The 57,671-nt window shown below is 49.0% G+C and carries 56 protein-coding genes and 3 tRNA genes; 33 read left to right on the top strand and 26 right to left on the bottom strand.

What is annotated here, in order from left to right; all coding sequences use genetic code 11:
• Positions 1-250 precede the first annotated feature (250 nt).
• Genes WCV72_03700 through WCV72_03715 form a run of 4 tightly spaced genes read left to right on the top strand, consistent with a single transcriptional unit; the run spans position 251 to position 3,781 of the window.
• Positions 251-601 (top strand): hypothetical protein, encoded by a 351-nt coding sequence (locus WCV72_03700; GenBank protein MFA6458462.1) that lies wholly within the window; start codon positions 251-253, stop codon positions 599-601.
• Between the two features lie 43 nt (positions 602-644).
• Entirely contained in the window at positions 645-3,164 is a 2,520-nt protein-coding gene (locus WCV72_03705; GenBank protein ID MFA6458463.1) for a type IV secretion system DNA-binding domain-containing protein, read from the top strand.
• Positions 3,165-3,215: 51 nt separating this feature from the next.
• Positions 3,216-3,551: a hypothetical protein gene (locus WCV72_03710; protein MFA6458464.1), complete on the top strand. Its 336-nt coding sequence runs from the start codon at positions 3,216-3,218 to the stop codon at positions 3,549-3,551.
• Complete coding sequence (locus tag WCV72_03715; GenBank protein ID MFA6458465.1) at positions 3,545-3,781, top strand: hypothetical protein; 237 nt, start codon at positions 3,545-3,547, stop codon at positions 3,779-3,781. The genes WCV72_03710 and WCV72_03715 overlap by 7 nt, the downstream gene beginning before the upstream one ends.
• On the opposite strand, the gene WCV72_03720 is transcribed toward WCV72_03715, so the two are convergent.
• Both WCV72_03720 and WCV72_03725 read right to left on the bottom strand, forming a co-directional pair.
• Positions 3,782-4,591: an MBL fold metallo-hydrolase gene (locus WCV72_03720; GenBank protein ID MFA6458466.1), complete on the bottom strand. Its 810-nt coding sequence runs from the start codon at positions 4,589-4,591 to the stop codon at positions 3,782-3,784.
• A gap of 48 nt (positions 4,592-4,639) precedes the next feature.
• On the bottom strand, positions 4,640-5,191 hold the full coding sequence (locus WCV72_03725) for a lytic transglycosylase domain-containing protein (GenBank protein ID MFA6458467.1): 552 nt from the start codon (positions 5,189-5,191) through the stop codon (positions 4,640-4,642).
• A gap of 356 nt (positions 5,192-5,547) precedes the next feature.
• On the opposite strand from WCV72_03725, the gene WCV72_03730 reads away from it, so the two are divergent.
• From WCV72_03730 to WCV72_03740, 3 genes are all read left to right on the top strand, one after another.
• Positions 5,548-5,624 (top strand) — tRNA-Ile (locus WCV72_03730).
• Positions 5,625-5,638: 14 nt separating this feature from the next.
• Positions 5,639-6,844 (top strand): tryptophan synthase subunit beta, encoded by a 1,206-nt coding sequence (trpB, locus tag WCV72_03735; GenBank protein MFA6458468.1) that lies wholly within the window; start codon positions 5,639-5,641, stop codon positions 6,842-6,844.
• A 32-nt stretch (positions 6,845-6,876) separates the two neighbouring features.
• Entirely contained in the window at positions 6,877-9,009 is a 2,133-nt protein-coding gene (locus WCV72_03740; GenBank protein MFA6458469.1) for a bifunctional (p)ppGpp synthetase/guanosine-3',5'-bis(diphosphate) 3'-pyrophosphohydrolase, read from the top strand.
• On the opposite strand, the gene lgt is transcribed toward WCV72_03740, so the two are convergent.
• Both lgt and recO read right to left on the bottom strand, forming a co-directional pair.
• Positions 8,987-9,760: a prolipoprotein diacylglyceryl transferase gene (lgt, locus tag WCV72_03745; protein MFA6458470.1), complete on the bottom strand. Its 774-nt coding sequence runs from the start codon at positions 9,758-9,760 to the stop codon at positions 8,987-8,989. The genes WCV72_03740 and lgt overlap by 23 nt on opposite strands.
• Positions 9,757-10,437, bottom strand: coding sequence for a DNA repair protein RecO (gene recO, locus WCV72_03750; protein ID MFA6458471.1), 681 nt, complete (start codon positions 10,435-10,437; stop codon positions 9,757-9,759). Before recO ends, lgt begins: the two co-directional genes overlap by 4 nt.
• A gap of 153 nt (positions 10,438-10,590) precedes the next feature.
• Between recO and leuS the strand changes: the two genes are divergently transcribed.
• From leuS to WCV72_03765, 3 genes are all read left to right on the top strand, one after another.
• Positions 10,591-13,599 carry a leucine--tRNA ligase gene (leuS, locus tag WCV72_03755; GenBank protein MFA6458472.1) on the top strand — a complete coding sequence of 1,003 codons (3,009 nt, stop codon included), beginning with the start codon at positions 10,591-10,593 and terminating at the stop codon, positions 13,597-13,599.
• Complete coding sequence (locus WCV72_03760) at positions 13,596-13,946, top strand: metallopeptidase family protein (protein ID MFA6458473.1); 351 nt, start codon at positions 13,596-13,598, stop codon at positions 13,944-13,946. The genes leuS and WCV72_03760 overlap by 4 nt, the downstream gene beginning before the upstream one ends.
• Before the next feature lie 108 nt (positions 13,947-14,054).
• Positions 14,055-14,987 carry a hypothetical protein gene (locus WCV72_03765; GenBank protein MFA6458474.1) on the top strand — a complete coding sequence of 311 codons (933 nt, stop codon included), beginning with the start codon at positions 14,055-14,057 and terminating at the stop codon, positions 14,985-14,987.
• Positions 14,988-15,156: 169 nt separating this feature from the next.
• Here WCV72_03765 and WCV72_03770 read toward each other — a convergent pair whose 3' ends face one another.
• The 7 genes from WCV72_03770 to WCV72_03800 form a co-directional block, all read right to left on the bottom strand.
• Positions 15,157-17,793, bottom strand: a complete 2,637-nt coding sequence (locus tag WCV72_03770) for a DUF87 domain-containing protein (GenBank protein MFA6458475.1) — start codon at positions 17,791-17,793, stop codon at positions 15,157-15,159.
• A gap of 43 nt (positions 17,794-17,836) precedes the next feature.
• On the bottom strand, positions 17,837-18,130 hold the full coding sequence (locus WCV72_03775) for a hypothetical protein (GenBank protein MFA6458476.1): 294 nt from the start codon (positions 18,128-18,130) through the stop codon (positions 17,837-17,839).
• A 54-nt stretch (positions 18,131-18,184) separates the two neighbouring features.
• Positions 18,185-18,847, bottom strand: a complete 663-nt coding sequence (gene rsmI, locus WCV72_03780) for a 16S rRNA (cytidine(1402)-2'-O)-methyltransferase (protein MFA6458477.1) — start codon at positions 18,845-18,847, stop codon at positions 18,185-18,187.
• Between the two features lie 144 nt (positions 18,848-18,991).
• Positions 18,992-19,255 (bottom strand): PGPGW domain-containing protein, encoded by a 264-nt coding sequence (locus WCV72_03785; GenBank protein MFA6458478.1) that lies wholly within the window; start codon positions 19,253-19,255, stop codon positions 18,992-18,994.
• On the bottom strand, positions 19,252-19,587 hold the full coding sequence (locus tag WCV72_03790; protein ID MFA6458479.1) for a hypothetical protein: 336 nt from the start codon (positions 19,585-19,587) through the stop codon (positions 19,252-19,254). The genes WCV72_03785 and WCV72_03790 overlap by 4 nt, the downstream gene beginning before the upstream one ends.
• 22 nt (positions 19,588-19,609) lie before the next feature.
• On the bottom strand, positions 19,610-19,888 hold the full coding sequence (locus WCV72_03795) for a hypothetical protein (GenBank protein MFA6458480.1): 279 nt from the start codon (positions 19,886-19,888) through the stop codon (positions 19,610-19,612).
• Positions 19,889-19,891: 3 nt separating this feature from the next.
• Positions 19,892-20,860, bottom strand: coding sequence for a mechanosensitive ion channel family protein (locus WCV72_03800; GenBank protein MFA6458481.1), 969 nt, complete (start codon positions 20,858-20,860; stop codon positions 19,892-19,894).
• A 315-nt stretch (positions 20,861-21,175) separates the two neighbouring features.
• Here WCV72_03800 and WCV72_03805 point away from each other — a divergent pair, with 315 nt between their 5' ends.
• The 3 genes from WCV72_03805 to trpA are packed head-to-tail and all read left to right on the top strand — an operon-like array spanning position 21,176 to position 23,309.
• The gene (locus WCV72_03805) at positions 21,176-21,631 is read left to right on the top strand and encodes a dTDP-4-dehydrorhamnose 3,5-epimerase family protein (GenBank protein ID MFA6458482.1); all 456 of its coding nucleotides are present in this window, start codon (positions 21,176-21,178) and stop codon (positions 21,629-21,631) included.
• Positions 21,628-22,584, top strand: a complete 957-nt coding sequence (gene rfbB, locus WCV72_03810; GenBank protein MFA6458483.1) for a dTDP-glucose 4,6-dehydratase — start codon at positions 21,628-21,630, stop codon at positions 22,582-22,584. The genes WCV72_03805 and rfbB overlap by 4 nt, the downstream gene beginning before the upstream one ends.
• A 2-nt stretch (positions 22,585-22,586) precedes the next feature.
• A complete protein-coding gene (trpA, locus tag WCV72_03815; protein ID MFA6458484.1) occupies positions 22,587-23,309 on the top strand; it encodes a tryptophan synthase subunit alpha in 723 nt (240 codons plus the stop codon).
• Here trpA and lepB read toward each other — a convergent pair.
• The gene (lepB, locus tag WCV72_03820) at positions 23,306-24,001 is read right to left on the bottom strand and encodes a signal peptidase I (GenBank protein ID MFA6458485.1); all 696 of its coding nucleotides are present in this window, start codon (positions 23,999-24,001) and stop codon (positions 23,306-23,308) included. The two genes, trpA and lepB, sit on opposite strands and share 4 nt — an antisense overlap.
• Before the next feature lie 96 nt (positions 24,002-24,097).
• Here lepB and WCV72_03825 point away from each other — a divergent pair, with 96 nt between their 5' ends.
• The 5 genes from WCV72_03825 (at position 24,098) to hflX (ending at position 29,142) form a co-directional block, all read left to right on the top strand.
• Positions 24,098-24,283, top strand: a complete 186-nt coding sequence (locus WCV72_03825) for a hypothetical protein (GenBank protein ID MFA6458486.1) — start codon at positions 24,098-24,100, stop codon at positions 24,281-24,283.
• Between the two features lie 7 nt (positions 24,284-24,290).
• Positions 24,291-26,003 (top strand): hypothetical protein, encoded by a 1,713-nt coding sequence (locus tag WCV72_03830; GenBank protein ID MFA6458487.1) that lies wholly within the window; start codon positions 24,291-24,293, stop codon positions 26,001-26,003.
• An 81-nt stretch (positions 26,004-26,084) separates the two neighbouring features.
• Positions 26,085-26,690: a hypothetical protein gene (locus WCV72_03835; GenBank protein ID MFA6458488.1), complete on the top strand. Its 606-nt coding sequence runs from the start codon at positions 26,085-26,087 to the stop codon at positions 26,688-26,690.
• Positions 26,691-26,758: 68 nt separating this feature from the next.
• Positions 26,759-28,069: a DNA repair protein RadA gene (radA, locus tag WCV72_03840; GenBank protein MFA6458489.1), complete on the top strand. Its 1,311-nt coding sequence runs from the start codon at positions 26,759-26,761 to the stop codon at positions 28,067-28,069.
• The gene (hflX, locus tag WCV72_03845; protein MFA6458490.1) at positions 28,069-29,142 is read left to right on the top strand and encodes a GTPase HflX; all 1,074 of its coding nucleotides are present in this window, start codon (positions 28,069-28,071) and stop codon (positions 29,140-29,142) included. The genes radA and hflX overlap by 1 nt, the downstream gene beginning before the upstream one ends.
• Here hflX and WCV72_03850 read toward each other — a convergent pair.
• From WCV72_03850 to WCV72_03860, 3 genes are read right to left on the bottom strand one after another with little or no spacing between them, the layout of a single operon-like run.
• On the bottom strand, positions 29,134-29,814 hold the full coding sequence (locus WCV72_03850; protein MFA6458491.1) for a hypothetical protein: 681 nt from the start codon (positions 29,812-29,814) through the stop codon (positions 29,134-29,136). The two genes, hflX and WCV72_03850, sit on opposite strands and share 9 nt — an antisense overlap.
• Entirely contained in the window at positions 29,802-30,344 is a 543-nt protein-coding gene (locus tag WCV72_03855) for a thioredoxin family protein (protein MFA6458492.1), read from the bottom strand. The genes WCV72_03850 and WCV72_03855 overlap by 13 nt, the downstream gene beginning before the upstream one ends.
• A 9-nt stretch (positions 30,345-30,353) precedes the next feature.
• Positions 30,354-31,091 (bottom strand): queuosine precursor transporter, encoded by a 738-nt coding sequence (locus WCV72_03860; GenBank protein MFA6458493.1) that lies wholly within the window; start codon positions 31,089-31,091, stop codon positions 30,354-30,356.
• Positions 31,092-31,135: 44 nt separating this feature from the next.
• On the opposite strand from WCV72_03860, the gene WCV72_03865 reads away from it, so the two are divergent.
• The gene (locus tag WCV72_03865; protein MFA6458494.1) at positions 31,136-31,420 is read left to right on the top strand and encodes a YggT family protein; all 285 of its coding nucleotides are present in this window, start codon (positions 31,136-31,138) and stop codon (positions 31,418-31,420) included.
• A gap of 445 nt (positions 31,421-31,865) precedes the next feature.
• On the opposite strand, the gene WCV72_03870 is transcribed toward WCV72_03865, so the two are convergent.
• Positions 31,866-32,180 (bottom strand): DciA family protein, encoded by a 315-nt coding sequence (locus tag WCV72_03870; protein ID MFA6458495.1) that lies wholly within the window; start codon positions 32,178-32,180, stop codon positions 31,866-31,868.
• A 54-nt stretch (positions 32,181-32,234) separates the two neighbouring features.
• On the opposite strand from WCV72_03870, the gene WCV72_03875 reads away from it, so the two are divergent.
• Entirely contained in the window at positions 32,235-32,594 is a 360-nt protein-coding gene (locus WCV72_03875) for a hypothetical protein (GenBank protein ID MFA6458496.1), read from the top strand.
• Here the strand turns inward: WCV72_03875 and ispG are convergent.
• Both ispG and WCV72_03885 read right to left on the bottom strand, forming a co-directional pair.
• The gene (gene ispG / locus WCV72_03880; GenBank protein ID MFA6458497.1) at positions 32,535-33,590 is read right to left on the bottom strand and encodes a flavodoxin-dependent (E)-4-hydroxy-3-methylbut-2-enyl-diphosphate synthase; all 1,056 of its coding nucleotides are present in this window, start codon (positions 33,588-33,590) and stop codon (positions 32,535-32,537) included. The two genes, WCV72_03875 and ispG, sit on opposite strands and share 60 nt — an antisense overlap.
• Positions 33,580-34,392: an RluA family pseudouridine synthase gene (locus WCV72_03885; GenBank protein ID MFA6458498.1), complete on the bottom strand. Its 813-nt coding sequence runs from the start codon at positions 34,390-34,392 to the stop codon at positions 33,580-33,582. Before WCV72_03885 ends, ispG begins: the two co-directional genes overlap by 11 nt.
• Positions 34,393-34,675: 283 nt before the next feature.
• Here WCV72_03885 and WCV72_03890 point away from each other — a divergent pair.
• The 8 genes from WCV72_03890 to WCV72_03925 all read left to right on the top strand — a co-directional run bounded on the left by WCV72_03890 (position 34,676) and on the right by WCV72_03925 (position 40,446).
• A tRNA-Gln gene (locus tag WCV72_03890) sits at positions 34,676-34,750 on the top strand.
• A gap of 274 nt (positions 34,751-35,024) precedes the next feature.
• Positions 35,025-36,203, top strand: coding sequence for an SIR2 family protein (locus WCV72_03895; protein MFA6458499.1), 1,179 nt, complete (start codon positions 35,025-35,027; stop codon positions 36,201-36,203).
• Positions 36,190-37,974: an ATP-binding protein gene (locus WCV72_03900; protein MFA6458500.1), complete on the top strand. Its 1,785-nt coding sequence runs from the start codon at positions 36,190-36,192 to the stop codon at positions 37,972-37,974. The genes WCV72_03895 and WCV72_03900 overlap by 14 nt, the downstream gene beginning before the upstream one ends.
• Before the next feature lie 13 nt (positions 37,975-37,987).
• Positions 37,988-38,200 carry a KTSC domain-containing protein gene (locus WCV72_03905; protein ID MFA6458501.1) on the top strand — a complete coding sequence of 71 codons (213 nt, stop codon included), beginning with the start codon at positions 37,988-37,990 and terminating at the stop codon, positions 38,198-38,200.
• A gap of 409 nt (positions 38,201-38,609) precedes the next feature.
• Positions 38,610-38,855, top strand: coding sequence for a hypothetical protein (locus WCV72_03910; GenBank protein ID MFA6458502.1), 246 nt, complete (start codon positions 38,610-38,612; stop codon positions 38,853-38,855).
• A gap of 3 nt (positions 38,856-38,858) precedes the next feature.
• Entirely contained in the window at positions 38,859-39,230 is a 372-nt protein-coding gene (locus tag WCV72_03915; protein MFA6458503.1) for a hypothetical protein, read from the top strand.
• A gap of 396 nt (positions 39,231-39,626) precedes the next feature.
• Entirely contained in the window at positions 39,627-40,082 is a 456-nt protein-coding gene (locus WCV72_03920) for a hypothetical protein (protein ID MFA6458504.1), read from the top strand.
• Between the two features lie 115 nt (positions 40,083-40,197).
• A complete protein-coding gene (locus WCV72_03925) occupies positions 40,198-40,446 on the top strand; it encodes a DUF5652 family protein (protein MFA6458505.1) in 249 nt (82 codons plus the stop codon).
• 202 nt (positions 40,447-40,648) lie between these two features.
• Here the strand turns inward: WCV72_03925 and pbpC are convergent, their stop codons facing one another.
• The 3 genes from pbpC to WCV72_03940 all read right to left on the bottom strand — a co-directional run bounded on the left by pbpC (position 40,649) and on the right by WCV72_03940 (position 49,813).
• The gene (gene pbpC, locus WCV72_03930; GenBank protein MFA6458506.1) at positions 40,649-42,985 is read right to left on the bottom strand and encodes a penicillin-binding protein 1C; all 2,337 of its coding nucleotides are present in this window, start codon (positions 42,983-42,985) and stop codon (positions 40,649-40,651) included.
• The gene (locus tag WCV72_03935) at positions 42,982-48,978 is read right to left on the bottom strand and encodes an Ig-like domain-containing protein (protein MFA6458507.1); all 5,997 of its coding nucleotides are present in this window, start codon (positions 48,976-48,978) and stop codon (positions 42,982-42,984) included. Before WCV72_03935 ends, pbpC begins: the two co-directional genes overlap by 4 nt.
• A gap of 70 nt (positions 48,979-49,048) precedes the next feature.
• Positions 49,049-49,813, bottom strand: coding sequence for a heparan-alpha-glucosaminide N-acetyltransferase (locus tag WCV72_03940; protein MFA6458508.1), 765 nt, complete (start codon positions 49,811-49,813; stop codon positions 49,049-49,051).
• 616 nt (positions 49,814-50,429) lie between these two features.
• Here WCV72_03940 and WCV72_03945 point away from each other — a divergent pair.
• On the top strand, positions 50,430-51,131 hold the full coding sequence (locus tag WCV72_03945; GenBank protein MFA6458509.1) for a hypothetical protein: 702 nt from the start codon (positions 50,430-50,432) through the stop codon (positions 51,129-51,131).
• A gap of 449 nt (positions 51,132-51,580) precedes the next feature.
• Here the strand turns inward: WCV72_03945 and WCV72_03950 are convergent, their stop codons facing one another.
• The 3 genes from WCV72_03950 to WCV72_03960 are packed head-to-tail and all read right to left on the bottom strand — an operon-like array spanning position 51,581 to position 53,991.
• The gene (locus WCV72_03950; protein MFA6458510.1) at positions 51,581-52,339 is read right to left on the bottom strand and encodes a sugar phosphate isomerase/epimerase; all 759 of its coding nucleotides are present in this window, start codon (positions 52,337-52,339) and stop codon (positions 51,581-51,583) included.
• 42 nt (positions 52,340-52,381) lie between these two features.
• Complete coding sequence (locus WCV72_03955; GenBank protein ID MFA6458511.1) at positions 52,382-53,518, bottom strand: aminotransferase class I/II-fold pyridoxal phosphate-dependent enzyme; 1,137 nt, start codon at positions 53,516-53,518, stop codon at positions 52,382-52,384.
• Positions 53,515-53,991 carry an Lrp/AsnC family transcriptional regulator gene (locus WCV72_03960; protein MFA6458512.1) on the bottom strand — a complete coding sequence of 159 codons (477 nt, stop codon included), beginning with the start codon at positions 53,989-53,991 and terminating at the stop codon, positions 53,515-53,517. The genes WCV72_03955 and WCV72_03960 overlap by 4 nt, the downstream gene beginning before the upstream one ends.
• A 171-nt stretch (positions 53,992-54,162) precedes the next feature.
• On the opposite strand from WCV72_03960, the gene WCV72_03965 reads away from it, so the two are divergent.
• From WCV72_03965 to WCV72_03980, 4 genes are all read left to right on the top strand, one after another.
• Positions 54,163-54,238 (top strand) — tRNA-Thr (locus WCV72_03965).
• A 91-nt stretch (positions 54,239-54,329) separates the two neighbouring features.
• Positions 54,330-55,307 carry a hypothetical protein gene (locus WCV72_03970; GenBank protein MFA6458513.1) on the top strand — a complete coding sequence of 326 codons (978 nt, stop codon included), beginning with the start codon at positions 54,330-54,332 and terminating at the stop codon, positions 55,305-55,307.
• Positions 55,304-55,987 (top strand): response regulator transcription factor, encoded by a 684-nt coding sequence (locus WCV72_03975; GenBank protein MFA6458514.1) that lies wholly within the window; start codon positions 55,304-55,306, stop codon positions 55,985-55,987. The genes WCV72_03970 and WCV72_03975 overlap by 4 nt, the downstream gene beginning before the upstream one ends.
• A complete protein-coding gene (locus WCV72_03980) occupies positions 55,984-56,739 on the top strand; it encodes a HAMP domain-containing sensor histidine kinase (protein ID MFA6458515.1) in 756 nt (251 codons plus the stop codon). The genes WCV72_03975 and WCV72_03980 overlap by 4 nt, the downstream gene beginning before the upstream one ends.
• Here WCV72_03980 and WCV72_03985 read toward each other — a convergent pair.
• On the bottom strand, positions 56,736-57,197 hold the full coding sequence (locus tag WCV72_03985) for a SprT-like domain-containing protein (GenBank protein MFA6458516.1): 462 nt from the start codon (positions 57,195-57,197) through the stop codon (positions 56,736-56,738). The genes WCV72_03980 and WCV72_03985 overlap by 4 nt on opposite strands.
• A 1-nt stretch (position 57,198) precedes the next feature.
• Positions 57,199-57,582, bottom strand: a complete 384-nt coding sequence (locus WCV72_03990; protein MFA6458517.1) for an AIR carboxylase family protein — start codon at positions 57,580-57,582, stop codon at positions 57,199-57,201.
• Positions 57,583-57,671 lie beyond the last annotated feature (89 nt).

Below are 57,671 nucleotides of genomic sequence, written 5' to 3' on the forward strand. Positions count from 1 at the left end.
AATCCGCGTTCGCGTTCCGCCAAGCTACGCGCCGCGGAAAAAAGATCATAAGGATTATAAAGAGCTTTAAAGAGCAGTAAAGATAAAGAATCACAAATCCTTATAATCCCTAAAGCTCCTTAATATCCTTATAATCCTTCAAATAAAAGAGCAGTAAAGAATCAAATCCTTATCATCCTCAAAGCTCCTTAAGATCCTTATCATCTTCCAAATAATCCTCAAAGCTCCTCATAATCCTCATCATCCTTCCTTGAACCTAATTCTCTCCAATTCGCGTGAAGCTCGTCCCGGCATAAGGCGGCGCACGCTGTCGAACCGCGTCGAAGTTGGTACATTTTCACTGATGGTCGTCTCGGTGCTGCTCGCGCTGGCAGTCTCGCTGATTTACCTCGCACACGCGAATCGCACAGCGACGCGCGGCTACATTCTCAAGAAGCTCGAGATTGAAAAGAATGATTTGCGCACGCAGTCGGAGATCTGGGAACAAAAAGTCAGCGAGGCGAAATCACTGAGCGCACTCGAGGCGTCCGGTGTTTTGTCCAAAATGGTCGATGTCGAAAAGCCGATTTATCTCCAAGCCAAAGCGGTCGCGGCTGATTGAAAAAAATCTAATTTTATGCTATAATTTAAAACAAAAAAACTGAATGACTGCTTCCACATTTTTTAATTTCGTCATTTTTTACGGCGGACTCGCCGCTGCGGTATTCATCGCGCTTTGGTTTACTTCGCTTATTTTGACGCGCTGGATGAATTTTCGCCGCTCGCTGGAGCTGGTTTTTCTGCGCGTCTTGATTCCCAAAAAAGATTCGAAAGACGATCAGGGTCATGATTCCGAGCACGAGCAATTCGGCAGCAGCAAGGAATTCCGCAAAATTACCGGAATCATGGTGCATTTTCTCGAAAATATGCAGACGCTTTTTTCGCGGAAATTGCGCAATCGCTTCCTCGGTCAAAACTTTTTTTCGCTCGAATACGCGATGCTGGACGGCGAACTCAATTTTTTCGTCGTCGTGCCACACTCAGTACGCGAGCTGATTGAAAAGCAAATCACCGGTTTTTACAAAGACGCGGTGATTGACCAAGTCCCCGATTACAACATTTTCAAACAAGGCAACAAAAGCGCCGGAACTTATTTGATTCTCAATAAGTCTTACGCTGAGCCGCTGCTCACTTTCCAAAAGCTCGAAAGCGAGACAATCAATCCAATCATCAACGCCTTTTCGAAAATCACACTCGAAGAGGGCGCGGCTTTTCAGCTCATGCTGCGACCGGTGCGCGCGGGCTGGCGTCAAAAATGCCGCAAGCTGGCGGACGAGCTTTTCACGCGCAAAAAACGAGGCTTCAATATTCCGCTCATTGGTTGGCTCTTTAATTTTATCGTTGTCATCGTGCGTGGTCCAGAGCATCTGACTGGTGGCAAAGACGACGGCATCAAAGCGCAGGTGACGCAAAATGTCCAAGACATGGTCAAACTCATCGCTGACAAATCCGAGCATGTCGGCTTCGATGCGATCATCCGCATCGTCGCGAGTGCGCCGAGCCTGCCGCGTGTGAAGTCGATTTTGCGCTCGATTCGTGCCAGCTGTGAGCAATTCAACGCGCCATCCCACAATTCGCTTTATTTCACGGAATACCATTCCAGCCGCAAAATCATCGAATCATTCATCTTCCGCAATTTCAAACGCGGCGCCATCGCCTGGTGGAAAATGCTCAAACGCGGTGAGACGGCGATGATTCTCGGTGCGGAAGAAATCGCGTCGATTTATCATTTCCCAGACATTCGCTACAACCCCAGCACGATCGTAAAGTGGCAGGATTTCAAAGTCGAGCCGGCACCGCAAAACATTCCGAAAGAAGGTCTGCTGCTCGGTCACAACACTTACCGTGGGACGAAAAGAGACATTCGTATTCAGCGCGATGACCGTCGGCGTCATTTTTATGTCATTGGAAAATCCGGTACTGGTAAATCGACTTTGCTCGAGACGATGATTCGGCAGGATCTGCAAAATGGTGAAGGTGTCTGCGTCGTCGATCCACACGGTGATCTCGTCGAGGCGATGCTGCCTTACATTCCCCGCTCGCGTGCGGACGATGTGATTTATTTCAATCCGGGCGATCTCGAGCGACCGATGGGTCTCAATATCCTCGAAGGCAAAACTCCGGACGAGCGCGAATTCATGGCGCAAGAGGCCCTTTCGATTTTTATCAAAATGTTCGGCGAGGAAATCATGGGTCCGCGGCTGCAGCATTATTTCCGCAACGGCTGTCTCACGCTGATGGAAGACGAAGAAGAGGGCGCGACTTTGATTGACCTCACGCGGCTTTTCACTGACGACGCGTGGCAAAGATACAAAGTCAGCAAAGTGAAGAATCCCGTCGTGCGTTCATTTTGGACGAAGGAAATGGCGGCTTCGGGTGCCCGCGAAAAACAAGAAATCATTCCTTACTTCAATTCCAAATTTGGTCCTTTCATCACCAATGGCTTGATTCGCAATGTCATCGGACAGACGAAATCAGCGTTCAATCTGCGCGAAGCGATGGATCAGGGCAAAATCATTCTCTGCAATCTCTCGAAAGGTAAGACGGGCGAGCTGAATTCCCAGCTGCTCGGTTCGATTCTCGTTGCCAAAATTCAGCAAGCGGCGATGTCGCGCGTCGACATTCCGGAAAAAGAACGCCGCGATTTTTACCTCTATGTCGATGAGTTCCAAAATTTCGTCACGGACTCATTCGCCTCGATTCTCTCCGAAGCCCGCAAATACCGCCTGAATTTGATTGTCGCGCATCAGTACATTTCGCAAATCACCAAGTCGCAAGGCGGCGGCAAAGGCAAACACGAAGACACCGAGATTCGCGATGCTGTGTTCGGCAATGTCGGCTCGATGCTCTGCTTCAAGATCGGCGCGGCGGATGCGGAGACGATGGCGAAAGAATTCGCACCGGTTTTCAGCCAGCAGGACTTGATCAATATCGCCAACTACAAAGCTTGTATTAAGCTCAATATCAATAACGCGACGAGCCGTGGCTTCACGCTCGAGACGATTTACGACCCGACTGGTCGTGATGACGAAGCAGCGGAGGCGATTCGCCAACTTTCCAGATTGAAATTCGGACGCGACCGCGAATTCGTCGAGACGGAGATCTTCAAGCGGATTACGACCTAAGAATTGATTTGGAAACCGAAAAACATTAAAATTTAGCCATTAAAGTATTTTATGAAAAAATTTAAAAACACTTATCGCAAGGGAATTTTAACTTTTATCTCCTACAAAACGAAAGAAAATACTTTTGTAGCTGCTTGTGAGGAGTTGTGTGTTTTAGTTGAAGAAAAAGATGCGGAATTAGCGAAACTTAAAGCGATGGCTCAAACAAAGTCTTATCTCGAAAATGTGGTTAAACAAAAACTCGGGCAGCATCTTCTTAACCAGTCGCTTCCAAGGGAAATTAAAAAAGAGTTTTTAGATTTCTTAAAGAAAGAAAAAGCGGAAAGGTGGGAAAGTTCGATTGAAAGAGTAATAAAAGAAAACGGCAATAAACTCTGTGCTTGTTGAAAATGAATTTATCTCTCAAAAATTGGAAGCCAAAAGAAGTGATTCAGTTTTTGATGGCAAATGGTTTTGTCCAAATTAAAATTAAAAAAAGCGGAGACCATAAATGTTTTTTCAATAAAAATACAGGGGCTTATACAGAAATAGACATGGGTAAGAAATCATTTTCCGCCAGGGAAATGCTTACACTCTCGAAGCAATCAAAAATACTTCGTGCTTTTTGGAAGAAGTAATTAGTTTTTCTGTGTCCACTTCTTCCCATCGGAGCTGAATTTAATTGAGCTGACTTTTGAAGTTTCTAAAATTTCGGCATTCGGCAATTTCGCCAAAACTTCAGGACTCGGATGACCGAAGGTGTTGTCCGCGCTGGCTGAGACGATGGCGATCTCGGGTGCGACGGCTGCGAGAAATTCTGCCGAGCTGGAATTCCGCGAGCCGTGGTGACCGAGCTTCAGAATCTCAGCGTGCAAGTCGGGCGTATTTTGGATTAGCAATTTTTCCGAAGCGGCATCGAGGTCACCTGTCATGACTGCCGCTGTCTCGCCGAAAATTAATCGCGTCGCGATTGAGGTCGTGTTTGTGTCTTCGATATATTTTCCCGCCAAAATTTCTGTGGGCCATAAAAGATCGAGTCGCACTCCCCCGCCAAGCTCGAGGTCAGTCGCGGCATCACCGAGGATGACGGGAATTTTTTGGCGCGTGATTTCGCGCAAAATCGCCGTGTACCAATCGGTCTCATGCTGCACGCCAGTCAGCATAATTCGCTTGATTTTGTAGCGTTTCAGCAACTCCACCATGCCGGCGATGTGGTCGGTGTCGGGATGCGTGAGGATAGCGAGATCGATTCCGCGCTCCCAAAAATTTAGCTCGGCGGCGAGTGGCGCGAGGATTGCGCCCGCCGGACCAGCGTCGATCAGAATTTTTTCATTCGTTGGCGTGCGAATCAAAATCGCGTCGCCCTGACCGACGGCGAGGAAAGTGAGTTCGAGTGTGCCACTTCGGGCATGTGCAAAAGTAAAAACGAAAATGGCGGCGATAGCCACGGAGATTGCGCAGAAATTTCGGACAAAATTTTTCAGCACTCGTTTATTCTAGCTTTTTGACTCGAGTTCGGCTTTGGCGATCTGAAATCTTTTGAGATAATCGGCGGCGCCTTTTGGGAGTTTGTTCGTGCGAAGATATTTTTGAAGTGCGCCTTCACCACAATTATATGCAATTAAAGCATTTTTTCGGCTGCCATATTTCTCGACTAAATCGGCGAGGTGCTGAACTCCGCCTTCGATATTTTGCTTCGCATCACGCGGATTTTCGACACCCAATTCTTCAGCTTTGTCCGGCATCAGCTGCATCACGCCGATGGCACCTTTTCCCGACTTAGCATTTGGGTCGAATCCCGATTCTATTTTGGCAACGGTTAAAGCAAGGCATGGGTTGATGTCTTCTTTTTTACTGGCTTTGAAAATCATTTTAATGATGGCTGATTCACTAATCGGCTCGACGACTTTGGTTTTCGGTATTGGTTTTTTTCTTTCCGGTCTTATGATCTTCGGAGTTTTATTTTCAGCAAAAACAGCTTGCACCTCAGCTCGAAAACTGCGCGACGGTGGTTGCTCTAGCGCGGCTGGAGTCGCGTGAGTGAGCATTAGTGTGGTGAAGACAACCAGGCGTCCTGCAGCGCGTAACTTTTCGTACGCGCGGACACACGGGGAAACTGGCTCTCGCAATGAATGGGATGAGGGCATAATGGCGGTAATTATAAATACTAATACGCAAAAAGCAAGTTTTTTAATTCAGCTTTTCAATTCTGGCAAAGTTCTCTAAAATCGCTCGGCTCTCGGGTCACGAAGTGACCCCGTTGGGGCGAGTAGAGCCAAAGGCTAGGCTTCGCCTCTCAGTTGGTTAGAGCCTGCCTACCGGCAGGCAGGCGTCCCGATGGACATCGGGAAGGTCGGAGTTTCCTTAGTCATCGTTCTCAAGGTAAAAAAGTCATTCAAATTTCGGGCGAGTAGCTCAGCTGGTTAGAGCGCAACACTGATAATGTTGAGGTCGGAGGTTCAAGTCCTCCCTCGCCCACCACTAATTTCATTCCTATGAATAAATTCGACATCAATCCGGATCCGACCGGGAATTTTGGTAATTACGGTGGACAGGTTTTGCCACCAGCGATTGCCACGATCATGAATGAAATCGACGCGGAATATGAAAAAATCAACGCCGATCCGGAATTCTTGGCTGAAATGGATTCGCTGCGTCGGGACTTCATCGGTCGACCGAGTCCGATTTATTTCTGCAAGAAGCTGAGCGCGAAGCTCGGCGGTGCGCGGATTTTCCTCAAGCGCGAAGATCTCAATCACACCGGTGCGCACAAAATCAACCACTGCATCGGTGAAGCCTTGCTCGCGAAGAAAATGGGTAAGACGAAAATTATTGCCGAGACGGGCGCAGGTCAGCACGGTGTCGCGCTCGCGACGGCGGCGGCTTTGGTCGGATTGCCTTGCGAGATTTTCATGGGCGAAGTCGACATCGCGAAACAAGCGCCGAATGTGACACGCATGAAAATTCTCGGTGCGAAAGTCGTGCCGGTCAGCCGCGGACTCAAGACACTGAAAGAAGCCGTCGATGCCGCGCTCGAACATTTTCTCTCCGACCCGCAAAACATTTTTTACGCGATCGGTTCGGTCGTTGGGCCGCACCCTTTCCCCAAGATGGTGCGTGATTTCCAACGCGTCGTCGGCGAGGAAGCGCGCGAACAATTCCAAAAAGCGCAGGGTAAATTGCCGAATAAAGTGATTGCCTGTGTCGGTGGTGGTTCGAATGCGATTGGGATTTTCTCCGCTTTTCTCGAAGATGCCGCAGTCGAAATCATCGGCGTCGAGCCGGCTGGTCGCGGACTCAAGGTCGGTGACCACGCTGCGACACTTACCTTCGGTTCGCCGGGAAATATTCACGGTATGCACACTTACCTGCTGCAGGACGCTGCGGGCGAGCCGAGTCCGGTTTATTCCATCGCGAGTGGGCTCGACTATCCAGGCATCGGACCGCAGCATTCTTTCCTCAAGGATTCCGGACGCGTGCAATACGCGACGGCGACAGACGACGAAGTGCTCGTGGCTTTCCGTGAATTGTCGCAGGTCGAGGGAATCATCCCGGCGCTGGAATCAGCACACGCGCTCGCCTACGCTTTCAAGATCGCGCCGCAAAATGCCGGTCAAGATTTCCTCATCAATCTCTCCGGTCGTGGCGACAAAGACATTGATTTCGTAGTCGAGAAAGTCGGCGAAAAGTTTTTTGAGTAAAAAAGCGTTCAGTTTTTCGCTAAAATACTCGGGTGGACGCTGCGCTCAAAAAAATTATCGAGCAAGTGAAAAGTTTCGCACCGGCGGCAGATTTCGCGAAGATTGAGCTAGCTTATGATTTCGCGAAAAAAGCGCATGCTGGTCAGAAGCGTTTTTCGGGCGAACCGTATTTCGTGCACCCGGTCGCGGCGACGCTCAATTTACTGACGCTGCATCCCGACGACGACACAATTATTGCCTGTCTTTTGCACGATGTGATTGAGGATACCGAGACTGATTTATCAGCGATTGAAGAAAAATTTGGACAGACTGTCGCGGGTCTCTGTCTCGATATGGAAAAACTTGGCACGGTGCGTTATCAAGGCCAGGAACGGCAGATTGAGAATCTACGCAAGATGTTTGTCGCGATGGCGCGAGACATTCGCGTCATTTTCATCAAGCTCGCCGATCGGCTGCACAACATGGAGACGCTCGAGCATGTGCGTCCGGACAAGCAAAAACGCATCGCGAAAGAAACTCTGGAGGTTTACGCACCGATTGCCGCTCGACTCGGTTTATTCGAATTCAAGGCGCGGCTGGAAGATCTCGCGTTCAAAACTTTGCATCCGGAGGAATTCGCCAAAATTCAAAAGTCACTCGCCGGCAGCGCGATCGGTCGCAAAAATTTCATCGAGACAACTAAAAAAAAGCTGCAAACGATTCTCGCGGAAGCGGGCATCACAGCGGAAGTGACCGGTCGGACGAAACACCTTTACTCGATTTGGCGCAAACTCGAGCTCAAGCATTACGCTTCGATTGACGAGATTTACGATTTATTTGCGCTACGAGTCATCGTCGATTCGACCGAAAAATGTTACGCCGCGCTCGGCACGATTCACAACCACTTCACGCCGCTCTCGAATCGTTTCAAAGATTTCATTGCCGTGCCGAAACCAAACGGTTACCAGTCGCTGCATACGACGGTCATCGGGCTCAATCGTGATTCGCCGACCGAGATTCAGATTCGGACGCACGCGATGCATGAGCAGGCGGAGCGCGGTGCGGCGGCGCATTTCGTTTATTCCGAGAGGAAGCAGTCAGTCACTGCCGAAGAGTCGAAATTAAAGTGGATTCGCGGCTTGGTCGAATTGCATGAGTCGATGCAGGATAATTCGGAATTTATTTCCTCGCTGTCGAACGACATTTTCGAAGACCGAATTTTCGTGCTCACACCGCGCGGCGATGTCTTCGATTTACCAGCGGGCGCGACGCCGATTGATTTTGCTTATGTGGTGCACACCGAGATTGGTCACCACTGCATCGGCGCGAAGATTGGCGGCAAAATTGCGAAGCTCGATGCGGAATTAAAAAATGGCGAAGTCGTCGAAATCATCACCAGGAAAGATGCGAAGCCGAATCGCTTCTGGCTCTCTTTCGCCAAGACCACTTCTGCGAAATCCAAAATTCGCGCTTATTTCGCCTCACTCGGTCGTAATGAAAATGTCACGCTCGGCAAGGATTTAATCAATAAAAAACTGGCGCGTCTCGGCAAGGCGCAGCTTGATGCCGATTTTTCGATTCTCAAAAATTACAAGAAGCAGAATTTATCCAAGAGGGATCGCGAAGCTTTACTCGAGCGGATTGGCAATGGCAGCGTTTCGTCATCAGCGGTCGTGAAAGATTTGCTCGAGCTGGACGAATTTGCCGTGAAGAAATCCCAGAAAAAGCCGGTGGCGTCATTGCAAGCCGAGCACAAGGAGGACGATGTTTTGATCGAAGGTGTCAGCGGTATCGCGACGAAATTGGCGAAATGCTGCACACCGAAAATTGGCGACGAAATCGTGGCAGTGATGAGCCGCGCGGGCGCGACGATTCACCGTAAGGATTGCAAACAAATCGTGCGTACCGCCGAAGAGCGCAAATTGCGCGCGCAGTTCGCGAGCGATGTGAAATCCCATCTCGTCAAAATCGAAGTCACTGCCAAAAATCGGGTTGGTATGCTGCATGACATCGCCGGAGCGATTGCGGAGATGCAGGTCAATATCGCCGATTTGAGTCTCAAAACCAGCGACAAACACGAAATCATTCACGAGCTCACGATCGAAGTCGAGAACCTCGATCAGCTCGAAAAATTACTCGGTCAGCTCGAGCAAATTAGTGGAATCACGTGCGCCGTTCGGATTTGAGCAGCAGCCAAATTATGCCGCTGACGCCGATGAAAAAAAGCGGCAGCGAGTAGATCGCACCTTTTGGCAGACCGAAAATAAATCCGTCCAGCGGCTCACGCCAAAAAATTTCGACGAGCGTGCGACCGAGTCCGTAAAAAGTCAGAAACGCGAAACTCAGAATTCCCTGGCGCGGCTTCGTCCGAAAAATTAAAAGCAGTAATCCGGCAATGCCGAGATTTTTGGCTGCCTCGAAAAGCTGGCTCGGAAAGCGTGGAGTCGCATCAAAGCTTGGGAAAATCACGCCCCAATCGCCGCCCGTCGGCCGCCCGACGAGCTCACCATTGACGAAATTTCCCAGCCGACCGAAAGCGATTCCGACCGCGGCGAGAATCACGACGATGTCCGAAATTTCAAAAAAACTTTTTTGCCATTTGTGTGCGAGCCAGAAAATCGCGACGAGTACGCCGACCAGTCCGCCGTGAAAGCTCATACCGCCATGCCAGATTTCGAAAAGCTCGGGCGATAAAAATTGCGCCGGTTTGTAAAGCAAAAAATAGCCGATGCGTCCGCCCAAAATTACACCCAAAATCATGCCGAAAAGCAGATCATCAATTTGTTTCGCCGAAAAACTGACTAGCTTCTTTTTCACCAAAAGCTTGAGCCAAAAAAATCCGAGTAGAAAAGCGATTAAATAAAAGACTCCGTACCAGCGAATTTGTATGAAGCCGAGGCTGAGTGCAATCGGATTGAGATTGTCTGTCCAAATCATGCGCCGATTTTATCCCAATTTCGAGTCGCCGAGTCGACACGCGAGTTTTTTTCCGCTGCGTTTTCCGAAATTTCGAGCAAGGATTTTTCCGCGGCGGTGAAAATTGCCGCGTCGGTTTCGAGTCGCAGAATTGTCGCTAAGTCGTTTTCGAGCAAGAAACGGAAGAACTTTTTTTCGCGGACGGCTTGATTTTCATCAATCGCGAAGAAGCCGAGAATCGCCAGAACCTTGGCAAAAAAGGCGATTTTGATTAGCTGGAGTTTAGACTTAGTTACAGAGTTAACCTCCGAGATATCTCGGGGGTTAACAATTGGCAGAAGTGTGACGAAGTCTTGGAAGATTTGGTAAATGCGCGGCAGCGCTTTTTCCGGTGGCGCGAGATTCAGAATCAATTCACTCGCGGCGAAAGCGGCGCGCAGTACGGAGAGACTTTTCGACTCGAAGGCAGAGATCGGACTGGCGTCGGTCAGCAAAAAAAGCTCGCCGCTGCGGCGGTGCAGCCGCAAATTCGTCTCGCCGAAAAGCTCGAGGCTGCCGCCTTTGCGCGATTTGGTTTTTTTGACGCCTTTCGCGAGGACCGAGATTATTCCGAAGTCTCGAGAGAAGATTCGTAAAATCCGATCAGCCTCACCGAAATTTTGCTTTTTCAAAACGAAGCCGGCAGTTTTGAATTCCAAGTGTTAATAGCTAAGGATTAAGAAATAAGGATTAAGAATTAAGGATTAAGAAGTAAGTTTTTATGGTGTGCGAAGCGTTTTAATTTTAAGCTAAAATCAGCTTCAAGCGAGCTTACTAACTTATAACTTATTCCTTACTAACTTAATCCTTTAATGACTTTCGATCATTCTGAGTTTGAGCCGAAATGGCAAAAGCAATGGGACGATGCCAAACTTTTCGCAGCGGCTGATGCCTCCGCCAAAGAAAAATTTTATGTCCTGGTCGAATTCCCCTATCCGAGCGGCGACGGTCTGCATGTCGGTCATTGCCGGAGCTACACCGCGCTTGACATCGTCGCGCGTCAGGCTCGCATGTCCGGCAAAAATGTTCTTTTCCCAATTGGCTTCGACGCTTTCGGTTTGCCGACGGAAAATTTCGCGATCAAAAATAAAATTCATCCGCGCACAGCGACAGACAAAAACATTGCGAATTTCACCAGACAACTCAAATCAATAGGTTTCAGCTTCGACTGGGAGCGCGTCGTCGATACGACCGATCCGCAGTATTACAAATGGACGCAGTGGATTTTTCTCAAATTTCTCGAAGCCGGACTCGCCTACCAAGCCAAGATTCCGATTAATTGGTGCGTCGATTGCAAGATTGGTTTGGCGAATGAGGAAGTCGTCGACGGGAAATGTGAGCGCTGCGGCGGCAAGATTGAACGCCGCGTGAAACAGCAGTGGATGCTCGCGATTACGAAATACGCGCAGCAATTACTCGATGGGCTTGAGACGGTCGATTTTTTGCCGCGAATCAAAGCGCAACAGCAAAATTGGATTGGGCGCAGCGAGGGCGCGGAAGTCGATTTCGCGATTAGTGGACTGACGCGCGGCGAAGCGAACAGGGACTTTCATCCAAGCGGAGCAAATGACTGCGAAGGTTTGTTTCTCCTGACCTGGAACACTGTCGCAGCAAACGGCGACGAGGAAAATGATTCCGAACAAAAAAACTTTACTCCGGGAGAAAAATTAATTGATTCCTCAGAGAAAGCGCGGGCGATTTTAGATGCGCTCGCCGAAGCGGAAGATGCTGCGAAAGATGGCTTCAAAATCTTAGAGGCAGTAGTCGCAGAAAATCATGTGCATGCCGTGGTTTGGATTAGCGAGGAGAGCGGTGGAATCGGAGTAGTCGTGAAAAATTTAAAAGGCATAAGTTCGCGCAGGTTTTGGCAACAAAATCCTCCTCCGCCGCCTCCTCCTCTTAACACCGCGGTATCCACTCCTCCTAACACCACCGTTAACGGTGGTGTTAAAAAAGACAAAAATGATAAATCTCAATTTAATCATCTTTGGCGGCACGGCTACCACTTCTCGCTACTCGCAAAACATGCGAGTTATGAGAACGCGATGAATTACATCGCTAGCCACAAACAGAAATCTAAACTGGCGAGATTTTTTTCCGAGTTGCCGCTCGCAATCCGCGTCTTCACGACGCGACCGGACACTTTGTTTGGCGCGACTTACACCGTGCTCTCTCCCGAGCATGCTTTGCTCGCGAAACTCAAACCGCAGATTCAGAATTGGGCAGAAGTTCAGAAATATATTTCCGCGGCCGCAGCGAAATCCGACCTCGAGCGCACCGAATTAGCGAAAGAAAAGACCGGCGTGAAGCTCGCTGGTGTCGCCGCGATCAATCCGGTGAGTGGTGAGGAAATCCCGATTTTCGTAGCGGATTATGTTTTGGCTTCGTATGGCACGGGCGCGATCATGGCTGTCCCTGCTCACGACGAGCGCGATTTCGAGTTTGCGACGAAGTTTGAAATTGAGATTCGCGAGGTCGTGCAATCAGTCGAGGCTGTTAACCCCCGAGTTAACTCGGGGGTTAAACCGACCGAAAAATGTTTTGCTGGTGATGGAGTTGCTATCAATTCTGGCGAGTTCGACGGACTTCCGACTGCAGAATTTAAAAAGAAAATCGTCGCTTTCCTCGAAGAAAAAGGTGTCGGCAAAAGGGCGATTAATTTCAAGCTGCGCGATTGGGTTTTTAGTCGCCAGCGTTATTGGGGCGAGCCGATTCCGGTCGTGCATTGTGAGAAGTGCGGAATCGTTCCGCTGAATTTGAAAGATTTGCCACTCGAGCTGCCACCAGTCGAAAAATACGAGCCGACCGAGACGGGCGAATCCCCGCTTGCGGCGATTACTGATTGGGTGCAGACGACTTGTCCGAAGTGTGGTGGTGCGGCACGGCGCGAGACGGACACGATGCCGAATTGGGCTGGTTCGAGCTGGTACTTCTTGCGTTACATCGATCCGCGCAACGACCAAGCTTTTGCCGATCCGGCGAAATTGAAATACTGGCTACCGGTCGATCTTTATAACGGCGGCATGGAACACACCGTTTTGCATCTTTTGTATTCGCGCTTTTGGCACAAATTTCTTTTTGATCAGAAACTCGTCCCGACGCCTGAGCCTTACGCACGGCGTATTTCGCACGGCATGATTCTCGGACCGGACGGCGAAAAAATGTCGAAGTCGCGCGGCAATGTGATCAATCCGGACGAGATTGTGCGGAAATTTGGCGCGGACACGCTGCGACTTTACGAGATGTTCATCGGACCATTCGACCAGGCGGCGAGCTGGAGTGAGGGCGGCGTCGCGGGCGTGCGCAAATTCCTCGAGAAAGTTTGGCGGCTTTTCGAGAAGCTCACCAATTCCGTAAATCCCGAGCTCGAGAAATCACTGCATAAAACGATTAAAAAAGTTTCGCAAGATATCACTGGTCGCCACTTCAATACGGCGGTTTCGAGCTTGATGATTTTCGTGAATGAAGCGACGCAGGTCGGTTTGCCGCAGAATCTCGGCGAAGATTTACTTCGGATGCTTGCGCCTTTCGCGCCGCATTTGACTGAGGAAATCTGGGCGAAATTGGGGCACACGACTTCGATTCATCTCGAAAAATGGCCGAGCTTCGATCCGGCTTTGGCGAAGGACGAGACGATTACGCTCGCGATTTCGGTCAATGGCAAACTGCGCGATACGATTTCTGTCGCGGCAGAGATTGGCAAAGACGAGGCGTTGGCTCTGGCGAAGCAGTCAGAGAAGATTCAGAAATGGCTCGACGGTAAGGAAATTAGCAAAGAAATTTTCGTGCCGGGTAAGATGATTAATTTCGTCATCGGATGAAAACAGCGGAGGCAGTCGTGCTCGTCGAGAAGCTGGTTGACGACGAACTGGCGCGTCTGCGCCGCAAAAATTTTCCTGAGCTAGATTCAGTGAGTGTACGAGTCGAAATCGTCGATCCGGAAGACCCCGAAAAATACGGCGAATTCCTCGGTGTGCCGCTTGCGGAATATTCCGTCTTCGACTCGGGCGTGCTCGGCAATGAGATTGTGGTTTTCGCGCGTCCGCTCGTCGCGGACTTCGGCTCGGGTGCGGAACTAGAAAAACAGGTGCGGATTACCTTGCTCCACGAATTCGGTCACGCGCTCGGGATGAGCGAGGCGGAGGTGGAGCGGAGAGGGTTGGAATAAGCAAAGAAATCTTCGCGCTAGGAAGATGATTAATTTTTGTTATATAATCTATTTACTTCTCTAGTGGTATTCAAGAGGGCGTAGGGGAAATAATATGTCTCCTTAATAATGGATAAAAAAATAATTAAACAAGCGGATGGTGATGCTGGTGCGAGATTTGCGTCCGCTATTATAGGGATAGCTGCTTGTGCACAGGTTTCTAATGCGACCCTTAATCAAGAGAGTAATAAGGTAGATATCAGCTTAACTTTCCCAAGTACTTTTCAGGAAAAGAAGCTTTTGAGCATACAGGCGCAAATTAAAACTGGACAGTCGTATCAAACAATTAATCACGATAAAGATACTTTCACATTAAAGGTTGATCGTGAAACAAAAAATACTTTTGCTGCACCTGGCAGCCCTGGAATAATAGTCTATGTGTCTTCTCGCCCTGTTGAGAAAATTTTTTGGCACTCGGTTGATCCCAGACGACCATTCAAGGGAAAAATCAAAATTAATCGTATGCAATTTGTAAGACCTTCTATAAGATACGATCTTACAAGGTTATGTCTGTATTCTGCTTTTAATAACCGCTTGCCAAGACAAACTGTCAGCATAATAGATGACGATAAAATTTTATATAATGCGAAAAAATCTTATAACCAACTTAAAACAGAGTCATTCTTCAATCCCCTGCTTGGGAATGTGGCTGTAACAAGGTTCGCATGGAGACATGTAACCAGAAGATCAAAGACACTGAAGCGAGTAATCTCCACCATTAAGGTAACACCGTATTTAAAAGCTTTTATTGATAAGCATCCTACTCGGTATGTATGTGACAAAATAACCATAAAAAAGAGAAGGCGAATCACCTATGAAACTAGGTATTTACTCTTTTGGTATGCGGACGCTCTTATGATTGCAGGTAGGTCAAATTCATTACTTTTGAGGATGAAAGAGGACATTTCGTACCCAAGCGATTGGGCAAAATATGGAGTAAGCGAAAGAGACATTAAACAAAAAGTAACTTTGGCGAGCTGGTGGCATAAAGAAAATAAATAACGTGCATACCTCGGGATTTCGTACTGACGCTTTTGTATGAAGCGCAAAGCTTTTTACAGTCGCGTCATCTTACCGAAATTGGTGAGATATACACGTTATTCGTGGATTAGTCTAAAATTTTTGTGTAAAAAATACAACAAAAGATGTGAGGACTAAAAATTTTCACTCCCTATCTTTTTCCTTTCTCAATCTTCTTCACCTCTCCTCGCTCCTCCACCTCACTCCAGCGCGTGATTTTTTCCTCGACCTCGGCGCGTGGACGCGCGTATCTTTCGCGAGAAAATTTAATCACTTTTTCGCGCCGACCCGGTTCGATATTGCCGCCGAGTGGCGCCAGCGTCGCTGCGGAAAATGGCTGGCTCGGCATGCCGTCGATCAGGAGTTTGGTGTAGAGATTGTATTTCGGCAGCTGCACGAGATCGTTTGGCAGGGCGATTTCGCTGAATTGCTGCGAGATGTATTCCGCATCGTCGAAGCCGACCTGAAATGCGAGGAGCGAGCCGACATTGCCGAAGACGGCATCGCTGACTTCCTCGGGCATTTGCGCGATGTACTGATTCGCCATCGTGAGATTCAGCCGATATTTACGCGCCTCGGAGAGAATCGTCGCGAAAGCGTCCGTCGCGAAATTCTGAAATTCATCGACATACAGGTAAAAATCAACGCGCTCTTTTTCCGGAATATTGGAGCGGCTCATCGCGTCGAGCTGAAATTTCGTAATAATCATCGAGCCGAGCAAGCTCGAATTGTCCTCGCCAATTTTGCCTTTCGAGAGATTGCAGACGAAGATTTTTTTCCGGTCCATCGCGAAACGCAGGTCGATCATCGACTTCGGTTGGCCGACGATGTTGCGGATGATGGAGGACGAGAGGAATTGTCCGACCTTATTCTGAATCGGCGCAATCGCTTCTGTGCGTTGGCGTTCCTGCATTTTTTCAAATTCGTCCGCCCAGAATTTTTTTACGATTGGGTCGGAAATCTGGCGCACGACTTTTTTCCGAAATTTGTCATCGACGAGCATGCGCGGAATGCCGAGCATCGTCATACCCGGACTTTCGAGCAGGGAGAGAATCGTGTTGCGCAGGATGTGTTCGAGGCGCGGTCCCCAACTCTCAGCGTAGAGTTTCTTGAAAATGCCGACCAAGCCCGATGCGACGACTGAGCTCATCGCTGGATCGATATTTTCGAGCATATTGAAAGCGACTGGAAAATCGCGATCGGACGGATCGAAGACGATGACATCATTCGTGCGGTCCGCGGGAATATTGTCGAGAATCGTGTCGGCGAGGTCGCCGTGTGGATCGACGACCGCGACGCCTTTGCCTGCGCGGATGTCGGAAATAATCATGTTTTCAAGCAGAGTCGATTTACCCATGCCGGTCTTTCCGATGATGTAGACATGGCGGCGGCGATCTTCCTGGCGAATGCCGAAGAGTTTGTCGGCGCCGCGATAATTCGTCTTGCCGAGCGTCGTCACTTCCCGCTCGCGCGCCGGATCAGGCAGGTCGAGTGGCGGTTCGAGCTTCTTCGAATTCACCCAAAAAATGTTGGGCGTCTTCACCTCGAGATTCGGCAAATGGAAAACCGTCGCCAGCTCCTCAGTATTCAGCACGAAAGAATCTTCGAGCGCGCGTTCACGGAAACGGCGCAAAATTTCCTGACCACCGATTTGTCCGATTTCGAAGCCATTCAAATGCGGCTGATTGAATTGGCGAAAGGCACCGGATAGCTCCCGGACTTTGACTCGCGCGGTCGCGCGGTCCGGCAGCGTCGGCACGAAAAGTACGCGAATCGCGACATCGAAAGGCAGCTTCACGACTTTGTCCATCACAGCGTCATGCGCCGACTCGCGGTCGTGGCTCGCACTCGAGAGCTCGTCCAGGACATCACCGCTGCTCATCTCGCTGGAAAATTGAATTTTCGAGCCAGCCATGAGCCCCTGGAAAAAGAAGAGAATATAAAACGGAAAGAAGATGATGCGCGGCCAGAGTGCGCGCGTCATGAAAGCGTGGGCGTAGATTTTTTGCAGGCGGTCGATGCCGAAGAAAATATTTTTGCCGAGGATGCGGGCGCACTTCGTCGCGCGGATGCGCCACCAATTTTGCAGCGGGCGCGCTACGATTTGCACCGCGGCGAGATCATTCGCACCGGGCAATTTCATCAAAGCCGAAGTGATACTCGCGAGCGGATCGACGGCAGTGCGCGTGATTTTGTCTTCGAATTGGGAATGGCGCTTGATCGGGTAAATGTCCGGGTCGGTTAGGCGCAGCTCCGCGCCGAGCGCGTGGGCGAAAGGATCGAGCGGTTCGAATTTTGTGTCGCTCGGACCGAGATTAGCTTCGACCGCCGCCAAACTTTTGGACTCGGACACTTCGGGTAATTCATCGGGTTGGCGAATTTCCACTTTAGGTGGCGCGAGATAATCGGCGACTTCCTCAATCTCGATGTCAGGATATTGTGCGTAAATTTGACCCTCGACGAAATTGCGCAGCTGCCGTGGCGCGTGCACGAAAAATTTGATTTGACCTTCGACGCTCGCGATTTCGAAGGCGAAATTTTCGACGGTGACGCCGCGCAGCTTCTCAAAAAGCGAAATCCGGTGGTCGATGCCGTGCAGTACAGCGAACATTTGCTCGGCGACAATCGGCAATTTTTCATTCAAGCGCGAGACGCGAATCGAGAGCAGGACATTTTTTTGCGCTCGGCGAAAACGCGCTTGCTGGAAGATGAAGAAAATTTTCCCGGCGAAAAACAGCACGATAATTCCAGCCAGAATTATCGCGATTTGGAGAAAAGTTTCTACCATTTTGTTTCAAAAATCTCGCTTATTTTGCCCGAAAAAATGCAGACTAGCTAATTTCTCGTTGTTCATAATCTAACTCTTTAATTCTTTTCCTGACTAGTTCTGCGATTTCTCGATATTCCTCAGACAGAGCTTGGAGACCTTTTTTAATTTCTGGATGTTTATAGTCGTCCGGGTTAAAAAGCAAAAGAGAGTCTTCAATATCTTTTAAATAGTCTCTCAAATATCCGATGTCAGAAAATTCTGCTCCGACGGAATCAAGGATGTTGCCATGAGAATACCAGGCTGAATTAATCTCTGCTCCCCCAGCCGAATCAGCGGATTTAACTAGCGTTGGCAAATTACTCATTTTAAAAAATATCAAGGATTGATTCTAGTCTTTCAGTCTATTTTTTCAAGCGCCGAGTAGAATTGTGAATTCTCCGCGGATTGGTTTGGATTGCAAAAATTCGCTGGCTTCGGTCAGATTGCCGCGAAAAAATTCTTCGTGAATTTTGGTCAGCTCGCGGGCGAATACGACCGACCGTGCGCCGCCCAAGATTTCCGCCATTTGGGAAATGGTTTTCTGGATGCGGTGCGGTGATTCGTAAAAAATAATCGTTTCGCTTCGGTCGCGCAGACTTTCAATCAATTTCGCGCGACCTTTTTTCAAAGGTAAAAAACCGAGAAAAATGAACTTGTCCATGCGCAGTCCGCTGGCGGAGAGCGCGGCGATGGCGGCGCAGGCACCCGGAATCGGCACGACTTCGATTTTCTCCTCGATGGCTTTTCGAATCAGCGCGAAACCTGGATCGGAGATGCCTGGCGTGCCCGCTTCGGAAATCAGCGCGACGGATTTGCCGGCTTTCAATTCTGTCAAAATTTTCTCAAGCTCGCGCTCGCTCGAGTGCGCGTGAAACGCGACGAGTTTCGCGTGAATGTCGAATTTGCTAAATAATTTCAGTGCGGTGCGCGTGTCTTCCGCGGCGACGATGTCAGCTTTTTGCAAAGTTTCAATCGCGCGCAAAGTGATGTCTCCTAGATTACCGATCGGTGTGGCGACAATAAAAAGGCTCATTTTAAGAATTAAGTTGGTAAGGAGTGGTTTGGTAAGTTAGTAAGGAATAAGCTGATTTTAGCTTAAAACTAAAACGCTCCGCACACCATAAAAACTTACTTCTTATTCCTTAATCCTTACTTCTTACTTCTTACTTCTTACTTCTTACTTCTTACTTCTTTTCGGCCTTTTAAAATTTTTGCGTTTTACGGTGCGCTTGAATCTCCAAGAAAAGAGCCAGGTTTTGACACGCTTCCAGACTTTGCCGAGATGCCAGATGAGTCGGCGGCCGTGTTGCGGTGAAATCAAAAAAATTCCGCCGACAATCGCGAGTATTCCTTGGCCGGGGGTGACGAGCATCACGACACCGAGCAAAATCAGTATCACGCCGCCGGTGATTTCGAGAAAGCGTTGGATTTGCTTCTTCATTTTTTACTAACCGTAATGGCGGGTGCGGTGGCGTAATACGGCTCCAAATTAGCCACTTTTTTAAATTTCAAATCAGTTTTGCGTCGCGCTGATAGTTCGCAATGCGTGAGTAATTTGACCGCGTTCCCGACGAGACAAGCTGTCCGCACAGCGGTGAAATTCCCCGGACCGATGATGACGGCGAGCTCGTCTTCAGCTTGGATTTTTAAGCTCACGAGCTTTTGGATTAAGCGTGCGCCGCAATCTCGGCGTGCGTGGGTGAATTGCAAAATTCGTCCGTCGACTTCGAGCGTCGTGAATTCGGCGTGGGTGGGATCGAGCAAAATTTTCACGCGTCGAATTTTACCTTAAAAATCAGCGTTTAGTCGTGATTTTACCGCGTGAATTTTTGCGCAGCTTCGTGAGTAATTTTTTGTGCTTAGTCTTTTGGACGATGAGTGCACAGCGGTGGAGCGCGCCGACGAGATCGCCCATTTCACCAATCAACATTTCGTCGCCTTCATCTTCGAAACGCGCGAGCAGATTTTGCGCCGTCGCAATCAGATTGGAATCGCCGCTGGTGCGAATTTTGCGACAGACAAAATGCGCTTTTTCGTGATTGCTCTCGTCCGGAATTAGCTTGAAGAAACGCATTATTTAGGAATTTTGGGGAGTCGGTGTGAAAACTTTTTGTGATTCGGTTTTTTTGGTATTTTTGACAGCTTCGATGACTTCCAGTTTCTCGAGCAAATGGGAATCTCGCGCGAGCAAGTCCGAGCTGGCTTCATCGACGCGGAGTGTCTGAATCGGATACGGAATGTCGAAGCCGGCAGAAGTCAAAGCTTCGAGAATGTCGCGCGTCAGTTCGGATTTCACCACCCACCATTTCACTTTGCTCTCTGTCCAGTAGCGAGCGGTCAGATTCACAGCACTGTCGCCCAAATTATTTACCAGGACGACGACGGCTGGTTCGGGTTGCACGCTCGTATTTGCGCGAATGGTTTTTTCCATCACGGCACAGGCATCGCGCAGATTGCTGCCGTAGCCGACGCTCATCGTGATTTCGTGTCGGCGGATTGGATTGCGCGTGTAGCATTTCACGACGGAGTCAATCATTTGGGAATTCGGAATTGTGATTTCGCTGCCATCTCCTGCTCGGATTGAGGTAGCGCGGGATTGGATATCGACGATGCGACCAGAGGTCGCAGAAGCTCCGCTCGAGTCTGGATTGACGATGACAAAATCGCCCAAATTAAATTTATTATTCGAAAGCAAGACTACGCCCGCAAAAAAATTCGCGATGAAGCTCTGGAGCGCGAAAGCGACGCCGAGACCGACTCCGCCCGAAAACCACTCCAGCGGCGCGCCCATGATAATCAAAGCAACCGTGATTCCGACCGCAAGTGTGATTGTGAAGGTCATGCGACCATAGAGCACGCGGACTTCTTCGTGACCTTCGCCCTGTCGTGCGCGAATGACCCGTTGCACCCAGGATCGTAAAAAAGTCGCGAGAAAAAAAGTCAGGACGAACATGACAATCCCGACAACAATGTTCGAGACCATGGGCGGAACGACAGTAGTCGTTTCTTTTGTGGCGGCGTAGGCGACTGGTATTAAAAAACTCATAGTTTATTTTTGTTTTGAAATTAGGACAGTTTATCACTTTTGAAAGCTAAAATCAAGCCTGCTGAGCCAGCATGAAACACATAACATGAGGGTCATTGGTTATTGGTCATTTGGTCCAGAGGGTCACTGAGTCACTGAGTCATTAAGTTTTGTGCCAGTTCGAATTTGTAATTCGAACCACATATTTGAGTTAACAAAAAAATGAACGGCTCATTTATGAATTTGAACTTGCGGGGGGTCTTAAATTTTCTTTGCAAAATTTTTCGGGCTTCAGTATTTTTGAGTTTCGAGATTCTGGTTGCTAAAATCAAGCAAATGATTAGCGGTGTGCAAATTTTCGAAATTAAGAAAAACGCGGATGATCGTGGTTTTCTCGCGGAAGTTTGGCGCGCTTCAGAGTCGCAGGGCTTCACGCCGCGACAAATGAATTTCACCGTCGCCCATCCTGGCGTAATCAAGGCTTTTCATTTTCACAAAAAACAATCCGATTTGTGGTTCTGCACTAGCGGTAATCTCGAAGCCGTCCTTTTCGACCGGCGCAAAAATTCGCCCACTTTCGGGCAAACCCAAAAAATTGTTTTGGGCGAGCACCATTCAGCCGCGGTTTTGATCCCGCCGGAAGTCGCGCACGGTTACCGCGTTTTAGGCGAAAAAGCAGCCGGACTGATTTATCTCGTGGATCAAGAATATGATGCTAAGAATCCTGACGAAGGTCGGATTGCTCACGATGATCCGGAGATTGGATTCGACTGGGTAACTAAAGCGCGATGAAACTACTCGTTACCGGCGGTTGCGGATTCATCGGTTCGCATTTTTTGCGGCAAATTTTAGCCGAGACTGATTTTCGCGTGGTGAATCTCGACGCGTTGACTTACGCTGGTCGGGCGGAAAACTGTGCGGATTTCGCTGACAATGCGAATTACGAATTCGTGCGCGGCTCAATCACCGACAAAAAATTAGTTGAGGAAATTATTACGCAGTGTGACGCTGTCGTGAATTTCGCGGCGGAATCGCATGTCGATAATTCCATCGCTCACCCCGAGATTTTCGTCGAGACAAATGTGCTCGGTACGCAGATTTTGCTCGATGCGGCGCGTAAATTTAAGCTGCAGAAATTCGTTCAAATTTCGACGGATGAAGTTTACGGCGATTTGCCGCTTGATTCGACCGAGCGTTTTACCGAGCATTCCGAGCTGAAACCAAGTTCGCCTTACTCTGCGTCGAAGGCGGCGGCGGATATGCTCTGCTTGGCAGCGCACCGGACTTTCGGTCAGCCAATAGTGATTTCGCGCTGCTCGAATAACTACGGCACGCACCAGCTCGCGGAAAAACTCATGCCACTGACGATTTCCCGCGCATTAAAAAACGAACGCATTCCGATTTACGGCGACGGCAAAAATGTACGCGACTGGATTCATGTCGCTGATCACGCTGCGGCGATTCGCCTGATTCTGGAAAAAGGCCGAGTCGGCGAGATTTACAATGTCGGCGCGTCAAACGAAGTCGCGAATTTGGACTTGGTCAAAATGCTGCTCAAAATTCTCGGTAAGTCCGAGGATTTGCTCGAATTCGTCGCTGACCGCCCTGGACACGACCGGCGTTACGCGATTGATTCGACTAAAATTCAGACAGAATTAAATTGGCGACCGACGCACACTGACTTTGCAAAAGAATTAGTGGAAGTTGTCGAGTGGCACAAGAAAATTTTAAATTTTAAATTTTAAATTTGAAATTAGCTACCCATACCGTCGTCGGCTTCCCGGATCTCGCGACTTCGCTCAAAATTGCCGAAATTCTCGCGGCGCATTCTGCGATTGTCGAGCTGCAAATTCCGTTTTCTGATCCGGTCGCGGACGGTCCGACGATCACTGCGGCGAATGCAGTCGCGCTCGGGCAAAAAGTCACGCCGCCCAAATGTTTCGCTTTCGCGGCGCAACTTAGTAAAAAATTTCCTGCGACGGATTTTTTCCTGATGACCTATTTCAACACGATTCTGCATTTCGGTCTGGAAAAATTTGCGGTCGCGGCGCGCCAAGCGGGCGTGCGCGGTTTCGTCGTCCCAGATTTGCCGGTCGAAGAAGCGGGCGAATTGCTCGCGATTTGCCGAGAAAATAAGCTTGATTTGATTTTCGTCGTCGCACCAAATACGCCTGACGAACGACTGAAATTGATTGCGCAAAAATCGACGGGCTGGATTTACGCGACAGCGCGGCTCGGTATCACCGGCTCGGCGACTGAATTCGGCAAGGATTTGACGAAATTTCTCACGCGGATTCGGCAGTTTTCCCAGGCGGAAATCGGCGTCGGCTTTGGCGTGAAATCAAAATCCGATTTACAAAAAATTCAAAAAGCGGGCGGCCAAATCGGCATCGTCGGCAGTGAGCTTTTCCGGCAATTTGCAAAAGGCGGAGTCAAGCAATTAGAACAATTCTTGAAAAGTTTGCGCTAATTTTTCAATGGGTCGTTCAGGAGTCGTGCATTCAGGAAGGTGAAATGTTGTGAGCCATTTTCCTGCCAGAAACGCGCGAAGGCGACGAAAGCGCGACCTTCGATTCCATCATGCATGAGGAAGCGGTCGTTTTCACTGGTGCAGCTTGATTCGAAGCAGGCGCGTGAGTCGCGACTACCGAGCCGGTTGTCCCCCATCACGAAATAATCGTCGGCGGGAACCTTGATATCGATGGTTTCAGCTTTGGCGGCGGCATCACAAAAATTCGTGAGGCAGGTGTTGCCGTAATTTTGTGGCGCGAGAAAACTCTCGTCGAGCTTCTCGAATTCACCGGAGCCTTCGTCAATCCAGACGAACCCTTCGGAAAAACGCAGCGTCTCACCCGGTAAGCCAACCACGCGCTTGATGAGATAATTTTCCGAGTGTGGCGGTTTGAAAACGACGATGTCGTTGCGTTTGTATTCTTGACCGAATAAATAAGGGGTTTTCCAAACGATGATGAATTCTCCGCTCAAAACATTGGGTGTCATCGACTGCTGTTCGACCCGAAACGGCGCGAAGAAAAAGGGCTTGATGACGAGCAGGACGATGGCGAAAATCACAATAACATCCGAAACGAAATCAACCAGCGCGGCCGCGAGCGGCGATAGTTTCTTGTTTTGCGGAAGTTTCATTTCGCGGAAAATTCTCATTGCATTTTTGCGGGCGGATTATACCGGAAAGTTTTTGCTTTCCAGTTTGCTTTTTTACGAGAATTATCGTAAAATAACAAGATTTAAAAAATTAAGATGAGCGATTCTACGACCAACCAGGAATTCGTGGAGCGACTAAAATCTCGGATTGAAGCTGAAAAACAGGATTTAATTTTCCTGCAGCGTGTCGAGCGCGCGGTCTATGCCGTCGCGGAGGACGACAGCCGTGAAACTGAAAATATCGATCTGAGCTCAATTGATCAAAAAATGGCGCAAGCCTGAAAATAAAATGCGACTAAAAACATTTCCCGATAATACCAATCACTGTGCGCCAGCGCGCGTGATTTTTTTCGCGACCACTCCAGAAAATCCCCCGTCAGTCGAGCAAAAAGCTGAGAATGCCGACCAAATGCTGGAGCAGCTAAAAACTGAGTTGAGTAAAAACGAAAACGCGCTTGATCAGAAGCGCACCGATGTTTTGAGAATTTTTCAAAAATTCCAAACTGAAAATCAAAATAGCCAGCTCAAAAATGAAGCTGGGACATTCATGCTGAAGGTCGCGCTGAAATTACAAAACATCGAAGGCAAAGCGAATTATGGCGCTTACAAAAAAATGAGTGCGGCTGACAAAGCCAAAATCGAAGGGACGATGCAAAACATTCGCCAGATCTTGGAAGGGAAAAATTCGCAAGGCGAAGATATGAAAGATGGTGTCACAACTGCCGCAAAAATCGAGGCTGATCGTCAGAAAGTTTTGGCGGATTATGGCGAAACCAAATCGATGTCTGCCGCCGAGAGTTTTGTAGCACAAAAATTGGTTCCTCCTGTTATTGAAAAAAAATCGCCTGAAGCAGCGCGAGTTCCGATAGTCGAACAGTCAGCACAGAAAAATGATTCTCCCGATGTCGCAACGAATCAGACTGCCGCACCAGAGGTTTCTACTGCTGAGACTAATCAGCAAGTCGAAGTTACTGCGCAAAATGTTGCCGAGACTGTTGCTGCGACGATTCAACCGTCGCAAAACGAAGTAGAACCAGCCGAAAAAGACAATTCTTCAAGTCGACAGAATCCGATTGCTGCGGAAATTCCCACCTCCTCGTTTGGTCCGCGAGTCCAGGTCGATTCGCAGGAAGTTGCGCAGCCCACTCCGGCAGGTGCCGAATTGAAAAAAGAGCTGGCGGATCAGCAAATTGCTTTTGCGGTTGAGAAATTATTTAATAATCCTGAAGTAAAAATCGCGAAACTGCCTGATGGCAGTATCTTGGTGAAAGGAGTCGAAACTGATGTGGCAGAAGATGAGCGCGACCAGGCAACAGATGATGCTTACTTAACCGCCGAGGAGGAGGCTTTGTTATTTTTGAAAGGAAAAACTTCCGAGAGTATTCAAAATAATGCTGATGGTACGAGAATTAATGTTAATCAGCACGCAGAAGCTAGATTAGAAAAAGCGACGCGATTCAAGTCTAGATTTGAAAATGGCAAGCTGACAGTGGTCATCCGCGTGCCGCCGCAGACAATCGGGGAAGAAGTCGCGGCTCGTGAATCGATTAATTTTGAGTCAAAAAATTCAGAAATTTCGGAAAGGGAGATTGCTACTGAGGCTGAAAATTTGGCGAATGATCCAACATCAAAATTCGCGAAGCTATCGGACGGGAGTTTCTTAGTGAAAGGCACTTACCGAAACTTAAATCGCCGAGGAATAATCGCGTATCGTAGGAACGCCAAAATGTTTGCGACAGCAGAAGCGACCAGGGATGCGAATTTGGTCCTGGATGCACTTGCTGCCAAACTATACGAACAAACAACTCCTCATGGCGGGACAATTACTACATTTGATGAAGGTTCGAAAAGAGAATTCACCGAAGTTGAAGAAGTAAAAATTTCAAATAGTTTCGATCCCTACACTGGTATTGCCACCGTAATTTTGCGTGTGCCGCCACAGTCACTCGAAAAAAAGGTCGAGCCAACAAGAATCCCCGAGCGAGAGGATGAAGACTACTGAATTTAAATCTGCACGAATAGGCCTTTTTTTAGTCTTGCTGGGTTTTCAGACGCGCGCCAAAATTTTGGTTAAAATGGGGGCGTGATTTTTGACCGGATTCTTTTCGCTAGCCATCTCCAGGACGACGAGAAACTTCTCTATGTCGTGCATTCACACTGGTTCGCGGCGTATCGCACACTTTTCAAAGCGGCTTTTTTCGGTCTGGCGATTCCGGCGATTTTTTACGCGATGTTTCCGATTGTTGCTGCGGCGTGGGTTTTTGGAATTTGGGCGGCATTTGGACTGATTCGTTTTTTTCGCGAAGTCGCCGATTGGTATTTCGATGCTTTCCTAATCACGAATCTCGGCGTCGTCGATCTGGACTGGAACGGTGTTTTCGATAAATCTTCGACGCGCATCGCTTTCGACGATCTCGTTGGAACTTCGTATGATAAGAAAGGGGTTTGGCAGAGTATTTTTAATTTCGGCAATCTCGCAGTTCAGGTCGATGGCACAGGTGAGATTAAGCTCGAAAATGCCTGTGCACCACAGCGTGCGGAGAGAGCGATTCTCGATGCGAAAGAGCAGTATTCTCGGGAGCGCGGACTGGAAGACGAAAAAGCTTTGAAGACGATTCTGAGCGGAATGGTAAAACGGCATGTCCGTGGTGAGAAAGAAAAAGGTCACGGACTCGCGGATTTGATCTAGGTAAATTTTAAATTCGAAAAATTTTTCCAGTTTAAGAAACTCAAAATTGGAAACTTAAAAATTCTAAATTGACTAAATCAGTTTTCGTTTGCGAAAAGTGCGGTGCGCGTTCGCCGCGCTGGGCGGGACAATGTTCGAGCTGCGAAGAGTGGAACACGCTCACTGAGGAATCCGTCGCGCCAAAACTTTTTGGTCAAAAAGAGCGACCCGTCGGACAAATCCTGGAAGCGGCGACCGCCGAAAAATTGGCGGCGACTCCCCTCGCGCGCATCGCGAGCGGCTTCGCGGAAGTCGATCGCGTGCTTGGTGGTGGCGTCGTACCGGGCAGTTTGATTTTGCTCGGCGGTGAACCAGGCATCGGCAAATCGACCCTGACGCTGCAAATGGCGGCGAAATTTGCTGAGATTATTGGTAAAACTTTGCTTGCGAGCGGCGAAGAATCCGCGGAGCAAATCGCGCTGCGCGCCGTGCGCCTCAAGAATTCGCATGCGCGACTCCACATTTTTTCCGAGAACACTATCGAAAATATTCTCGCGACGGCGGAGGCGGAAAAGCCTAAATTGCTCGTCGTCGATTCCGTCCAGGTCATGAGCTCGCTCGAGTCCGGATCAATGGCGGGTTCGATTCCGCAAATTCGACTCGTGACGGAGCGGCTTTTACGCTTCGCGAAAACGACTCGTACGCCGATTATCCTGATTGGTCATGTGACGAAAGACGGCGACCTCGCCGGTCCGCGCCTGCTCTCGCACTTGGTCGATGTCGTGCTGACGCTCGAAGGCGATCCGCACCGCGACTTCCGGCTTTTGCGCACGAGTAAAAATCGTTTCGGGGCGACGAGCGAAGTCGGTGTTTTCGAAATGAAAGAAAACGGCTTGGTCGAAGTGAAAAATCCCTCGGCGGCTTTCCTCGAAGGACGAGCCGAAAATCCAATCGGTTCGTGTGTCGCGGCGACAGTCGAAGGCACGCGCCCGCTCCTGGTCGAGGTGCAGGCGCTGACTTCCCCATCGGTCTTCGGTTATCCGAAACGCGCCGCGAGCGGATTTGATTTGAATCGACTGCAATTACTCGTCGCCGTTTTGCAAAAACACGCCGGCATCAAGCTCGACTCGAGTGATGTTTTCGTGAATGTCGTCGGCGGATTTCGCTTGCGCGAACCAGCGGCAGATCTCGCGGTCGCACTCGCGATTGCCAGCTCCAAGAAGCAAATTCCGCTCGCGGTCGATTTGGCGGCTTTCGGTGAGATTGGTCTGACGGGTGAAATTCGTTTTGTCTCACAGACGGAAAAACGCTCGAAAGAAGCCAAAAAAATGGGTTTCACGAAAATCGCGAGCAGCGCGGAATTTCGTTCGCTCGCCGCCGCCGTCAAAAAACTTTTGTAATGAAAAATAATCTGCGCGTTATCGTCGCGGACATCGTGCCAAGTGATTTGCCGAAGCCGGATGCGGAAAAACATTTCGCGGAGTTGGTGCGTCTGATCGAGACACTGGGCGGCATGACCATCGTCAAAATTATTCAGAAGCGCGGTAAGCCGAGTGGCAAGACTTACCTCGGGACAGGCAAGGCCAGCGAAATCGGTGAGCTCGCGCGTGAGCTCGATTGCGATGCGGTCGTCGTGAACGGGATTTTGAAAGGCAATCAGATCTACGAATTGACCGAGCGGATTCCGGTCGTGGTCTGGGATCGCGTCGATGTGATTCTGCGGATTTTCGCGAAGCACGCGACGACGACCGAAGCGAAATTGCAGGTCAAACGGGCGCGACTGGCTTACGACATTCCGAAGATTTACCGGCGCGCGGCGACGACACTTTTCGAGCGCGAGCGCGGCGGCGGAGTCGTGCAGCGCGGCGCGGGCGAGACTGGCATCGAGGCGGAGAAACGCCATATTTTGCGGGAAATTAAAGCGATTGACCAAAAAATTGAGCAGCTCAAAACCGTGCGTGAAAATCAGCGCGCGAATCGCCGCCGCCAAAATTTGCTGACGGTCGCGCTCATCGGCTACACCAATTCCGGCAAGTCGACGCTGCTCAGCGCGCTCACGAAAAAGAAAAATGTGTTCGTCGCGGACAAACTTTTCGCGACGCTCGACCCGCGGCTCGGTGCGCTCTGGCTGCCTAGAGTTCAGCGCAAAATCCTGCTCGCGGATACGATTGGCTTCATCGAAAATCTGCCGCCTGATTTGATCGCCGCGTTTCGCGCGACACTCGAAGAAGTGCGCGCGGCGGATTTACTACTGCTCGTTTTCGACGCGGCGGACTCGCCTGTCGAAATTACACGCAAGCAAAAAGTCGTTCAAAAAATTCTGCAAGATTTGCAGGCGGACACGACGCCGCAGCTGCTCGTCGCGAATAAAATTGATCTCAAAAAATTTCGCAGTGCTGGGATCAAAGTCTCGGCCGTCACCGGTGCGAATTTAGAAAAATTAGTCGCCGCAATCGAGCGGAAGCTATTTTAAAAGGCGTTTCACGACAGCGCGCCAGACCGTCGGCGACAGAATCAGCGCGATGTGTCCGACGACAGCGAGCGCGCGATTTTCCTGCGCGCCAGGCAGGATCGAAACTTCCGGCGGAAAAACAATCGGGTCGAAATGGGCACGCAGCGAGCGAAACTTCCGATTGATTTTGGGATTGGCAGTGAGCGCTTGAATTTTTTTCGAATTAGGCGCGACGAAATCACGATTTTTTTTCAATTCCCAAAAGGCGAATTTACCAAGCGCGCAGCCCTGCAGCGGTGAACCGAGCGTGATGACTTGCGCGACTTTCGCGAAAACTTTGGGGTTTTTTAGCGCGACGAGCGCGGTGATGCCACCGAGCGAATGCGCGACGATTTGCACCTTTTTCGCCGGCAGCGCGAGGATTCTCGCTTCTAGTTTTTTTGCCAAAATCGGGACGGCTGCGTAATTCTTCTCTGCAGGTGCGAGACTGACGGGCCAACCTTTTTGTTCGAGGAATTTTTTCAGCGGTCGCAGACTTTTGCCACTCGCGTAAATCCCGGCGACGAGAACGACCGGTATTCGTTTGGATTTGATCGTCGTGAAATCTCTAGCTCTGCTGCGCGAAAAATATTCGAGCCGCCAGAATTCGGCGCGCAGGCGAAAACTGGCGAGATGTTTTTTTAGCGTTTCCATTTGATCGAACAGCCCAGCGCGGGATTTTGCGCTTCGCGCGGGATTTCCTCACCGGCGAGAATTTTCTCGAGCGCGGATTTTAATTCCGCGCGCTCGACTTTTTCCGGCTGCTGCCAATTGTCGTCGATGCGACCGTGGTATTTCAGTTTGCGCTCAGCGTCGAAAACGAAAATATCCGGCGTGCAGACGGCGTGATATTTCGTCGCAATTTCCTGGGTTTCATCGCGCAGGTAGGGAAATTTCACCGGCAAATCTTGCATTTTCTCAAATGAATCAGCCGGATAATCGGTCGCGTCATTCGAATTGATGCCGACGAATTGGGTGGCGCGGTCGGCAAATTCCACCGCCAACTGATTTAAACGCTCCAAAACTGCCAAAACATAAGGGCAATGGTTGCACATGAAAATCACGACCAGAATTTTTTTGTCCGCGAAGCTCGCGAGCGAATACTGCTGTCCGTCCGCACCGGGCAAATTGAAATCTTTCGCGCTGGTGTTTTCGAGACCTTTGACACTCTCGGTCAGAATCATTGGAAAAAATTAATCGAGAAAATTGCGAATGCGCTCGGCGATACCGAGTCCTTCGTGTTTCACTTTTTGCGCGAAATACATGATGGGCGTGGCACTGATGGCGATTAGGGTTTTGACGACGAGTACGAAAGCGACTGTGCGCCCGAAATTTTCCGCTGTCACACTACTGCCAAGTTCAGGATTTTGGGCAAGCAGCACAAACTGTCCGACAGCTGTGAAGAAAAGCGTGTCACCGGTTTGCGCGAGAATCATCGACAAACCATTGCGTAGCCAGAGTTGGTGTCCGTTCGTGGCTTTTTTCAAAAGGTCGTAAAACCAAACGCCGAAAGTTTGAAAAATAAAATAACTGGCGAGGCTCGCGGCGACGAGGCGGAAGCCCGGTGTGAAAATTGCTGCGAGCGCGGGCTGGGCGCGGTCGAAAGTATTTGGCGCGAAAGCGGTCGTGAGCGACGAGGCGACAAATAGGAAAACGCCTGCGCCGAGACCAGCCCACACGGCGTGTCGCGCGAATTTTTTTCCGTAAAATTCATTCAGCAGATTGATGGCGAGAAAAATTCCGCCGGAAAAAACGATGCCGCCGTTGATTGCGAGTCCGAAAAGGTCGAATTGCTTCAGCGCAAAAACATTCAGCAGCGCGACTTCACACGCCACCAGCGTGAAAAGATAACCGCGCCCGAGGCGAAACGCCAGGAGCGTCGTCGCGAGGACGAGAAATAAAAGTGTGAAAAAAATAGCTTCGTTCGACATCTCGTTGATTTTACGGAATTCAAGCGAACTCGTAAAATCCGCACATGAATTTGAGTTTACAAACAGTTGCGATTCTCGAGAATACGGTTGATCTTTTTTTCCGCGCGTTGGGATTTTTGATCGTGCTGCGGATGCTGCTATCCTGGCTGGCTCCCGGCGCGCGCGGTCAGCTCAGCTTTTTTATTTTTTCCGCGACCGAGCCGATTCTCGCTTTTTTTCGTCGCTTGCCGCTCAGGGTCGGATTCTTCGATTTCTCCCCGCTCATCGCACTACTTGCGCTTGATTTCGCGCGACAAATCTTGCTGCGTATTCTGTTCGCCATCTTCTAGGTTGAATGCTGAAGTTTAGAAACATGGAACACGAAACATGGAGGGAATTTTTAAATTTACGATTTTCAAATTTTCAAATAAAACTCAAGGCTCAACTCAAAAGTTAACCCACCAGATATCTGGTGGGTTAACGACAGGCGTGCGTCAAGGCTAAAAAATAAAACGCTGGAAATCCAGAAACATGGAGCACATAACATGGAGCACATGACAGAATAGTTTGTTCCATGTTTTATGTTCCATGCTCCATAAATTACGAGACTTGAAAATTAGAAAATTCTGCGACGCTCAAATCCAAAATAGTTTTGAGATTTTAGTCAAGCTCAGCTGTTGTGAATTTGAGCTAAAAGGTCATTGCCCTGATTTCACTGCCAACACTCCTAACCTCGGAATTAATTCCAGGGTTAAAAACTAGACGGATAAAAAAATAGTATTGCGATTCTAGTTTCTAAAACGGCAGAATTTTTTCCGGCAGCCCGACGGAATAACGCAGTGTTTTGACTTTCGCGCCGCGTTTGATCAGCGCGTCGCGGACGACGGTCTCGGCGAGGCGCATTTGCGCCGCGATGGAAGAATTCGCGACGGCGATTTGGAGAACGCCATTTTTCAAAAATTTGACTGCAAATGCACCGGCGATTTCCGGCAGCTCGGCGAGAAAAAGTTTTTCACTGACGAAACAAATTTCAGCCGCGGAAAATTTGGCTGCCATTTTTTTTTGGGCGAGCACCGTGCGGAGGACGAATTTGATTGGGATGAAGTTCAATTTGTAATTTTCATAAGCTGACAATATAATCTCAGCTAATTAATTTTACGACAAATGGAAGCAAAAACCGCTGAGCAGTGGGGAAAAATCCTAGACCACATTAACGGCGAAGTAGATGAATTTCTTCAAGACAAGAACACGCTAGTGCAGTCGGTCAGACTATCTTATGCTGAGACAACCAGGCAAAAAGTTCAGGATGTTTTAATCGCTGCCGATCCATATCGCGAAGTCAAAACTTTACGAGATACGATCGTCCGGTTTGTGAAAAATTGTTTTGCACTTTCGAGTCCAGATTTTCGCGCACAGAAAAAAGCTTTCGCTGAAGCTAAGAAATTAATGGCAAAAATCCCAGCTTTAACTCCTGACGAGCAAGAGCTTCAGGAATTCAACCACCGCGCGAGCCTCTGTAACTGATTTTACAAACTTACCTTTTTGGTAAATCGCGAACGATTTCTTGCCACCGACGAGCGCGAAATCGGCGTCTTTGGCTTCGCCCGGACCATTCACGATGCAGCCCATGACGGCTATTTTCAAAGCTTGTCTGTCGGCAGGCAGAGTCTTTTCAATTTTTTCGACGGCTTTTTCGACTTGGCGCACGATGGGAATGAGATCGACCTCGGTGCGTCCGCAGGTCGGACAACTCACGACTTCGATTGCCGGGCGCAATTTCAAAATGCGCAGCAAATCTCGCGCCGCTGCGACTTCCGCGACTGGGTCAGCCGTGAGTGAAATGCGGATGGTGTCGCCGATGCCATCGCTGAGCAAACTGCCGAGCGCGACTGCCGATTTCAAAATGCCGAACTTCGGCGAACCGGCTTCGGTGACACCGAGGTGCAGCGGGTAATTTATTTTCTGCGCGAGCAGACGATTCGCGGCAATCGTCGTCGCGATGTCGGAACTTTTGACCGAGACGACCAAATTGCGGTAGCCGAGCTTCTCGATCTTACGCACATTCTGCAGGGCGGAATTCGCCAGTTTCTCGGCTGGACTCCCGCTTCCGCGGGAGCAAGCTTTTTCGAGTGATCCAGAATTCACGCCGACGCGCAGCGGAATCCCCCGCTTTTTGCAGACTTTCACGACGGCAGCCAACTTGGCAGGTGGAAAATTGCCGGGATTGAGGCGAATCTTGTCGGCGAATTCAGCCGCGGCGATCGCAAGCTCGGCGGAAAAATGAATGTCCGCGACCAAAGGAATCAGCGGAAATTTTCTACGAATTTTCTCAAAAGTTTGGAGGCCGACTTGATCTGGAACTGCGATGCGAAAAATTTCGCAACCGGCTTGCGCGAGTCGCCGAATTTGTCGCACTGCCGCAGGGAAATCGTGTGCGGGCGTGCAGAGCATCGACTGAATCGCGACCGGCTGTCCGCCGCCGATTTTGAGTTTGCCGATTTGGACGACTTTAGTTTGCATAGAACTCAGGTGGAATTTCCGCCGAAAAATTGTAATCTAAAATTTTGAGCTCGCCCGCGTGCAGTAGCATACGCGCATCTTGCGCATTGCCGTAAATCGGGTCACCGACGATCGGCATCCCCACTGCTGCGAGGTGCGCGCGAATCTGGTGCGTCCGCCCCGTCGTGATTTCGACTGCGAGCAAAGCAGTATTATTGTGCAGGCGTCTGACGACTTTCCAGAAAGTCTGTGCCGCCAGACCGATTTTCACGATTTCCATTTTGGGACCGACTTTTTTCAAATTCAAATTAATCTCGCCGGAATTTTCCCGCGGCAGCTTGGCGACGACGGCAAAGTATTTTTTGAAAACTTGGCGCGCCCGAAAAGCGTCTTCGAGCTTACGCGCGGTCCCCGCATTTTTCGCGAAAATGACCACGCCACTCGTCGCGCGGTCGAGGCGGTGGACGACAGTGAGGCGCAGATTTAGCAAAGTCTCGGCGCAGCTGCGCAGATCGTCGCCGTGCGTGCCGACACCCGCGTGTGTCGTGAGTCCCGCCCGTTTCGCGAAGGCAATCACATTTTTGTCTTCGAAAATAATCTGGTTGCCCGTGAGCTCAGAGAAAAATTTGCGCGGATCCGGCAGGAAAACTTCGACGACGGAATTGGCAGTGATTTTCGTTTCGGCTTTCAGTGGAATTTTCGCGACTTTGATTTCGCGCTTGCGAAAAAGCTTCTGCAGAAAAGTCCGTTTCAGAAACGGCAATTTTTCAGCGACGAATTTTTCGGCGCGGATTTCGCGAGTGGTTTTGAGTTCGAGCTTCAACTTCACAATTTTACTCGAAAAAAGTAGAATCTTCGCATTGCTCAGGTAGTCGTGGTAAAAAATCTATCAACTATTAATCCCGAAGGGACCCCTTCGGGGCTATCAACTACAAACTGACTGGGGTGTCGCCAATCACCGCTGAGCGGGACTTCGCTTCGCTCAGGCGGAAGGCATCCCGCCTAGGCGGGACATGCGGGGGCTTAAATTAAAATGAATAGGGAGAATCAAATTGGGGTGTCGTCCCGCTTAGCGGGATAAGGCAGCGGTTGAAAATTTAACTAATTGGGGTGTCGCCAAGCGGTAAGGCAGCGGTTTCTGGAACCGCCATGCGGGGGTTCGAATCCCTCCACCCCAACCAACAAAATGTTCTCGCCACAAAGTGGCGGGGTTATTTTGTTTGGGGTACGAGGGTGAAAACACCCGGGAGCACAATCTTCGAATTTCACGAAACTTTCCGGCGCGTGCCGTCGCGGAATTTTGAATCTCGACAAACTTCGAGCCAGCTTCGAATCCCTCCACCCCAACCAACACGGGCACCCATGCTCGACTCACTTGCCCTAGACATGGGGGTATAATGCTTAGTTCATTATAAAAGGAATATAATTAAACTCGGATCGATAATCATTTTCAATATGACTGCACATGACCCAAAACAGGAAATCAATCAGCTCCAAGAGATTTTATGCAGCCCCTCTAAAAAAATAGGATTTCTTTTTGGTGCAGGAATCTCAATGAAAAAAACCGATGGTACTGACTTAATCATCGGAACAGATGGAATGACTTCCGCCGTGATAAGCGAATTTATCTCTCCGCAAAAAGAAGCGATTGAGCTGATTAAAACTGAAATTGAGACTGATAGTAAAAAATTCAACATAGAAACTTTACTTTCTAAAATTTCTGAAAAGGCAAGGGCGGCTGGCAGTGAAAAATTATGTGGACTGAAAAAGATCGAGTTGGAAAAATTACGAGATGATATAGAAAATGAAATAAGAGAGAAGGTGTCAGTCCACAATACTAGCCATCCATCTCATTCAGAGATTGAAAAAACAAATCACAATACATTTGCGAAATGGATTAAAAATGCGGATAGAGAATTTCCAGTGGAAATTTTTACTACAAACTATGATTATCTCTTGGAGCTTGCCCTTGAAAAACAGCAAATCCCATATTTTGATGGATTTGTCGGTAGTTATAAAGCATTTTTTTGCCCAGAATGGATTGAGGCAGACTCTCCAGTAAAAGATTGGGCAAAATTATGGAAGCTGCATGGCTCCCTTGGGTGGGAACAAAACGAGGTAAAGGAAATCGTTAGAACATCAGGGGTAAGTGGTAAGGCAATGATCTATCCATCGTTTTTAAAGTATGACCACTCAAAAAAACAGCCATACCTGAGTTACATGGACAGACTTTCTTATTTCTTGCGACAAGAGGATTCCGTTCTTTTTATTTGTGGCTATTCTTTCGGTGATGAGCATATCAACGAGATAATTCTGACATCACTTACGCGGTCACGTTCTTCGCATGTGTTTATATTCAAAAACAGTGAATTAGCAGAGAAAGATTTTTTATCTACAGAAATTGCACAAAAAAATTCCAAAGTGTCGGTTTATGCGAAAAGATCTGCCGTCATTGGTTGTAAATTTGGGGATTGGAGACTTGCTTCGAGAGAAGATCAGTTAGATTTTTATAAAGAAGACAAGCCAACAACAGCCAAAGATTGGGATGGTGGCGGAGAATTATCGCTAGGTGACTTTAAAGAATTCGCTGCTTTTTTATCAGAATTTTACAGAAAACATAATGCCCAAAAATAATGAAACATTTATCGGTAAAGTTAGTAGCGTGACTGGTAGCACGCTTGCTATTGAGTTGGACGAAAATATTCGATCAACTCTTCCGATTATTGATGGTGTTTTGTATCGTGTTGGTCAAATAGGTTCTTTTATCAGGATTCCACTTGGTTATGTGAATCTGTATGGCGTCATTACCCAAGCTGGTTCTGATGCGATTCCTGAAAAATTAGTTGAACAAGAGAATATGCGAGGATCTCGCTGGATAAAAGCAACTCTGATTGGTGAAGGAATCGGTAAAAAATTTGAAAAAGGAGTTCTAAAATTTCCAATTGCCGATGACGAAGTGCATTTAGTTACAAAGGACGATCTCGAACTTATTTATGGAGGATTGGACGAAGCAAAATCAATTGCCGTTGGACAGGTGAGCGCATCTGAGAGTCTTTCTGCGAGAATCGACATTGATCGATTTATTAATCGACATTGCGCTATTTTAGGATCTACTGGAAGTGGAAAATCAAACACTGTTTCGGTTATCTTGGAGGCCATTGCGACAAGAAAAGATAAAAATGGGGATGACATAAAAAGCACAAGAATTCTTTTAATTGATCCTCATGGAGAATATGGAGAAATTCTGAGTGAATATAGCCAAATTTTTAAAGTTGGGGCAGATACTTCAAAACAAGAAAAAGAACTTATAATTCCATATTGGGCATTGCCTTTTCAGGAATTCATAAAAAGTTTTCCAGGTAAATTAAACGAAAAGCAGGAAGAATATATTCGGGAAAAAGTTTTAAAGAAAAAAATTGAGGCTTCTAAAAATCTAAATACCGCGCCAAAAGAGGAGGCGATTACGGCTGATAGTCCGATACCTTTTAGCGTTAGGCAGTTATGGTTTGAATTGGATGATTTTGAAAGGAAGACTTTCAAAAAAGACAGAATTACTACCACTCTAGATTCAGCTAATCCTGGAAATGCTCAAAACTTAAAATCTAATAAATACGAACCTGTTGGCATTGGGTCATCCGAGCCATTTTTAAACAACTCAGCACAGGGAGTCTTAGGATTTCTTACTTTAATGAAAAATCGACTTTTAGATACGCGGTTTAGATTTCTATATGAATTGGGTAATTTAACACCAGCGTTGGACGGGAAAATTATAGGCGATCTAGATACTCTCATTCAGGAGTGGGTAGGGGCAGAAAAACCAATAACGATTCTCGACCTCTCTAGTATCCCTTCGGAAATTATGGGATCAATCTCAGGTTCTTTGCTGTCGATTATTTATGAGTTTTTATACTGGGGGCAAAATGAGGATGTAGGTGGGCGTAAAACGCCTATATTGCTGGTCTTGGAAGAAGCCCATAATTACTTAAAATCAGGAGAAAATTCTATTGCCTCGCGTACTGTTCAGAAAATAGCAAAAGAGGGGCGTAAATATGGATCTGGTCTTTTACTTGTAACACAGCGACCGTCAGAATTGGATGAGACTGTTTTAAGTCAGTGCGGATCAGTTATCGCGTTACGAATGACAAACTCAAACGACCGAGGACGTATAAAAAATTTCGTTGAAGATTCTTTGAACGAATTAGTGGAGCTTTTGCCAAGTTTGAGAACTGGTGAGGGTTTAATCATGGGTGAGTGCGTAAAACTTCCAATGCGCACAAAGTTTAGTAAAGCAAAAGAATCCAAAAGCACAGATCCGCTCGTCTCCGAACAATGGAAGAAAGATTTGCCGAATGCAGCAAATTATAAAAAGGTGCTTGAATTTTGGCGTAATAACAAATTTACTTAATTATTTTTTCATTATGGATAGAACTCCAGTCTCATCATCGAACATAGCCGCCATTGGCTATGATTCAGATACGGAAACTTTAGAAATAGAGTTTCTGAATGGCACCTTGTATGAATATAGAAATGTTCCTCAGGTTATTTATGATGAGTTAATGCGTGCCCCATCTCGCGGAATATACCTTAATAAAGAAATTAGGAATGCCTATCCCTACTCAAAAATAGGTTAATAATTTTGTTGTCGATGCCTATCACTGCTTCCGACCTCTACTCGTACACCTCCTGCCCGCACCGCGTCTACCGCGGCGCGCACGATAACTGCCACCTCTGAAAATTATTTCCCTATCTCTATCTCCCCTTCTTTCACCCTCAACCCCACCTTCAAACATCCAATCGCCTCGCGCTTTTCTTCCTTCGTCCCCTCTCGCAAAACTCCCGCTTTCGCGAGGGCAGGCACCCTTCGCATACTTTCGCACATCCACTTTTGGAATTTTCGCCTCGCCATCCAGCACTCCAGATGTGAATTTCTAATCCAAACAGCAATTATTGACGATATGATTACCTATTTAAAATTATCTGTAAGACATTTGCATTACAGATTATTTTAAGTTAAAATTGAGGTGTATTAATTAAAAAAACATGCCTACCCCAACTCTGACTTTCCGCACCAACCTCCGTGATCAAGCGGCTAAAAAAGCTCAAAATATGGGTATTCCGCTCTCTTTGGTTTTGAATAATGCCTTGAGGGTTTTTCTCAAATCTGATGATAGCGTCATTATCGGTAAGCCTCAAATGATTGAGCTTCCAGCCGATTTGCAGCAAAAGGTTGATGAATTGGGTGAACTGGCTCAAAAGGCTGTCGCAAAAAAACTCGCTAAAAAATAATTAATGTTACTTTTACCTCATTCTATTGTTTTTTATGAATTAGAACCCATCGGTGAATTTTTCCCAATTTCATCGATTGTAAAAGCAGCCAAAAAAATTAAAGACGGTCTCGGTATTCCAATTTCGGGTGCTTCGGTAAATTCCAAACTCATCAAAGTTTATCTAACCAGCAAACAAGCAGCAGGAAGGGCGGTTTTTCTCGTTAAGCTAAAAGAGGGATACATTATTCCTGTTGTAGTCAGGCTGAAAAAGGATGCTGTCGGTAAAAATATCACTCCTAAAGATAAAGCTTTCGCTGCTGTTTTAGCAAAAAATCTTGCGCTGATTGCCGAAGATTTAGCCGATGGTAGTTTTGATTTACTGCCTTTGAAATAATTATGCGCTACTACAAAAATCTAAGCCCCAAGGAACGTCGCCGTACAATCTTAAAAGCAGTCGCTTTCAGCGAGGCGATGGAAAATAATAAGGTAGCTTTTTCGCATTGCAGGAAAGAATTGAAAAACTGGACGATAAAAAGTGATTTTTTGCTTATTTAAAGCGAAATGATGCTCACTTTTAAGTTAGAATTAAAATCACTTTTTAGTGTCTCATTTGTCTCATTTTTCTAGGCGACTCACCTGCCTTCTGGCGACTTCGGAAGAATGCCTCTAAAATCCCTGCAGGGTTGTGACACTAGACTCACCTGTTCAACCAAACTCCGAGCTAGCTTCGAATCCCTGTCTGCCGGCAGGCAGGCCTCCACCCCAACCAATAGCTTTTAATCAAAAATCTATGAAAAAGATATTATTGCCGTTAAGCGTGTTGGGCTTAGTCCTGCTGCTTAGCTCTTGCACAAAAAATACTGAACCGAAAAACGATTGTGAGTCAAAATGCGAAGCGGTCTGCGAAATGTGCCTAGAAGCTATTACCTGCGAAGAATGTAAAAATGGATGCAGCGTTTGTGGTGTTGCGGTCTTGGACGAAGTCAAAGAGCAACCGGATTGCGACAAGATAAAAGAAAGAATGTCTCAATGCAATTCACCTAAAGAAGAATCCAATAGCTGCGAAGCAGCATGCAACAATTACAACAAGCAATGCCTCAGCTTGGTTCCGAATGCTAATCAGGCTTTATTTGATCAAGGCTACGAATCATGTATGGCTGAGTGCCAAAACTGGACTGGAGAAAAAATCGACTGCATGGAGACGGCTCAAGACTGCCCGTCGATGACGGAGGTTTGCGGGCTGTAATGCAAAAGACTCTGCTCTGAATAGTCGACGACGACAAGCTCTACCTGCGAGAAGCGAAGTGAATTTAAATAATAGCTCGTGGTAAAATTCATTTGCACTTTTAACCTTCGCACTCATGAATAGATGTATGGAATTGGGCGGACCTGGTGGCTCTCCAGAATGTCTGCATGCTCTTTGGCCGTTCATAATCCCCCTGGTGCTGTGGAGTCTTTTTTGGAAAGGACTCGCGCTCTGGCACGCCGGCAGAAAAGGTCAACCGTGGTGGTTCGTGATTCTGCTGGTGGTCAATACGCTCGGCATTCTCGAAATTATTTATCTTTTCTTGGTTCTCAAAATCAAGCTTGAGAAGCTTTTCAAGAAGTAGCTCATTTCGAGAAATAGCGTTTGCTTAGCTCCCAATCAGCACTCAAAACCTGCACTTGAGTGCAGCCGAGTGCTGTTTTTGGCGATTAATTCGCTTACGAAAGCCATAAATCTGATTTAGGCGGTTATTCTGCTTGCGTAAGCCAAAAAAACGGATTATTCAGCATCTGAGGTCGTCCAAGTGCTGGTTTGCTCGCTGCGGATCACTCCAGAACCTCGAATTTGACCTGACTGGAGAGCTCGCCCGAACGCGCAGTCGCCGTGTGCTGACCGACTTTGGGCTGCCATTCGGTGCGGTAGTCGGGTGCTAGAGCGGTACCAATGGAAGCGCCGTCAATGAACCACTCCACACTGCTGACATCTGCCGCTGCGCGCGCTTCGAAAATAATTTTTTCGTCAGTGTCGGGCACGAGCGGGTCCAGCTCAAAACTGTCGTGGATATTTGGTTTAGTAATCGTGAGACTTGGCTCGGTGGCAGTGGATGCCGGAGCCTGGCAGAGTGGTGAATGCAGGCGCGGCGGTTCTGTCCAGCCGTTTTCACGCGCCCACTTCTGTAATTCGAGCGGAAAAATCGCGAACACTTTCGTCTCAGTCGTTTCTGCCGGACAACCCTTGCCGAGCAGTCCGTTGCGCTGGTCAAGCACGACTGGCTGAAAAATGTCATCCGGAACTCGGGGTTCGGTGCCGGCGCTGAAAGATTCCAGAATTGTCTGCGGACAATACTCCGTCGGTAATTTCCCGGACAGACGGCAAATCGTCGTCGGAATGATTCCGGCTGGTCGCGCGAAATTGTGCGGCGGCAGGCCGCGCGTCGCCGCGAGCATGACTTCGTGAAAAATCGGACCTGCGCCCGTGACACCGGAAGTTCCGCGCATGGGAGAATTGTCCGCATTGCCGACCCAGACTCCGACAATGCGGTCGGGTGTGAAGCCGAGCGTCCAATTGTCGCGCGAATTGCGCGTCGTGCCTGTCTTGGCAGCGACCGGGAAATCGAAAGAGAGTGGCGAATTTTCGCCGAATTCGGGCAGGCGCGCGTTTTGATCCGCGAGCATGTCGGTGATGAGCCAAGCGACGCGCGCATCGAGAATTGGCGTGCCGGACTGAGCGGGTGCGGTCTGAAAAACTTGCAGCGGCAGAGTCACACCGCCGCGCGCGAAGATGCCATACGCCTGCGCCAATTCCAGCAGGCGGACTTCGCCGTCGCCGAGCGTCAGTGCTAGACCGTAAAATTCCGGCTCTTGTTTGAGCGTCGTGATGCCGGCAGCTCTCAGCAAGTTTAATAATTTTTCGACGCCGACTTTTTCGAGGACTTTGACTGCGGCGATGTTGTAGGAATTCGCGAGTGCCTCGCGGTAGCGCACCAGTCCGTGGTAACCGTAATCGTAATTGCGCGGAATGTAGGGATTGCCTTCCTGCGTGAAGAATTGCGTCTCGATGTCAGCGACGGTCGTGGCTGCCGTCTCCCCTGCCGCGAGCGCGAGCGCGTAAGTGAAAGGCTTGAGCGCGGAACCGGGTTGGCGAGGCGCGACCGCGACATTCACTTGACCATTGTTTTCCGTGTCCCAATAATCCGCCGAACCAAGCAGCGCGAGTAATTCACCCGTGTGTGCATCGAGCACGACCACTGCCGCGTCCGTGACATTTTTGTCGGCTAATTTCGCAAGTTCGTTTGTGACGATCAACTCGATTTCGCTTTGGAGCTCGAGGTCAAGCGTCGTTTCAATTTTAACGCCAGCTTGCAATTCCTCAGCGTAATTTTGCTGCAGCCAAGCGATGAAATGCGGTGCGTGCATTTTAATTTTGTCGGCGGCGAGTCTGAGCGGTTCAGCAGTGGCACTGGTGAATTCGTCGGCAGAAATTTTGTCCGTCTCGCGTAGAGCCGTGAGTACAGTTTGTTGCCGCGCTTGGGCCGCCTCAGGATTCACGAATGGATCGAGATTCACCGGCGACTGCAGCAGTCCAATCAGTAAAGCTGATTCTGCCAGACTGAGTTCGCCGACTTGCTTGCCGAGATAAATTTGCGCCGCTGCGCTGATGCCGTAAGCCTGATGACCGAAGTAAGCCGTATTGAGATAACTTTCTAAAATTTCGGACTTGCTCAGCTGTCGCTCCAGGCGCAGCGCGAAATAAGCTTCTTGAATTTTGTAACAATAACCACGGTGCTCCGGCTGCAGACGATTGCGCACGAGCTGCTGCGTAAGAGTGCTGCCGCCCGCGACGATGCGTCCCGCTTGGAAATTCAAATACGCCGCGCGCAGAATCCCACGCAGACTTATGCCCGGATGACTGTAAAAATCGCGGTCTTCTGTCGCGAGCAGTGCGGCGACAATTGTCGGTGGAATATCCGGCAGCGCGATTTTGTCCTGCGCGCCATAATCAGCACTGCGCAGGGAATAAAGCAGCTGACCATCACGAGCGAGAATCTGCGTCGGTTCACGCAGGGCTGGATTCGTCAGATTGCCGGGTAGCGGCCAGCAGAATAGCGCCACCAGCAAGGTCAGCGCTATTCCGAGAACGAACCAACTTTTCTTGAGTTTCATTCTTTGACTTCAAACCAAGTTCCATCAGTCTGACCGAAAGTTTCCGGGAAATACATTTCGTAGGCACGCGCCGGACGCAAGCGGAATTTACCCGGTGTCGTCGCACGCACTAAGTACTCGTATTCGTAAACTCCCGCCGGCAAATCATCGGCGAACAAGAAGACCTGATCATCGCGCAACTCGCGGTGATTGAAGTGCCAGAGATTATTTTGCCAGCATTCGTAGCTCCAGTAGTCTTGGCAGCTGTCAGCGTTGATTGCGCCTTCGAGCAAAGTCTGCTGACTCGTCAGCAAATTCGTGTCGATGGATTCCATACCCGCTGGGAGCGGACTCTCGATGGCGACGAAGTGGCGGTCAGCCGGAACTGTGATTGTGAGCTTCACTTTGTAAGTCTCGCCGAGTTGCGCCTCGGTGAGCGCGGAGTCGAATTCGCCTGACTTCAAAGGTAAAAGTTCACGCACGATACCGAAACCTTCCTCAGCCGGTGGTAAATCATCCGCAGTGTAAAAGTAAGAAAACAGCACATCGTAATAAAGTCGACCCGTGCCCGTCTTGCCAATCTTGATTTCATTGTCTTTACCTTGCTTCAAATTATTGAGCGCAATCTCGACTTCACCGCGCGTCAGAATGTTTTTCTGGTTGAATTGATTCGTCAAAATTTGTTTGCCATTTACGCTGACACCGCTCGTCATATTCGCGCTGAGCTCGCCCGTATTTTTGAGGAATTCGACCAGTGTCAGAATCGACACCGTCGTGGATTGGGTCGTGTCCCAGTGTCCGTCTTCGCGCACCGCGAGCAAGTAGCGGACGATGCGCGGAATCAAAGCATTCTCAGAATCGAGGCGTACGAGCGCCTGTAAAACCGTCGCCGTCGTGCGTGTGTCGGTATTCATGAGCGGACGGTAAAGATCTTCCGTCGCTTCGACGAAGCTCGCCCCGCGCGCTTCGGTCTTCACATTTGCCAAGATGCCATCGAGTAAGGCGCGCGCTTTTTTCAAGCTTTCCTCCGAACCATATTTTTGCAAAGCCATCGTGAGCTGCGCCTGACTGAAGAGCGGCAAATTTTTGCGTTGCTCGTAAAGATTATTCAGCAAGCTGATGTCCGTGCTGCCGCCTTCCGCCAAGACGAAAAGAATGTAAGCGCGCACAGCCAAATCGATTGGCTGTTTCAGATTTTGATTGCGCAATACACCCGTGAGATAGCGGTGCGCGCGATTCAGCACTTCGGCATCGACAGCGTAGTTCGCTTTTTGCGTTTGGTTCAAAGCGAAAACAATGTAAGCCGTGAGATAAGGATAACTTTCAGTGCTCCCCGCCCAGTAGCCGAAGCCGCCATCACCGCGTTGGAATGAATACAATTTCTGCAAACCACTCGTAATGTTATTTTCGAGCTCAGCATCAGTCGTGATTTTGAAAGCTTCGAAGCCTTGTAATTGTGCCACCGCGATATTCGGCAAGAAGCTCGAGACGGTTTGCTCGGCGCAGCCGTAGGGAAATTGCACGAGGTAGTCGAGGCCGCCCGGCAAATAAGTCGCGAGCGTCGGCGAAACACTGATATCCAAATTGCCCGAACTCGCTTCGTCCGCAGTCGGCGCGGACAGAGTCTCCGTCGCGCTGTCTTCAGTGTAGCCAGAAGTTGCCACTGATTGCGGCGTGCCGAAAATATAGACTGGAATACTCTCTTCGATTTCATCGCGTCCTTCAGCCGTCGTCGCCTTGAAATCCAGCGTCAGCTTGTCAGTGCGACTGACGGTGATGGGGAAATTAATTTTGCTTTGACCGCCCGCGGCCACTTTGATTTTTTGGGCAGTCGCGCCACGCGACTCGAAGCCCGCGCCAGTCAGACTCACCGCGAATTCAGCGTCTTGGTCCAGGAAATTATGGACGATGGCACCGAGCTCGATTTCGTCTCCGACCACCGCGAAGCGCGGACGCACGGAGCGCACGATGACCTTTTTGGTTTCGACGATCTCCTCCGCCACCGCACCGAATTCACTCGTGCGCGTGCTGCCAATTGCGAGCAATTTCCAAGTCGTCAAATTGTCGGGCAATTTGAAGTCAATCTGCGCGACACCACTTTGGTCAGTGACGATGCGCGGATTCCAGTAAGCCGTATCCTGGAAATCCCCGCGCTTGTCCGCATTGACATCCGCGCCGCCACCGCCTTTCGAGCCCGGTTTGAAGCGTTCGATTAGGTAGGTTAGCAGTTCGCTCGTCATGACACCGAGTCCGCGCTGCGCGTAAAAATTCTTGACCAAATCCGGCAGCTCGAATCCAGTGAGCGCAAGCACACTCATATCGACCGTGCCGAGCGAGAGTTCAGTTTCAATCGGTTTGCCAGCGGCGTCAGTCGCCTGCAATGTCACGCGGACAGTTTCGCCCGGACCGTATTTTTGTTTGTCGGTCTTGAGCGTGAGCTGCAGTTCTTTCGGTTTGGTTTCGACGAGCAATTTAGCGTAGCCAATTTTGAAAGCGGGTGCGCCCGTGTCGAGTCCGTTTTCATTGAAAGTTTCGCCCGCGCGCGGTTTGATGATGACGACTGAGACGAAGGCATTCGGAATCAAGTCTTTGGTAATCGGAATTTCAATCGACTGCGCATTGCTTGTGATTGTGACGACTTCTTTGCGAATGATATTCTCGCGCTCGACGGTGATGAGCGCTTTGACATTCGCGCCCTGGTACGGCGATTTGACGAGTAATTTCGCCGTGTCACCGACGGCGTATTCCGGCTTGTCTGCAATCACATCGATGCGGTCGTTATTTTCGTGCGGCCAATTCACATAAGTGTCAGACCAGGCGTAGATACTCGTACTGGCTTTCGCTGCGCGACCTTTGCTATCCGCCGTGCTCGCGACCGCGACGAACTGCCCGCCATTTGGAATCTTGATTTTGGCGATTGCCTTGCCATCCGCGTCGGTCGCGACGCTCGTCTCGCTGACGAAAGTATCTTTGGCTGCGTTGTCGTAGTAGTAGCTGCCGTCCACATTTTTCTTTTTGATGGAATTCCACTCGCGGGAGAAAAGTTGGATTTGCACCTTTTGTCCGGCGAGCACTTTGCCCTCAGGCGAGACCGTGACAATTTTTAAGCTGGCATTTTCACCCGGCTGCACGGAATAATCTTCCGGACGAATTCCGACATAGACGCTCGATTTATGCACGGGCACAGAGACGCGGTTGCTGACGATTTGATTATTCGGATCGGTGACATCCGCTTCCAGCGTGAGCACTTGGCTGACGCTTTTGTCGGCGAGATCGACTGGGAAGCTCAGAGCGAGTTTGCCGTCCGCGTCTAGTTCACCGCTGCCTTCGAGGAGCAAGTCGGACGAACGCGTGCAGTCCCACCAGCACCAAGCGTCTTCCAGCGCGAAAGAATACCAATCGTCCGTGTATTGATTGAAAAAATAATCGGTGGTTTTGATGCGCCAATTCACCGGCGCATTCGCGAGCGGCGCGCCAAAATAATAGGCGCCTTCAATGCCGACTTTGATTTGGTCCTTGTCGAAATATTCTGTCGCGGCTGGTGTCAGATCGACGCGGTACTCCGGCTTGCGGTAAGCCAGCACGGAAAATGACGCGCTGCCGTAATTATTGCCGATGTCCGCATCCGGCATAGTTTGCACGACGAGATTGTAATCACCCAAAGCCGCCGCCGAATCGAGCGGTAATTCGTCCGAGAAACTGCCGAATTGCGTGAGATTCAGTGTTTTGTTGTAAATCTCATTACCTTTGGCATCGTTGATTTTGACGAGCGCCTGCCGTTTTTCTCCCGGCAAATTCAGCACGCCGTCGGAATCGCGCAGTCGAACGATACCTTTGAAATGCACCGTGTCGCCCGGACGATAGACCGGTCGTTCGGTGTAAATGTAGGAATCCATTTGGTAATTCGGAAAATCCGTCCCGCGGAAATCCGAACCGAAACCGAAACTCCACGGCTCGATGCCGTTATTCCAATTGCTGCCGATGAAAGCGAAATCCGCGCCGTGTTCCGCCGTCACCCAAAATTCCGGCTGATATTCGTTGTAGGGCGTCGTGAATTTTTTGAGATCCAATTTGGTTGTGAAAAATCCGTCCGCGTCAGTCTTGCCCGTGACGACTTCTGCGCCGCCGAGCGAATTAAATTTGATCAGCGTGTCGGGCAGTGGCGCGCCAGTCTGCAGGTCAATCGCGAAGACGAGTGCCTGTCCGCCGGAGTATTTCAGCGTCAGCCCGATATTCGTCAGCGCGAAATACTGGTAATTAACGATTTCTGAATAATCGCCCCAATCTTGTTTGTACTCTGGCGCCTGCAAAGTCATTACATAAATTCCGGAGGAAAGCGGTTCGCCGGTTTTTTCATTCAGGTCGAATGGAATCGCTTCCCACTCGTCGTGCTTATTTTTGGGCGGTGCGAAACTCCATTTTTGGTAGTCGGCAAATTGGCTCAGATTTGGACTATACTCATAATCCTGGCTGCGCTGATTGCGAATATCGAGAAAATCCGCCAGCGAAAGTTTGGCGAGCGCGACATCCATTCGGCTCACATTCACCGCATTCAGATAATAAATCGGCGCCTTGCCGCTCTCGAAAATTCCAAAATCGCCGGTAGAGTGAATGAAAACTTTTGACGGAATCGGTTCGGTCTTGAAAGTGAGCGCGTAATCCTTGGGCAAATTTTGACCGAAGCGATCGTGGACAGACTGATCGACGGTCAAAGTGTAAGTCGTACTCGGCACGAGCTGCGGATAAAAACTTATTTGTTTCGGATCCCACTGAACTGCACGCAATTCTAATTCGTCCCAACCGTCAACTTTTGGGGAGATTGTGATTTCGCCTGCCAAATCAACATCGGATAGTTCGTTGGAAAATTGCAACTCGATTAAACCGCTTGAATAACTTCCTCTTTCCACGACCATCGCTCCGACCGTCGCGAAATCCACCGGATACTCAGTCGGACTGCCGAGCCCGCCCAGCGTACTCATGATTCCAGCCGCGACCGTGACGGTGTAATTCGCGTCGAGTGCGAGCGGCACGGCTGGCTCGACGACGAGCACCGTTTCATCCGTCATCATTTTTTTATCGACTTCCTTTGTGCCGTAGCTGATGTTTTTAATCTTGAGTGGAACTGTCGAGTTCAGTTGCGGATTTTTGGGATTTAATTTTTTCTGCGCCAGTGTGATTTTTTCGTCCGCACTCGCGAGGTCGATTGGCAGATTGAAATTCAGCTCAATCTTGCTGCTCGGTCCAGCTTCCCGACTGCCCGGTGCCGGATTAGTACTCACGACCTGCGGACGCACCGTGTCGAAGCTGAAACTAAAATCCTCCGTCGTCGGATCACCCGAGAGCGTCGTGAGTCCCGTCGGAATAGAGACGGTGAAGTGTGTTGCCGGCGGAAGTTTCTCTGTCGGTACGAATTTCGCCGTCGTCGTACCGAGCCAGCGCCAGCGACCGGAAATTTCCGGCGTAAGCTTGACCGACCAATTCTCAGGATTCGTCTTATTTTGAACGATGGTCAGCGGCACCATCGGTCGATCGAAGACCAGCGTGATTTCCGCGTCCACGGGAATTTCTGTGGTCGCGTCAGCGGGAGCATGCGTGGCGAGAATCGGATCGCCGGAAACTGTGAATTGATATTCCAGCGTTTTGCCGAGACGCTGACCGTCAGCGCGCAAGGCCTGTCGATCCAGCTCAAATTTGTAAACTGCCTGCAGAGTCAGACTGCCGGCGGGGTCGAAGACGAGCGTCTGATCATCGAGCCACTTCAAATCGCCCGCGAGCCCAACAGGAATAGTTAAATTTTCTTCGACGCTTCGGCGATCCATCGCGAAAGGCAAACCGAAACGCAAGTCCGAACCAGCGGCGACTTTTTGATTTTGGTCGAAGCTGAATTGTGGAGTGGGACTTTGCCGCAAAAATAGAGCCAATCCGAGCGCCACCAAAATCACGGCAGCAATGCCGAGCAGAATTTTTGGTTTAAAAAACTGGAACCAAAGTCTTTGCAAATTCAGGGTGGGCATTGGGGTGAGCTAAAACACAGCTATTTTACATAAGCCCTTCAGGGTTTGCTTTGAAATCGAGCTGAAGAATTCATTTTTTACTCAGAACCATCAGCACACCGACAATCACAGGCTGATGCAAAAGATAAATCCAGAGCGAATTGCGCCCGAGCAACGCCCCGCAAGCACCGATTTTATTATCCTGCAGCCAGGTGAAATCGAAACTGAATTGGCGCTTGAAATTTTTGTAAGCCAGCTTGGCAAAGAAAATTCCCAGCAAGACAAAACCAAACCAAGGTAGTAGCGGAAAGTAGTCCAAGGTATTTAGATTTTCATTCCAAAAAATTAGGCTGCAGTAATTCAAAATTGCTTCGCTCAAAAAAAGCGGCAAGGAAATTCCCAGAATGAGGCAAATCAGCCCCAGAATCAGATTGGCAAAATGGTAACGCACCAGCGGCAAGGCCAGCAGAATCGCCACTGCGATGAAGTGCAAAACTCCGAAAAAAATATAACTCCCGGGACTATAAAGCCGAGTGACCAAGGTGATTAGCAGAGCGAAAAAAATCAGCGATATCGCCCGCACTACATTTCTTTTGTAAAAAGAAATAAGTTCCCCTGCTTGCTGATGTCTAAGATAAGACAATTGCAACGAGACGCCCACCAAGAAGATGAAAACCGTAGCCGTAATCCGCTCAAACGCAATCCAAAAAAATGAATCGAGCGTGAATTTAACTAGATCTAGATAATTGAGATCAAAAATCAAATGGAAGACAATCATCAGCAGCACTGCCACCCCACGCAAAAAATCAACTTCGACGAAGCGTGCAGGGCGATTTTTGGTCGAAGTAGAATTCATGAAAGCGAAGTTATTCTACACAAGCCGCTGAAAAACTTGCTCTGAAATAATGCTCGGAGAAATCACCAACGATAGCTACGCCCAAATTTCAAAATTAATTCCAGGCTTGAGCTGTGAAAAATTTTTGAATTTTCAAGTCTCTGTGGGGTAATTTTTAATTCTTAATTTTGTAATTTTTAAATAAATTTCAATTTCTAATTTTTAGAAATTTGGATTTAGGATTTATTTATAAAATTAAAAATTGTAAAAATTTAAAAATTTGTAGCCTTCTGTAAGTTCAAGTAACCCACTACTTTGCACCAGCATTTCCTTCCGTTAACCCACCAGATATCTGGCGGGTTAACTGGGGCAGTACCACGGTTTTTATTGCGACTGGAAATAGTGGGTTAACTTCGGGACAACTTACTCCTTATTTCTTAATCCTTATAACTTAAAGACTTAGCGACTTAATGACCCTCCGAACCCATGACACAATGACCTTCCGAACCCATGACCCATGACCTTCCGAACCAAATGACTCAATGACTTAACGACCAATGCCTATCCAAATCGGTTCACACATCCTTGAATTTTGGGTCGATTTCTGCTAAACTTAGGAGATTTAAAAACTTAAAAAATGAAAAACACAAAAATCTTTTCAGCCCTAACAGCGTTCATTGTCGCAATTTTGGGTGTTTCATCCGTTTTCGCCTCAGGTGAATATCTGCCCGATGTCGAAAATGTAGTGGCGACGCCGGTAGTGGGTGGCATCCAATTAGCATGGGATTCGGTCGCGGGAGCCAATCAATACACGCTTTATTACGGGACGACTAGTATCAATACTGATGGTGCCACTTACGAAAAAAGTATCTTGCTCGATAATGTGACGAAATACCTACTTACAGGGCTTACTCCGGAAACTAAGTATTATATCGCCGTAGCTGCCGATGACTCGACCGGATCGCGTCTTGGTAGTTTTAATTATTCCGAGGAAGTTTCAGTCACGACACTCTCAGAGCAACCGGTGGCTGTCGAACCAACACCTGCGATAGTCGAGCCGACACCACCTGCCGTTATTGAACCGATCCCTGCGGTTGATCCGCTCGCCAGTATTACGACGCAATCAGAAATAACTGCGATACCCACACTGGAGACAACAGAAAGCATCACGGAAATCAGCGCTCCAGTCGAAGATTTAGTTGGTCAAAAATTCAACGCATCAGGCGAAGTCGAGCCTAGTACTGCGCCGGAAGATTTGCCGAAATCCGGACCAGAACTCGCGCTCGTATTTCTCGTGAGCGGCGCCGGCACATACCTATGGCGCAAATATCGGAAATAATTCCGAACTTAAGCACTCATAAAAAAGACCTTCATACGAAGGTCTTTTTTTAATCTTGATATCAAACCGGAACCTCGAAACCATTTTGGAATTGAGCGGCGCAAAATTTTCGCATTCTCAAGTCTCGTAATTTACGAAATAATTTCCATTAGAAACGCGCATCAGGGCGTTGCTACCGCAAGCCCTGGAATTTCCAGCGTCTGGATTTTTTGCCAAAGTTTATCCACGCTTGCCATTAAATCACAGTACTTATGACTTATGACCCTCGAACCCATGACCCATGACCCTCCGAACCCAATAGCCAATAACCCTCCGAACCCATGACCCATGACCCTCCGAACCCATGACCCATGACCCTCCGAACCCATGACCCTCCGAACCAAATGACTTAAAGACTCAATGACTAAACCACTCAACGACTCAATAAGTGTTTCGCGTTGTCAGCTGGCTTACTTATTTTCAGCTGGAAAATAACGCTCAACAAATTTTTTACACAAATCAATGTTTTCCAAAACACGCTCTTCGCTACCGACACCAAGCGATTTCGGATTGAGCTTGAGAGTCAGGATGCCGTTGAATTTATCGCGCGCCAAATGAATCAAGAAGCTCTCTAGTGGCACAGTGCCGTTCGCCAACAAGGTGTGTTTCATCTCGTGCTGTGCATTGGCCAAGTGAATCTGGCGAATTTTTGGGCGGAAAATTGAATAGAGTTCAAGCAAAGGTTCGCTCCGACTCGAGACATTACTCGTGTCAAAAACAAGATTCTCAAATTTTTTAAGTTCGTAAGGATCATTGAAAGCATATTTCGGCATGATGCCAAATAGGCTATCGGCTGGCGGATTAACCATCGCAATCTGCAAATCGTATTTCCTCTGTAATTTTATTAATTCATCTGTAATCCATTTTTTGTAAGAAAAATTAAAAATATCAGGCGTAGAAAGTGAAACCAGCGGTGCCTCGATTTTTTTAGCTAAATCAAATGCGCGTTTGGCTTTGTCCTCATTCATCGCCAGACCGGCTGGAATCGAAAGTGCGACGATAGGTAGCTCGTATTGTTCGCTGAGTTGTTTGAGGTAAGTGGGATTTTGCGTATCGAGGTCGTTGCGACGAATCACCACCTCGATGCCATCGAGACCGGCTTTTTTGGCAAGCTCGAAGGCGTGGTGCAAACCATAACCGGCGAAACTATCGGTCGTAATTGAGAGCATTTTTTAGTTTTTAATTCTTGTTATTTTAGCAAAAAATAGCTTTTATTTCAAGCTTTGGATGAAATGCGCCATGCGCTCGAAAGCTGTCTCGAGCTCGGTGAGACCAGTCGCGTAGGAAATGCGAATGTGGTCGGCGAATTCCGCGCCGAAGGCCGAACCCGGCACGACCGCAACTCGTTCTTTTTTAAGCAAATTAAGCGCGAAATCGTCGCCCGAAAGTCCGGTTCTTTTACGGATGTTCGGGAAAAGATAAAACGCGCCAGCCGGTTTTTGAATTGTGAAGCCCATTTTGCGTAGTTCGCGCACGCAAAAATCCCGGCGCAACTTGTATTCCTCCCGCATTTTGGCGACTTCGGCATCGCAGTTTTCGAGCGCTTCAATCGCGGCAATTTGGGAAATCGAATTCGCACAAAGCGCACAGTACTGGTGAATTTTGTTCGCCGCGGCGACGAGACTTTCCGGCGCGAGCAGATAGCCAAGCCGGAATCCGGTCATCGCGAAAGCCTTCGAAAAACCGGAAATTGTCGCTGTTTGCGCTTTCATCTTGGGCAGACTCGCGAAAGAAATATGCTTAGTCTCGTAGGAAAGTTCGGCGTAAATTTCGTCCGAAATCGCGAGCAAATTATTGCGCTCCACCAAAACGGCAATTTTCTTAAGTTCGGATTTAGTGAATGTCGCGCCCGTCGGATTCGACGGATAACCGAAAACAAGCGCTTTGGTTTTGGGTGAAATCTTTTTCGCAATCTCGGAAATTTTTTGAACGAAAATCGGCGTGCCGCCGGCGAGCGCGACGAGCGGCGCGTACATCACATAGCTCGGCGCGAAAAGTAGGACTTCATCACCCGGATTTAAAACTGAGCGCACGACAAGATCGAAAATCTCGCTCGCGCCATTGCCGACTAGGATTTCTTTTTCGGGAGAGTAAGCGACTCCGAATTTTCGCGCGAAGTATTTCGCGATGGCGCCACGCAGCTCGCTCGAGCCGCGATTCGCGGAATAATGCGTCGCGCCATTTTCGAGCGCGGCAATCGCCGCCTCGCGCACACTCCACGGCGCATCGAAATCCGGCTCACCGACGGAGAGCGAAATCACATCGGGATTTTCGGCGACGATTTCGAAAAATTTCCGAATGCCGGAGGGCGGAATCAGCGCGAGAATTTTGTTTGTCGGAATTTTCACGCCGAAACTTTTAATCTTTGGTCGCTCGCTTTCTCACCGAAAACGAGTCCGTCTTCTTTGTATTTTTTCAAGAGAAAATGCGTCGTCGTGCCAGTCACGCTTTCAAGTACCGCGACTTTGCGATTCACGAAATTCGCAACTTCGGCGAGCGATTTGCCTTTGACTAAGAGATTCAAATCGTGCGAACCGGAAATCAAAAACGCATTAGTGACCTCCGGAAATTTCGCAATGCGCTCCCCGACTTCGTCGAAGCCGCGACCGCGTTGCGTCGTCACGCGCACCTCGACCATCGCGGTGATTTCGTCCTGACCGTTGGAATTCAGAATCGTCGCGAAACCGACAATCTCGCCGGATTTCAGAAGCTTCTGAATCTCGGCCTCAATCTTCGCTGCGGTCGTGCCGAGAATCTTCGCGAGCGAGCTCGCCGAAATGCGCGGATTCTTCGTCAGGAGCGCGAGTAATTTTTGCTTCATTTGCAGAAGAATTAAAACAGGAGCATTTTACATTTTTCCTGCGTAAACTTAAAATCCCCAGGTTGCCACCGTAGCTTCCACCTTCGTTCGCCAAGGCGAACTACGGCGGATAAATCCCATCTTCTAATTTATCGCCAGATTAAATAAATTTTAAAAGCAATTAAACCTTTTGCCACCGTAGCTCAGCTGGTAGAGCGGACGCTTCGTAAGCGTTAGGTCCCCGGTTCAAATCCGGGCGGTGGCTCCATTTTTGTGTTCAAGAATTTCACAAAATTTTAATCTTCGCTGGATTTTAAATTTAAGACGATTAAAATCATTTTGGCTTAAACTCCGCAAGAATGTCGATTGAATTCCACATTCGTCTCAAGAATTGCGATTCGGCAAGCGGTGCCAAATTACGGAAATTGATTCCGCAAACACTCGCTTCGGTGCTGGATTGCGAGTGTGAAATTTTGGCGGAACCATCTGACACCACTCACATAGCTGCAGAACTCGAGAATTACGAACAAAAGCTCGCTCGTCTGCATTCCACGCTGGAGTTAATTTCACGCGATTTTGGTGCGCCCAATCCATTTACGAAAACTAAAAAAATCGACGCTACGAGATTACAAAAAGCCGAACAACTTGCCGCTCGCGCACCGCAGCTCGCACGCATGAAGCGTTTTCTGATTGATTTGCCCGCCGAGCCGGAGTTCGACCGACTGCGCTTTTTGCAAAATCTGGTGATGCAAAATTTACCCTTCCCAGAGGTTTTCGAGCGACCCGAGCTGGTCGATGCGATCGCGCTACAGGCTTTTGAAAATTATCACGCCGAGTATTCCAAAAAATATCTCATCTTCATCGAAGACCGCGAACGCGCCATCACCGTCTGGCAGAAGCAGCAGAAGGAGCTGGAGCAAAAAGTTTTCACTCTCGCAGCGCTCGACCAAGTGAAAAAACTCGGTCGACCCGTCGCGCAAAATTTGGCAGCTGAGCTTGCCGGAGTTGAAAAACGGCACGCGCCGCTCGGCATCAAGATTATCGAGCTGCGCAAAATTTTACGGATTGAGCCCGTCATCGCCGGCATTACTTTCTTCACGCCGCTCCCCGACCGTGAATTCGCTGATTTCACTGAACGGGTTGACGCTGCGCTGGAGCAAAAATTCGCCAAAATTCGCGACGAAAGCACGCTCGCTGTTTTGAAAAATACCGATGATGCGAGCGTCAAAAAACTGACGAAATTAATCGCACTCGCCGACCTCGCCAAAATTGTCCGCATTTTTACGCTGCGCACCGCACCCAAAATTACTGCCGAACTCACCCAACTTTTACGATGAAAATTCTTGTCGCCGATGATGATCCGAAACTCAATAAGCTCGTGTGCGCCGCACTCCGCGAAGTTGGCTATTCACCCGACGCCGCTTTCACGATTGCCGATGCCCGGACGAAAATTGCTCTGACGAATTTCGACCTCGCGCTCATCGATTGGATGTTCGATGGCGAGACCGAGAGCGGTCTGGATTTGGTGAAAGAAATTGTCGAAATGAAAAATTTTCCAATCTTGATGCTCTCGGGTCGGAGCGCGCTCGCTGATCGCGTGAGTGGACTGCGTGCCGGCGCGGACGATTACCTCATCAAACCCTTTTATTTACCGGAATTGCTCGCGCGCGTTGCCGCACTGCTGCGCCGTCCGCGAAAAATTGCTTCACAAAAATTCGTAGTCGGTTCACTCACGCTTGATCCAAATTCTTTTGAAATCTCGCTCGACGGCTTGAAGATTCCGCTACGCAAAAAAGAATTCCAACTGCTGCTCGCACTAGTCGAGGCAGGCAACGAAACTGTGAATCGTGCTTTGCTCGGACGGCTGGTCTGGGGCGACGAAGGTGTCGTCGTCTCCAATGCCATCGATGTCCACATCAAAAGTCTGCGCGAACGACTCGGGAAATTCGGTCAAGCCATCGAAACCGTGCGCGGTGTTGGTTACCGTTTCGACCCAAATTTTAAATCGGGAACATGAATCTCGTCGCACTCACCAAAATCACCGAACGCCTCACGCAGCTCGCCGAAGAACACCATGATTTATTGCTCAGGAATGCCGAACTGAATCACCTCCTGCGCGAAGCGGAAATGACACGCGCTGAAGAAATCGCGCGTTTTGCCCATGAAATGAAAAAGCCGCTCGCGGTGATTCGCGGACTCATCGCGCGTTGTGACCCAAAAACACCTAGGCAACAAATTAGAAAAACCGGGCAAGAGATTGACGCTGAAGTTTCGCGAGCCGCCAAAATTCTCGATGACATGATTGCGCTCGCACGCCTCGAAACCAGCGCCCGCGAGAATAAGAAGCTTGATCTTTCGGAAATTTGCACACTGGTTTTCGAGCAACAGCGCGCGCAATTTCCCAAGCATAAATTTGAGAAAAAAATTAAACCGGGCATCACGATTTTCTCGACACCCGAGCGCGTCTTCGCGATTGTCGAAAATCTCCTCGAAAATGCCGGTCGCCACACACCAGCAGGCTCAGAAGTTTTTTGCGAACTGACGAAAAAATCTGACGCCACAATGCTACGCGTGCGCGACAATGGTTGTGGCTTGACCGCAGACGAGCAGGAAAAAATTCTGACTCCCTTCACCGCGCTGGGTCACTCGGGCGGCAGCGGACTCGGACTCGCCGTCGTCGCCCGCGCCGTCGAGAAATTAGGCGGCAAGCTCAAAATTCATTCGACGAAAAATCGCGGCAGTGAATTCACCGTCTATTTGCCAGCTTAATTTTCGCTGAATTGCAGGCGAAATTCCGGGGTAAATTTTCCGCGATTAAATTTTTGGCAGCAGGCGCGACAGGCGACATTTTTGCGGCGGCGAAAAGCCGGAAAAGATTTTCCGCAGCTCGGACAGACTGCACGGAATCTGGACTGCGGCAGAGCGACTTCCGATTCGCGAAAACGCGCTGTCGGTGTCCCGCCGAGTTCGGAAACTTTCGCGCGCCAAAATGCGTCGTGCGCGTGGCGCGGTCCGACGAGCGCGTGCGCGATTTCGTGCAAAAGCGTGTCGAGAATTTTTTGCGGCGGGTTTAACTCGGTCAGAATTCTAGAAAGCGAAATCGTCCGATTCGTGAAATTGCAGCAGCCGAAGCGTCTGCGCGCGCGATCAAATCTGAAACTCCAGCTCGTCAAATCATGCTTCACGAGCAAACGATGAGCGAGCGTTTCCGCGGCAGAGAGATTCACTTTAATTTTTCAAAATTCGCGCGACCGCTTCCGCGCAATTCGCCGGATCGAGAATTGTCAGGACAGGCGTGCCGCTCGGCATTTGCAGCGTCGAATGAATGTTGATGAGGTAGTCGTTTTTATCTTTGAAGGGCGGACAGGCCAGCACTGGCTTGCTCGAATTCGCCGCGACGACGCCGGAGAGCGCATTGCTGCGACCGGCAATCGTGACGAAGACAACTTTTTCTTTTTCAAATTTCGCGACAATATCTAGAACCTCGCGCGTTTTCTTGTGCGCCGAAGCGACGAAAGTCTCGTGCGGAATTTTGCGCTCATCGAGCGCAGCGATGATTTTGTCAGCGTGCGACTGATCGACTTCCGAACCGAGAATGAGAATGGCTTTCATTTTAGGGGTTAGGGGTTAGGGGTTAGGGGTTAGGGGTTAGGGGTTAGGGGTTAGGGGTTAGGGGTTAGGATTAAGAAGTAAGTATTAAG

It is taken from the genome of Patescibacteria group bacterium, from assembly GCA_041665585.1.
In the GTDB taxonomy this organism is placed as follows: domain Bacteria; phylum Patescibacteriota; class Gracilibacteria; order JAHISY01; family JAHISY01; genus JAHISY01.

Coding starts and splice junctions, on each gene's coding strand:
- ispG (MFA6458497.1), bottom strand. CDS start 33,590: ATGCAAACTAAAGTCGTCCAAATCGGCAAACTCAAAATCGGCGGCGGA.
- WCV72_03895 (MFA6458499.1), top strand. CDS start 35,025: ATGACTGCACATGACCCAAAACAGGAAATCAATCAGCTCCAAGAGATT.
- WCV72_03795 (MFA6458480.1), bottom strand. CDS start 19,888: ATGCGTTTCTTCAAGCTAATTCCGGACGAGAGCAATCACGAAAAAGCG.
- trpB (MFA6458468.1), top strand. CDS start 5,639: ATGAATAAATTCGACATCAATCCGGATCCGACCGGGAATTTTGGTAAT.
- WCV72_03705 (MFA6458463.1), top strand. CDS start 645: ATGACTGCTTCCACATTTTTTAATTTCGTCATTTTTTACGGCGGACTC.
- WCV72_03855 (MFA6458492.1), bottom strand. CDS start 30,344: ATGATTCTGACCGAGAGTGTCAAAGGTCTCGAAAACACCAGCGCGAAA.
- WCV72_03925 (MFA6458505.1), top strand. CDS start 40,198: ATGAATAGATGTATGGAATTGGGCGGACCTGGTGGCTCTCCAGAATGT.
- WCV72_03825 (MFA6458486.1), top strand. CDS start 24,098: ATGAGCGATTCTACGACCAACCAGGAATTCGTGGAGCGACTAAAATCT.
- WCV72_03980 (MFA6458515.1), top strand. CDS start 55,984: ATGAATCTCGTCGCACTCACCAAAATCACCGAACGCCTCACGCAGCTC.
- WCV72_03875 (MFA6458496.1), top strand. CDS start 32,235: ATGGAAGCAAAAACCGCTGAGCAGTGGGGAAAAATCCTAGACCACATT.
- WCV72_03760 (MFA6458473.1), top strand. CDS start 13,596: ATGAAAACAGCGGAGGCAGTCGTGCTCGTCGAGAAGCTGGTTGACGAC.
- WCV72_03765 (MFA6458474.1), top strand. CDS start 14,055: ATGGATAAAAAAATAATTAAACAAGCGGATGGTGATGCTGGTGCGAGA.
- WCV72_03785 (MFA6458478.1), bottom strand. CDS start 19,255: ATGAAGAAGCAAATCCAACGCTTTCTCGAAATCACCGGCGGCGTGATA.
- lgt (MFA6458470.1), bottom strand. CDS start 9,760: ATGATTTGGACAGACAATCTCAATCCGATTGCACTCAGCCTCGGCTTC.
- WCV72_03865 (MFA6458494.1), top strand. CDS start 31,136: ATGAATTTGAGTTTACAAACAGTTGCGATTCTCGAGAATACGGTTGAT.
- WCV72_03725 (MFA6458467.1), bottom strand. CDS start 5,191: ATGCTCACTCACGCGACTCCAGCCGCGCTAGAGCAACCACCGTCGCGC.
- WCV72_03850 (MFA6458491.1), bottom strand. CDS start 29,814: ATGGAAACGCTAAAAAAACATCTCGCCAGTTTTCGCCTGCGCGCCGAA.
- WCV72_03935 (MFA6458507.1), bottom strand. CDS start 48,978: ATGCCCACCCTGAATTTGCAAAGACTTTGGTTCCAGTTTTTTAAACCA.
- rsmI (MFA6458477.1), bottom strand. CDS start 18,847: ATGAGCCTTTTTATTGTCGCCACACCGATCGGTAATCTAGGAGACATC.
- WCV72_03860 (MFA6458493.1), bottom strand. CDS start 31,091: ATGTCGAACGAAGCTATTTTTTTCACACTTTTATTTCTCGTCCTCGCG.
- WCV72_03800 (MFA6458481.1), bottom strand. CDS start 20,860: ATGAGTTTTTTAATACCAGTCGCCTACGCCGCCACAAAAGAAACGACT.
- WCV72_03770 (MFA6458475.1), bottom strand. CDS start 17,793: ATGGTAGAAACTTTTCTCCAAATCGCGATAATTCTGGCTGGAATTATC.
- WCV72_03945 (MFA6458509.1), top strand. CDS start 50,430: ATGAAAAACACAAAAATCTTTTCAGCCCTAACAGCGTTCATTGTCGCA.
- WCV72_03830 (MFA6458487.1), top strand. CDS start 24,291: ATGCGACTAAAAACATTTCCCGATAATACCAATCACTGTGCGCCAGCG.
- WCV72_03950 (MFA6458510.1), bottom strand. CDS start 52,339: ATGCTCTCAATTACGACCGATAGTTTCGCCGGTTATGGTTTGCACCAC.
- WCV72_03905 (MFA6458501.1), top strand. CDS start 37,988: ATGGATAGAACTCCAGTCTCATCATCGAACATAGCCGCCATTGGCTAT.
- WCV72_03990 (MFA6458517.1), bottom strand. CDS start 57,582: ATGAAAGCCATTCTCATTCTCGGTTCGGAAGTCGATCAGTCGCACGCT.
- WCV72_03960 (MFA6458512.1), bottom strand. CDS start 53,991: ATGAAGCAAAAATTACTCGCGCTCCTGACGAAGAATCCGCGCATTTCG.
- WCV72_03920 (MFA6458504.1), top strand. CDS start 39,627: ATGAAAAAGATATTATTGCCGTTAAGCGTGTTGGGCTTAGTCCTGCTG.
- WCV72_03805 (MFA6458482.1), top strand. CDS start 21,176: ATGATTAGCGGTGTGCAAATTTTCGAAATTAAGAAAAACGCGGATGAT.
- WCV72_03975 (MFA6458514.1), top strand. CDS start 55,304: ATGAAAATTCTTGTCGCCGATGATGATCCGAAACTCAATAAGCTCGTG.
- hflX (MFA6458490.1), top strand. CDS start 28,069: ATGAAAAATAATCTGCGCGTTATCGTCGCGGACATCGTGCCAAGTGAT.
- leuS (MFA6458472.1), top strand. CDS start 10,591: ATGACTTTCGATCATTCTGAGTTTGAGCCGAAATGGCAAAAGCAATGG.
- WCV72_03940 (MFA6458508.1), bottom strand. CDS start 49,813: ATGAATTCTACTTCGACCAAAAATCGCCCTGCACGCTTCGTCGAAGTT.
- WCV72_03970 (MFA6458513.1), top strand. CDS start 54,330: ATGTCGATTGAATTCCACATTCGTCTCAAGAATTGCGATTCGGCAAGC.
- WCV72_03900 (MFA6458500.1), top strand. CDS start 36,190: ATGCCCAAAAATAATGAAACATTTATCGGTAAAGTTAGTAGCGTGACT.
- WCV72_03910 (MFA6458502.1), top strand. CDS start 38,610: ATGCCTACCCCAACTCTGACTTTCCGCACCAACCTCCGTGATCAAGCG.
- rfbB (MFA6458483.1), top strand. CDS start 21,628: ATGAAACTACTCGTTACCGGCGGTTGCGGATTCATCGGTTCGCATTTT.
- WCV72_03915 (MFA6458503.1), top strand. CDS start 38,859: ATGTTACTTTTACCTCATTCTATTGTTTTTTATGAATTAGAACCCATC.
- pbpC (MFA6458506.1), bottom strand. CDS start 42,985: ATGAAACTCAAGAAAAGTTGGTTCGTTCTCGGAATAGCGCTGACCTTG.
- lepB (MFA6458485.1), bottom strand. CDS start 24,001: ATGAGAATTTTCCGCGAAATGAAACTTCCGCAAAACAAGAAACTATCG.
- WCV72_03710 (MFA6458464.1), top strand. CDS start 3,216: ATGAAAAAATTTAAAAACACTTATCGCAAGGGAATTTTAACTTTTATC.